The organism is Chitinimonas naiadis, assembly GCF_054780835.1.
The window spans coordinates 228458-286128 of record NZ_BAAGVO010000007.1; the positions used below are offsets into that span (position 1 = coordinate 228458).

Annotated in this window: 44 protein-coding genes (1 of these 44 cut by a window edge); 38 read left to right on the forward strand and 6 right to left on the reverse strand. The window is 60.1% G+C overall.

Features of this window, described 5'->3' with window-relative positions; translation table 11 throughout:
• Positions 1–72: 72 nt before the first annotated feature.
• The 4 genes from hexR to zwf form a co-directional block, all read right to left on the reverse strand.
• A complete protein-coding gene (gene hexR, locus ACYVHK_RS21475; RefSeq protein ID WP_331985677.1) occupies positions 73–921 on the reverse strand; it encodes a transcriptional regulator HexR in 849 nt (282 codons plus the stop codon).
• 34 nt (positions 922–955) lie between these two features.
• Entirely contained in the window at positions 956–1951 is a 996-nt protein-coding gene (locus tag ACYVHK_RS21480) for a glucokinase (RefSeq protein WP_460536411.1), read from the reverse strand.
• A gap of 3 nt (positions 1952–1954) precedes the next feature.
• Positions 1955–2653 (reverse strand): 6-phosphogluconolactonase, encoded by a 699-nt coding sequence (gene pgl / locus ACYVHK_RS21485; protein ID WP_460536413.1) that lies wholly within the window; start codon positions 2651–2653, stop codon positions 1955–1957.
• 104 nt (positions 2654–2757) lie between these two features.
• Positions 2758–4215: a glucose-6-phosphate dehydrogenase gene (zwf, locus tag ACYVHK_RS21490; RefSeq protein WP_460536415.1), complete on the reverse strand. Its 1458-nt coding sequence runs from the start codon at positions 4213–4215 to the stop codon at positions 2758–2760.
• Positions 4216–4612: 397 nt separating this feature from the next.
• Between zwf and edd the strand changes: the two genes are divergently transcribed.
• The 13 genes from edd to ACYVHK_RS21555 all read left to right on the forward strand — a co-directional run bounded on the left by edd (position 4613) and on the right by ACYVHK_RS21555 (position 21907).
• A complete protein-coding gene (gene edd, locus ACYVHK_RS21495; protein WP_460536417.1) occupies positions 4613–6436 on the forward strand; it encodes an IlvD/Edd family dehydratase in 1824 nt (607 codons plus the stop codon).
• 11 nt (positions 6437–6447) lie between these two features.
• Complete coding sequence (gene eda, locus ACYVHK_RS21500; RefSeq protein ID WP_460536419.1) at positions 6448–7068, forward strand: beta/alpha barrel domain-containing protein; 621 nt, start codon at positions 6448–6450, stop codon at positions 7066–7068.
• A gap of 270 nt (positions 7069–7338) precedes the next feature.
• Positions 7339–8589 carry a maltoporin gene (locus ACYVHK_RS21505; RefSeq protein ID WP_460536421.1) on the forward strand — a complete coding sequence of 417 codons (1251 nt, stop codon included), beginning with the start codon at positions 7339–7341 and terminating at the stop codon, positions 8587–8589.
• Positions 8590–8759: 170 nt separating this feature from the next.
• Positions 8760–10412, forward strand: coding sequence for an alpha-glucosidase (locus ACYVHK_RS21510; RefSeq protein ID WP_460536423.1), 1653 nt, complete (start codon positions 8760–8762; stop codon positions 10410–10412).
• A gap of 138 nt (positions 10413–10550) precedes the next feature.
• Positions 10551–11639, forward strand: coding sequence for an ABC transporter ATP-binding protein (locus ACYVHK_RS21515; protein WP_460536426.1), 1089 nt, complete (start codon positions 10551–10553; stop codon positions 11637–11639).
• Positions 11640–11719: 80 nt separating this feature from the next.
• The gene (gene malE / locus ACYVHK_RS21520; protein ID WP_460536428.1) at positions 11720–12898 is read left to right on the forward strand and encodes a type 2 periplasmic-binding domain-containing protein; all 1179 of its coding nucleotides are present in this window, start codon (positions 11720–11722) and stop codon (positions 12896–12898) included.
• A 119-nt stretch (positions 12899–13017) separates the two neighbouring features.
• Positions 13018–14544 carry a maltose ABC transporter permease MalF gene (gene malF, locus ACYVHK_RS21525; RefSeq protein ID WP_460536430.1) on the forward strand — a complete coding sequence of 509 codons (1527 nt, stop codon included), beginning with the start codon at positions 13018–13020 and terminating at the stop codon, positions 14542–14544.
• Between the two features lie 10 nt (positions 14545–14554).
• Positions 14555–15457, forward strand: coding sequence for a maltose ABC transporter permease MalG (malG, locus tag ACYVHK_RS21530; protein WP_460536432.1), 903 nt, complete (start codon positions 14555–14557; stop codon positions 15455–15457).
• Between the two features lie 65 nt (positions 15458–15522).
• Entirely contained in the window at positions 15523–15960 is a 438-nt protein-coding gene (locus ACYVHK_RS21535) for a pullulanase-associated domain-containing protein (protein ID WP_460536434.1), read from the forward strand.
• A gap of 79 nt (positions 15961–16039) precedes the next feature.
• Complete coding sequence (locus tag ACYVHK_RS21540) at positions 16040–17740, forward strand: alpha-amylase family glycosyl hydrolase (RefSeq protein WP_460536436.1); 1701 nt, start codon at positions 16040–16042, stop codon at positions 17738–17740.
• Positions 17741–17799: 59 nt separating this feature from the next.
• Complete coding sequence (locus tag ACYVHK_RS21545; RefSeq protein WP_460536438.1) at positions 17800–18672, forward strand: aldo/keto reductase; 873 nt, start codon at positions 17800–17802, stop codon at positions 18670–18672.
• Positions 18673–18795: 123 nt separating this feature from the next.
• Positions 18796–19809 (forward strand): type I glyceraldehyde-3-phosphate dehydrogenase, encoded by a 1014-nt coding sequence (gene gap / locus ACYVHK_RS21550; protein ID WP_460536441.1) that lies wholly within the window; start codon positions 18796–18798, stop codon positions 19807–19809.
• Positions 19810–20080: 271 nt separating this feature from the next.
• Positions 20081–21907 (forward strand): ABCB family ABC transporter ATP-binding protein/permease, encoded by a 1827-nt coding sequence (locus tag ACYVHK_RS21555; protein WP_460536443.1) that lies wholly within the window; start codon positions 20081–20083, stop codon positions 21905–21907.
• Positions 21908–21952: 45 nt separating this feature from the next.
• Here the strand turns inward: ACYVHK_RS21555 and ACYVHK_RS21560 are convergent, their stop codons facing one another.
• On the reverse strand, positions 21953–24046 hold the full coding sequence (locus ACYVHK_RS21560) for a type IV pilus assembly protein FimV (RefSeq protein WP_460536445.1): 2094 nt from the start codon (positions 24044–24046) through the stop codon (positions 21953–21955).
• Positions 24047–24395: 349 nt separating this feature from the next.
• Between ACYVHK_RS21560 and ACYVHK_RS21565 the strand changes: the two genes are divergently transcribed.
• Together ACYVHK_RS21565 and ACYVHK_RS21570 are read left to right on the forward strand one after the other, a co-directional pair.
• Positions 24396–25004 carry a TetR/AcrR family transcriptional regulator gene (locus ACYVHK_RS21565; protein WP_460536447.1) on the forward strand — a complete coding sequence of 203 codons (609 nt, stop codon included), beginning with the start codon at positions 24396–24398 and terminating at the stop codon, positions 25002–25004.
• Between the two features lie 85 nt (positions 25005–25089).
• Entirely contained in the window at positions 25090–25935 is an 846-nt protein-coding gene (locus ACYVHK_RS21570) for an alpha/beta hydrolase (protein ID WP_460536449.1), read from the forward strand.
• 15 nt (positions 25936–25950) lie between these two features.
• Here ACYVHK_RS21570 and ACYVHK_RS21575 read toward each other — a convergent pair whose 3' ends face one another.
• A complete protein-coding gene (locus ACYVHK_RS21575; RefSeq protein ID WP_460536451.1) occupies positions 25951–26562 on the reverse strand; it encodes an arylesterase in 612 nt (203 codons plus the stop codon).
• A gap of 145 nt (positions 26563–26707) precedes the next feature.
• Between ACYVHK_RS21575 and smc the strand changes: the two genes are divergently transcribed.
• From smc to fliS, 23 genes are all read left to right on the forward strand, one after another.
• Entirely contained in the window at positions 26708–30157 is a 3450-nt protein-coding gene (smc, locus tag ACYVHK_RS21580; RefSeq protein WP_460537082.1) for a chromosome segregation protein SMC, read from the forward strand.
• A 69-nt stretch (positions 30158–30226) separates the two neighbouring features.
• A complete protein-coding gene (locus tag ACYVHK_RS21585; RefSeq protein ID WP_460536452.1) occupies positions 30227–31339 on the forward strand; it encodes an HD-GYP domain-containing protein in 1113 nt (370 codons plus the stop codon).
• Between the two features lie 114 nt (positions 31340–31453).
• Entirely contained in the window at positions 31454–32518 is a 1065-nt protein-coding gene (locus ACYVHK_RS21590) for a cell division protein ZipA C-terminal FtsZ-binding domain-containing protein (protein WP_460536454.1), read from the forward strand.
• An 8-nt stretch (positions 32519–32526) separates the two neighbouring features.
• Positions 32527–34620 (forward strand): NAD-dependent DNA ligase LigA, encoded by a 2094-nt coding sequence (gene ligA, locus ACYVHK_RS21595; RefSeq protein WP_460536456.1) that lies wholly within the window; start codon positions 32527–32529, stop codon positions 34618–34620.
• Between the two features lie 48 nt (positions 34621–34668).
• Positions 34669–35553, forward strand: coding sequence for a UTP--glucose-1-phosphate uridylyltransferase (gene galU / locus ACYVHK_RS21600; protein WP_460536459.1), 885 nt, complete (start codon positions 34669–34671; stop codon positions 35551–35553).
• Positions 35550–36005: a GNAT family N-acetyltransferase gene (locus ACYVHK_RS21605; RefSeq protein ID WP_460536461.1), complete on the forward strand. Its 456-nt coding sequence runs from the start codon at positions 35550–35552 to the stop codon at positions 36003–36005. Before galU ends, ACYVHK_RS21605 begins: the two co-directional genes overlap by 4 nt.
• A gap of 58 nt (positions 36006–36063) precedes the next feature.
• Entirely contained in the window at positions 36064–36810 is a 747-nt protein-coding gene (locus ACYVHK_RS21610) for a nucleoside phosphorylase-I family protein (RefSeq protein ID WP_460536463.1), read from the forward strand.
• Positions 36811–36823: 13 nt separating this feature from the next.
• Positions 36824–37336 carry a peptide deformylase gene (locus ACYVHK_RS21615; protein WP_460536465.1) on the forward strand — a complete coding sequence of 171 codons (513 nt, stop codon included), beginning with the start codon at positions 36824–36826 and terminating at the stop codon, positions 37334–37336.
• A 60-nt stretch (positions 37337–37396) separates the two neighbouring features.
• A complete protein-coding gene (pseB, locus tag ACYVHK_RS21620; protein WP_460536467.1) occupies positions 37397–38407 on the forward strand; it encodes a UDP-N-acetylglucosamine 4,6-dehydratase (inverting) in 1011 nt (336 codons plus the stop codon).
• Positions 38404–39564, forward strand: coding sequence for a UDP-4-amino-4,6-dideoxy-N-acetyl-beta-L-altrosamine transaminase (pseC, locus tag ACYVHK_RS21625; protein WP_460536469.1), 1161 nt, complete (start codon positions 38404–38406; stop codon positions 39562–39564). The genes pseB and pseC overlap by 4 nt, the downstream gene beginning before the upstream one ends.
• Before the next feature lie 93 nt (positions 39565–39657).
• Positions 39658–40365 (forward strand): pseudaminic acid cytidylyltransferase, encoded by a 708-nt coding sequence (gene pseF, locus ACYVHK_RS21630; protein WP_460536471.1) that lies wholly within the window; start codon positions 39658–39660, stop codon positions 40363–40365.
• Positions 40362–41897, forward strand: coding sequence for a UDP-2,4-diacetamido-2,4,6-trideoxy-beta-L-altropyranose hydrolase (pseG, locus tag ACYVHK_RS21635; protein WP_460536473.1), 1536 nt, complete (start codon positions 40362–40364; stop codon positions 41895–41897). Before pseF ends, pseG begins: the two co-directional genes overlap by 4 nt.
• Positions 41890–42942 (forward strand): pseudaminic acid synthase, encoded by a 1053-nt coding sequence (pseI, locus tag ACYVHK_RS21640; RefSeq protein ID WP_460536475.1) that lies wholly within the window; start codon positions 41890–41892, stop codon positions 42940–42942. The genes pseG and pseI overlap by 8 nt, the downstream gene beginning before the upstream one ends.
• The gene (locus ACYVHK_RS21645; RefSeq protein WP_460537084.1) at positions 42942–43934 is read left to right on the forward strand and encodes a Gfo/Idh/MocA family protein; all 993 of its coding nucleotides are present in this window, start codon (positions 42942–42944) and stop codon (positions 43932–43934) included. Before pseI ends, ACYVHK_RS21645 begins: the two co-directional genes overlap by 1 nt.
• Complete coding sequence (locus ACYVHK_RS21650; RefSeq protein WP_460536477.1) at positions 43931–44959, forward strand: hypothetical protein; 1029 nt, start codon at positions 43931–43933, stop codon at positions 44957–44959. The genes ACYVHK_RS21645 and ACYVHK_RS21650 overlap by 4 nt, the downstream gene beginning before the upstream one ends.
• 27 nt (positions 44960–44986) lie before the next feature.
• Entirely contained in the window at positions 44987–46276 is a 1290-nt protein-coding gene (locus ACYVHK_RS21655; protein WP_460536479.1) for a DegT/DnrJ/EryC1/StrS family aminotransferase, read from the forward strand.
• Entirely contained in the window at positions 46273–46824 is a 552-nt protein-coding gene (locus tag ACYVHK_RS21660) for a GNAT family N-acetyltransferase (protein WP_460536481.1), read from the forward strand. The genes ACYVHK_RS21655 and ACYVHK_RS21660 overlap by 4 nt, the downstream gene beginning before the upstream one ends.
• Positions 46825–46857: 33 nt before the next feature.
• Positions 46858–48108 (forward strand): class I SAM-dependent methyltransferase, encoded by a 1251-nt coding sequence (locus ACYVHK_RS21665; RefSeq protein WP_460536483.1) that lies wholly within the window; start codon positions 46858–46860, stop codon positions 48106–48108.
• Positions 48105–52865: a glycosyltransferase gene (locus tag ACYVHK_RS21670; protein ID WP_460536485.1), complete on the forward strand. Its 4761-nt coding sequence runs from the start codon at positions 48105–48107 to the stop codon at positions 52863–52865. The genes ACYVHK_RS21665 and ACYVHK_RS21670 overlap by 4 nt, the downstream gene beginning before the upstream one ends.
• Positions 52866–53011: 146 nt before the next feature.
• Positions 53012–54670: a flagellin gene (locus ACYVHK_RS21675; RefSeq protein ID WP_460536488.1), complete on the forward strand. Its 1659-nt coding sequence runs from the start codon at positions 53012–53014 to the stop codon at positions 54668–54670.
• Positions 54671–54754: 84 nt separating this feature from the next.
• Positions 54755–55156 (forward strand): flagellar protein FlaG, encoded by a 402-nt coding sequence (locus ACYVHK_RS21680; protein ID WP_460536490.1) that lies wholly within the window; start codon positions 54755–54757, stop codon positions 55154–55156.
• A 50-nt stretch (positions 55157–55206) separates the two neighbouring features.
• Entirely contained in the window at positions 55207–57276 is a 2070-nt protein-coding gene (gene fliD, locus ACYVHK_RS21685; protein WP_460536493.1) for a flagellar filament capping protein FliD, read from the forward strand.
• Positions 57277–57298: 22 nt separating this feature from the next.
• Positions 57299–57671, forward strand: the 5' portion of a protein-coding gene (fliS, locus tag ACYVHK_RS21690; RefSeq protein WP_460536495.1) for a flagellar export chaperone FliS. 95 nt of this gene lie beyond the right edge of the window; 373 of the gene's 468 nt are visible here — the first part of the coding sequence; its start codon is at positions 57299–57301; its stop codon lies beyond the right edge, outside the window.

Here is a 57671-nt window from a genome sequence, read left to right on the forward strand (position 1 = left end):
GTTTCTGAGCCCGTGCAGGCTGGCCGTGCTGTTCAGCGATGCTGCCGGCGAACCCGCACGCCATTGTATGCCTCAGCGATCTTCGTAGCCGCGTACGCGACGTTCCTTGAGATTGCGTTTGATCTTTTCAAGCTGGTCTATCAGCTCCGGTCCGCGACGCAGGGCGACGCCCACTGCCAGGATATCGATCACTACCAGATGGACGATGCGGGTGATCATCGGCGAGTAGAGATCGGGATCTTCCGGCGTATCGGCGTACAACGTGACGTTGCAGCGCTTGGCCAGTGGCGAGTTCGAGTGGGTGATGCCGATGACCTGCGCGCCTGCTTCACGCGCCAGTTCCACCGAGCGGATCAGGTCGATGGTCCGGCCCGAGTTGGAAATCGCGACCACGGCGTCTCCCGCCTTGAGCAAGGAGGCGGACATGCCGTGGATGTGGGGGTCGGAATAGGAAATGCAGGGGACGCCGAGACGGAAGAACTTGTGCTGTGCGTCCTGGGCCATGATCCCGCTGTTTCCCAGCCCGTAGAACTCGATCTTGCGGGCCTTGGCCAGGATGTCCACGGCCTGCTCGATGGCATCCGGATTCAGCTCGTTGCGGGTACGCATGAGGCTGGAAATCGTATTGTCGAACAGCTTGGCCGCGAGGTCGTGCGCCGTGTCGCTCATTTCCACCGCACTGTGGACATAAGGCACGCCCGATACCAGGCTACGGGTCAGGCGCAGCTTGAAGTCCTGCAGGCCGGTGCAATCCACCGAGCGGCAGAAACGGATCACGGTGGGTTGCGATACGCCTGCCATCTCGGCGATCTGTGCGATCGGGGCGTGCGCCACGAAGTTCGGCTGGGCGAGCACCAGTTCTGCGACCTTGCGTTCCGACTTCGAGAGTTCCTGCAACAGCGACTTGATCTTTTCCAACATGTTTTTTTCGTCTCCCCGCTATGAAATTGTCCGCTCAGGCTGTTTTGCGAACGGCCAGGGCGTCTAGCGCGGCAGCGGTACCGCGCAAGGCTGGATTGTTGGCGACGATCACGTAACTGGGCACGGCCGCCAGGTAATTGGAAAAGCGTCCTTTTTGCTCGAAACGCTTGCGGAAGGGCGATGTCGCGAAGTAGTCGCCGAGCTTGGGCACAATGCCGCCGCCGATATAAAGGCCACCGCGGGCGCCGAGTGTGACCGCGAGATTGGCAGCGGCGGTGCCGAGCATGCCGCAGAACGTGTCGACCGTTTCGCGGCAAAGGGGGCAATCGCCGGCAACGCCACGGCTGGTGATCTCTGAGGCGGACAGGCCTTCCTCGGTTTGCTGGTTGAGTTCGGCAAGCGCCTTGTAGAGGTTGACAACGCCAGGACCGGACAGCAGGCGTTCTGCCGAGACATGGCCGAACTCGCGGCGCAGGATGCGCAGGATTTCGTCTTCCTTGTCGTTGAAGGGGGAGAAGGAGACGTGCCCGCCTTCGCCCTGGATCGGAATCCAGCGGCTGGCTTCACCTGGCTGATGTGCCGGTATCAGGCCGGACACGCCGAGGCCCGTGCCGGCGCCCAGCAGGGCGATCGGCAGGTCGGCATTGCGCTCGCCACCACCCACCTTGACCAGTTCATCCTCACCCAGCAGGGGCAGGCTCAGCGCCAGGGCGGTGAAATCGTTGATGACGCTGAGTTCATCCAGTGCCAGTTGTAGCTTGAGGGCCGACTGGGAGAAGGACCAGTGATTATTGGTCATCTTGACCACATCGTCCGCTACCGGGGTGGCGATGCCGATGGCAGCCCAGCGCGGCTTGACGTCCAGCGGTGCCAGATAATCCTGGGTCGCTTCGTAAAGGCCGGGGTAGTCTGCGCAGACCAGATTGCGCTCATCGCTGATGGCGGCACCGGCTTCACGGATCAGCGCGAAGCGTACGTTGGTACCGCCGACGTCGGCCAGCAAACGTGGAAAAGTAAGGCTGAGGTTCATGAATCAAGCTGCCCAGTAGACATGTTGCGAGCCCTTGGCGGCATCCAGTACGCGCGCGATCGGCAGTCGCTGCTGGGTGTTGGCCATGGCTGCTTCGAAAATGGCGCGCTTCTTGTCGCCGGTCAGGTGCACCAGCAGCTTGCTGGCCTGCGCGATGGCGGCAAGGGTCAGCGTAATGCGCGGGTAGGGTGCGGTTGTCGGGTTGACTGCGGCGACCAGGGCGGTGCTGTCGGGTGCCGCGGCACGCTCCAGTTCGCTGGAGCAGGGAAAGAGGCTGGCCGTGTGGCCATCTTCGCCCATGCCAAGCACCAAGACATCGAACGGTTGCGGAATGGCCTGCAGGCGGGCAGCAATGGTGACACAGCCTTGTTCCGGGGTGGCATCGCCGCTGTACAGGCTGATGAACTGCGCTGCTTCCACCTGATACTTGAGCAGGCTTTCACGCACCAGACGCTCGTTGCTATCAGGATGGTCGATGGGCAACCAGCGATCATCGACCAGGGTAATCCAGACGCGACTCCAATCCAGCCGCATCTGACGCAGTTGCTGGAACATGCCCACTGGCGTCTTGCCGCCAGAGACAGCCAGGCTGGCCGCGCCACGGGACTCGATCGCGGTCTCCAGCGTTGCAGCAATCTCTCGTGCCAGGCAGATGTCGAGATCGATGCGGGAATCGTATTCGTGGAGGGTCGGGTCGGCCATGTTGTCTCTTCTGATTACCTTCGTCGGCGTGTCGGGTCGGTTGCCGGTGCCGCGAAAAACCGAGTGTCGGGCGGTTGGCCCGACACTCGTTTGCTGCTGTTGTTTCAGCCTTCTTCGTGCCAGCAGAAGCCGTCGCGCGAGAGCAGGGCAGAACTGGCTGCCGGGCCCCAGCTACCCGCGGTGTATTGCTTGGGCGCTTCGTCGTTCTGTTCCCATGCATCCAGGATGGGCTCAACCCAACGCCAGGCTTCGTCCAGCTCGTCGCGGCGCATGAACAAGGTCAGGCGGCCACGGATTACGTCGGTCAGCAAACGTTCGTAGGCGTCAGGACGACGGGTCTTGAACATCTCGTCAAAGTCGAGGTCAAGGTGGACCTGCTTGAGCTTCATCTGGTCGCCAGGCTGCTTGGCGAGCAGGTACATGCGCACGCTCTCGTCAGGCTGCAACTTGATGACCAGTCGGTTGCTGGTCGTCGTTGCCGGCATGGAGAAGATCGAGTGCGGCACCTGGCGGAAGTTGATGACAATCTCCGCGAGGCGATCCTGCATACGTTTGCCGGTGCGCAGGTAGAACGGTACGCCGGCCCAGCGCCAGGTATCGATCTCCGCCTTCACCGCGACAAACGTCTCGGTCGTACTGTTGGGGGAGATGCCCGACTCATCCTGATAGCCGATAGCCGGTTTGCCGTTGCTTGCGCCGGCCTTGTACTGGCCGCGTACGGTCTTGGTTGCGACTTCCTGCGGACCAAAGCGACGCAAGGCACGCAGCACCTTGAGCTTTTCATCACGAACGGCGTCGGGGTCGGCGCTGGCTGGCGGTTCCATGGCGATAAAGCACAGCAGCTGTACCAGATGGTTCTGCACCATGTCACGCAGGGCGCCGGCCTTGTCATAGAAGTCACCACGGCCTTCCACGCCAACCTGCTCGGTCACCGTGATCTGCACATCGCTGATCCATTCGCGACGCCATAGCGGCTCGAAGAAGGTATTGCTGAAGCGCAGGGCCAGCAGATTCTGTACCGCCTCTTTGCCGAGGTAGTGGTCGATCCGGTAGATCTGGCTTTCCTTGAAGAACTTGCCTACCTGGGCATTGATGGCCTGGGAGGAGGCGAGGTCATGACCCAGCGGTTTCTCAAGCACCACGCGCGAGCCACCCTTGTTCAGGCCGACCGAGGCGAGGTTTTCGCAGATGCCGGCAAACAGGTTGGGTGCCGTGGCCAGGTAGAACACGCGCACGTGCTCGGGGAATTCATTGAGTTTCTCAGCCAGTGCCGCGTAGGCAGCTTTTTCACCGGCATCCAGCTTCATATAGACAAGACGGCTGGCAAAGCTGGCCCAGTCTTTGTCATTGAAGTAATCGCCCAGATACTGCCGGGCGGCTTTCTCGGCAACGGTGAGGTAGGAGGCTTGATCAGGTTGGCTTCGGCCCAGGCAGAGGATGCGACCCTGTTCCGGCAAATTGCTGTCTTGATGCTGGTGGTAGAGCGCTGGTAGCAGTTTGCGCATGACCAGATCGCCGGTGCCGCCAAACAACACCATGTCGAAGGGCTGAATTGAACTCATCCCATTGATTCCTTCGGTGGATGTAGCAATTGGAATATGGCTGGCCTCTGCCAGTTTTTGAAACAATACTACTTTTACGCGGGCCCTGCAATGTAGTTTTGTTAGATGTATTAAAGTGCCACGCTTGTGCTGCAATGCAACATAACGGTGCGCTAATTTTTCTTATTCACTACTTTTTTATTGGGTCGGCACCTTGATGGTGCGGCTTTATAGCAACAACTGGCGGGTTTTAGTGCAAAAATTCAAGTCGCTTCCTTGCCTTTTTATTGTAGTAAAACTACCATCGACAGCAATAAAGGCTTGTTGCCTGACTTAATAATAATGTCCAGATAAGCAGGTTTTCCTGCTTGAACCCTTGCGTAGCCAGTGCCCTTTTATTCGGGCACAGGGAGTCTTGATGAGTCTGCATCCGCGCCTGGTTGAAGTGACCAAGCGAATTCAAGAGAAAAGCCGTCCGACGCGTGACGGCTATCTCGCCCATGTGGCTGCCTGGGCAGCCAAGGAGCCGGTGCGCAAGGGCTTGTCCTGTACCAATCTGGCTCACGCCTATGCGGCGTCCCCTGCTGGCGACAAGATCATGCTGCGGGAGCAGCGTCAGCCTAATCTGGCTATCGTTTCCGCCTACAACGACATGCTTTCGGCGCATCAGCCGCTTGAGGACTATCCGGCCATTATAAAGGCTGCTGCGCGTGATGCAGGTGCCACTGCCCAGTTTGCCGGTGGTGTGCCGGCCATGTGCGATGGTGTGACCCAGGGTCAGGCCGGCATGGAGCTCAGCCTGTTTTCCCGCGATGTGATTGCCATGAGCACGGCGGTGGCGCTGTCGCACCAGATGTTTGATGCGACGCTGTGCCTTGGTGTCTGCGACAAGATCGTCCCTGGCCTGTTGATCGGTGCCCTGCAGTTTGGTCATTTGCCAACTATCTTCGTGCCGGCCGGCCCGATGACATCCGGCCTTGAGAACAAGGAAAAAGCCCGCATCCGCCAGCTCTATGCCGAGGGTAAGATTGGCCGGGTCGAGTTGCTTGAGGCGGAAGAGAAGTCGTACCACGGTGCGGGTACCTGTACTTTTTACGGCACGGCCAATTCCAATCAGATGTTGATGGAAATCATGGGGCTGCATCTGCCCGGTAGTGCCTTCATCAACCCGGGCACGCCCCTGCGCGAGGCATTGACTGCCGAAGCCGCTCGGCGTGCCGCGGCGATCACGGCCCTGGGACGGGATTACATTCCACTGGCTGAGGTGATCGACGAGCGTGCCATCGTGAACGGTCTTGTTGGCTTGATGGCAACGGGCGGCTCCACCAATCATGCCATTCACCTGATCGCCATCGCCCGTGCGGCCGGCATCATCATCGACTGGACCGATTTCGACGATATCTCGGCTGTGGTGCCGCTGCTGGCCAAGGTCTACCCCAATGGCAGCGCGGATGTGAATCATTTCCATGCTGCTGGCGGCATGGGTTACCTGATCGCTACCTTGCTCGATGCCGGTTTGCTGCACGATGAGGTGAAGACGGTCATGGGGCCAGGTCTTCGCCGTTATGCCTGCGAGCCCTTGCTCGAGGCGGGCAAGCTAGTCTGGAAGGATTCCCCTGCCGAGAGTCAGGACGCCAAAGTGCTGTCCACCGTGGCCTCACCGTTCCAGGCAGATGGTGGTTTGCGTCTTTTGGCCGGGAACCTGGGTCGTTCGGTGATCAAGGTTTCTGCCGTCAAGCTTGAGCATCGCGTTGTCGAGGCGCCTGCCGTGGTGTTCGATTCACAGGATGACCTGATTGCCGCCTTTAAGCGAGGTGAGCTAGAGAAGGATTTTGTGGCGGTAATCCGCTTCCAGGGGCCGCGTGCCAACGGCATGCCGGAACTGCACAAGCTGACGCCGTCGCTGGGTGTACTGCAGGATCGTGGATTCAAGGTGGCGCTGGTGACCGACGGGCGCATGTCGGGGGCTTCGGGTAAAGTGCCGGCCGCCATCCATATCACTCCTGAATGCTTGGCGGGTGGCCCTTTGGCGAAGGTGCGCAGCGGGGATGTAATCCGACTGGATGCCGAGGCGGGTGTTCTGGAAGCAAAAGTCGATGTTGCAGAGTGGGCGAGCCGAGAACTGGCTACCGCTGATCTGGCAGGCAACGATCATGGTTATGGCCGAGAACTGTTCGCCGTTTTCCGTAATGCGGCGACCGGCGCGGAGCAGGGCGCCATGAGTTTCATGTTGCCCAAATGAGAAAGAATGCAATGAACATACGCGACATCATGCGTGCCTCGCCGGTCATGCCGGTCATCGTCCTCGACAGGGTTGAGGATGCGGTACCGCTGGCCCAGGCGCTCGTCGCCGGCGGCATCCGGGTACTGGAAGTGACGCTGCGCACACCGGCTGCCATGGCATCGGTCAAGGCCATCGCCGCGGCGGTGCCGGATGCCATTGTCGGTGTCGGTACCGTGACACGTCCGGAGCAGTTTGCAGAAGCCAAGGCGGCCGGTGCGGTGTTTGCCGTGACGCCAGGTTTGACTGAAGAGCTGGCCCTGGCGGCCAACGCTGCCGGCATTCCCTTGCTGCCAGGGGTGATGACGCCCTCTGAAGTGATCGCGGCACTGGGTTGGGGCTTTGATGCAATGAAGCTCTTCCCGGCAGAACAGGCTGGTGGTCTGGGCATGTTGAAGGCAATGGGTGGCCCCTTTGCCGAGGTGCTTTTCTGCCCAACGGGTGGCGTAACGCTGGAGAGCGCGCCCAAGTTCCTGGCCTTGCCGAATGTTGCATGTGTCGGTGGGTCGTGGTTGGTCCCCAAGGATAAGGTTGCTGCCGGTGAATGGCACGTCGTCACCCAATTGGCGCGTGAAGCGGCAGCATTGAAATGACTAACATCCGGGTGTCGTTTCGGCATCCGGACCAGGTCCCTAAGTAATACCCAGGCAGTAGCGGTACCACGCCTCCAAAGAGAGGCGACATATTTACCCGGTAACGGCTGTTTGATCAGGCCGGGATCGGTTCAGGCGTAGCAAGGTGGCCCATCTCTCCGTAGGGTACGCCGAGCACGCCCCCCGCTCGCGGGGCATGGTGTTGTTGCACCAGATCGGCGGCGTTTACGCAGTCGGTTATACATCCACCAAACGGAGAGGAGTGATCCGATGAATCGCAAGAGCAAGCTGTTTGCTGCCCTCGTGGCAGCCTTCGCGGCGCAGGCTTCCATGGCTGCCGCAGTTGATTACCACGGCTATATCCGTTCCGGTTCGGGTGCTGCATCCGAAGGCGGTCGCGAAGTTTGCTTCGGTCTGGCTAACGGTGCCCCCGCCTTTGGCGGTAAGGTGGCCAATGCTGGTCGTCTCGGCAACGAATGCGAGACCTACGGCGAGCTGGCGTTCGATGCCAAGCTCGGCGAAAGCGATGGCATGAACTTCACGTTCCACCAAATGCTGGCATTCGTAACTGGTCAGAATGGTGACTGGGAACAGGCTGAGCCGTCCTGGCGTCAAGTCTGGGTCGAAGCCAATAACATCGGCACTGGTGCCTTGGCAAACTCTAGCCTGTGGGCCGGTAAGCGCTACTACAAGCGTCATGACGTGCATATCACCGACTTTTTCTGGTCGGCTAACACCGGTCCTGGCGCTGGTATCGAAAACATCGACCTGGGCTTCGGTAAGTTCTCCTACGCCCTGATGCGCAGCAATGGCGACGACGTGAAGGCCGTGACCAATCACGACTTCCGTATCGAAGGCATCGATGTGAACCCTGGTGGTTCGATCGAGCTGGGCCTGAACCTGGTTGGCAAGAATGCCGCCAAGGATGCCAATGGCGTCAAGGCCGATGGCAAGAATGGCGCTGCATTCACCATCGCTCACACCCAAGCCAATCCGTTTGACATGGGCGGATTCAACAACCTGGTATTCCAGTACGCCAAGGATGCTGCGAACCTGGACCAGTCGGCTGGCTTCACCACCACCTCCAAGAAGTCCTGGCGCGTGATCGAGCACCTGGTGTTCGAGCCGAAGAACAGCGACTGGAACGGTGCGGTCTTCCTGGGCTACGGTCAGGAAAAGCAAGCGGATAACAAGGCTGCCAAGACCTTCTCGGCCGTGGCCCGTCCTGTTTACCACTTCTCCCAGAACTACAGCCTGGCCTTCGAAGGTGGCGTGACCCAGGTCAAGCCATCCAACGGCGGCGATACCCAGCGTATCTCTAAGCTGACTATTGCTCCTCAGCTGTCGATGGGCAAGGGCTTCTGGGCTCGTCCGGTCCTGCGTGCCTACTACACGCTCGCTAACTGGAACGACGCAGCCAAGCTGGCCGGTAACGTTGCTGGTGGCCACGGTAGCGCTGATGCGTACAAGAACAAGACCAGTGGTTCTTCCTACGGTGTGCAGATGGAAGCCTGGTGGTAAGTCGACACTGAGTCGATTTATTGCTGATACCCGGTCGGATCTCGATCTGATCGGGTAGCAAAGGCTGGAACGGGCGGCCATGCCGCCTGTTCCCTCTGCTGCGAATCCGGTCGTCTCGGCGTGATGCGTCGAGACGAGCGGCTTTGCCGCGTACTCCTTCGGCGGAACGCATGACTAGCAAGAAAACATCGAACGACTGGTGGCGCGGTGGCGTCATCTACCAAATCTACCCACGCAGTTTTGCGGACAGCAATGGCGATGGCGTAGGCGATCTGGCTGGCATCCTTGAAAAGCTTCCCTACGTGGCGAGCCTGGGTGTCGATGCCATCTGGATATCTCCTATCTTCAAGTCACCGATGAAGGACTTCGGTTACGACGTCAGCGACTATTGCGATGTCGATCCTTTGTTTGGCGATCTGGCGGGTTTTGACCAATTGGTCACAGCAGCCCATAAGCTGGGCCTGAAGGTGATGATCGATCAGGTGCTGAGTCACTGTTCCGATCAGCACGCCTGGTTCAAGGAGAGCCGCCAGAGTCGCGACAATCCCAAGGCAGACTGGTATGTCTGGGCAGATCCCTTGCCGGATGGAAGCCCGCCCAACAACTGGCTGTCCGTGTTTGGTGGGTCTTCCTGGCAATGGGAATCCCGCCGTCGCCAATATTTCCTGCACAACTTCCTGAGCAGTCAGCCGGATCTGAATTTCCACAATCCGGCCGTACAGCAGGCCATGCTCGACTCGATCCGTTTCTGGCTGGAGCGCGGGGTCGACGGCTTCCGGTTCGACGCCTGTAATTTCCATTTCCATGATCGCAAGCTGCGCAGCAACCCGCCAGCCGAGGTGCGCGACAGCAAGACCGTCAGCGCAGACAACCCTTATGGTCTGCAAGCGCACAAGCATGACAAGTCCCAGCCCGAGAACATTGCCTTCCTGCAGAAGGTACGTGCACTACTCGACGAGTATGGCGCTGCCTCGGTAGGGGAGGTAGGAGACGACAATTCCCTCAAGCTGATGGCCAAGTACACCTCGGCGGGCGACAAGCTCCACATGGCGTACAGCTTCAATCTGCTGACACCCGATGGGTCGGCCGGCCATATCCGGCAGCAGGTCGAGGAGCTGGAAGCCCAACTGCACAAGACCGGCAAGAAAGAGGGCGGTGAGGGATGGGGCTGCTGGAGCATCGGTAACCACGATGTCGCCCGTGTTGTCAGCCGCTGGGGCAAAGGCGAAGCCAACCCGGCCTACGCCAAGGTGTTGCTGGCCATGTCGGCCAGCTTGCGCGGCAGCCTCTGCATCTATCAGGGGGAGGAGCTGGGGCTGACTGAGGCCGATATTCCCTTCGAGCAGTTGCAAGACCCCTATGGCATTACCTTCTGGCCTGAATTCAAGGGGCGTGATGGGTGCCGCACTCCCATGCCCTGGCAGGCCAAGGGCAAGCATGCCGGTTTCACAAGCGGCAAGCCCTGGCTACCGGTTGCCAAGCCGCATCTGGCCCTGGCGGTGGACAAGCAGGACGGAGACCAGGCTTCAGTATTGAACTTCTACCGTCAGTTCCTGGCGTGGCGCAAGCAGCAGGCGGTGCTGCGTGCCGGTGATATCGAATTTATCGATACCGTCGAGCCGGTGCTGATGTTCACCCGCACTTTGGGCAAGGATCGCTGGCTGTGTGCCTTCAACCTGGGGGCAGCACCCGTCAGCATCAAGCTTGCCAAGAAGCTGCGTCAGGCCGTGCCGGTAAAGGGTCATGGCCTGCAAGGCGGCAGCCTGCTGCAGGATCACCTCGCGCTTGAGGCGTTTGGTGGCCTGTACGCAAAGCTGGTTTGAGCGTGCAGCGGCTGGCCTGCCGGTGTGTTCGCCGGCTTGTCGGCCAGCGCTGCATTTCGGCTTGCCAGCCACCTAAGATAGTTGAATGTGTCGGGCCCCGGACCGGGCTCGAATGTAAGTAATCAGGAGCAGAGTTACATGTCCGAAGTTGTCTTGCGCGGCATACGCAAATCGTTTGGGGATATCGAAACCCTGCACGGTATCGACCTCAACATCAAGGATGGCGAGTTTGTCGTGTTCGTCGGCCCCTCTGGTTGCGGCAAGTCCACGTTGCTCCGGACCATTGCCGGCCTGGAAGACATCACAGCCGGTGATCTGCTGATCGATGGAGAGCGCTGCAATGACGTGCCGCCGTCCAAGCGGGGCGTCGCCATGGTGTTCCAGTCCTATGCGCTCTACCCCCATATGACGGTGGCCGAGAACATGGCGTTCGGCCTCAAGCTGGCGGGCGTGGACAAGAAGGAAATGGCGACGGCGGTGGATAGGGCGGCCAAGATCCTGCAGATCGAGCATCTGCTGGAGCGCAAGCCCAAGGCGCTGTCTGGCGGTCAACGCCAACGGGTCGCCATCGGCCGTGCGATTGTGCGCAAGCCCAATGTATTCCTGTTTGACGAGCCGCTATCCAATCTGGACGCCGCGCTGCGCGTACAGACCCGCCGCGAGATCACCAAGCTGCATCGTGAACTCAGTACCACCATGATCTACGTGACGCATGACCAGGTCGAGGCGATGACCCTGGCGGATCGTATCGTGGTCCTCAATGCCGGCAATGTCGAGCAGGTGGGTTCGCCGCTGGAGCTGTACCACCATCCGCGCAATCTGTTTGTCGCCGGCTTTATCGGCTCTCCGAAAATGAACTTCATCGAAGCCAAGCTGGCGGTGATTGGCGAGGCGGTGGCGACGGTGCAACTCGCCGATGGCTCCTCGGTCCAGGTGGCGGTCGACGCCCGCTCCGGACAAGTCGGTGACAAGGTTACCCTGGGCATACGCCCTGAGCATTTTTCGTTCGCCGAGGGCAGCAACAATGTCAACGGCCAGGTTGTCGCCGCAGAACATCTGGGCGAGGCCACCATGTTCTACCTGCAAGTGCCGGGTGCGATCGAGCATCTGGTCGTGCGGGCGGACGCCGAGCACACGGCAGAGGCCGGCGAGACCATCAGCATCGGTCTGCCGCAGGCACGCTGCCATCTGTTTAACGAAGCTGGAATCGCCTTCCAGCGGGTTTAATGAACTCGCAGCCAAAAGCGAGAAAGCAGTAGCAAGGCAACAAAGTAGTTGGACCAAACCACAATATGAATGGAGTGATCATGACCCTGAGCAAAACACTCATTGCCGCACTGGTAGCTTCCAGCTTTGGCGTCGCGCATGCGGCCGAGGCTGGCAAGTTGCTGGTATGGATCAATGGCGACAAAGGCTACAAAGGCATCCAGCAGGTGGGTGACGAGTTTGCCAAGAAGGCCGGCGTGGCGGTAACCGTCGAGCACCCGGAAGACGCGACTGGCAAGTTCCAGCAAGCGGCTGCCGGTGGCAAGGGCCCGGACATCTTCTGCTGGCCGCATGACCGTGCTGGCGAGTGGGTCGGTGCCGGCCTCCTGCAACCGGTGACCCCGTCCAAGAAGATCAAGGACGAGATCGATCCCCTGGCCTGGAAGGCTTTCAGCATTGGCGGCAAGACCTGGGGCTACCCCCTGTCTATCGAGGCTGTCGCACTGGTCTACAACAAGGATCTGGTACCCAATCCACCCAAGACCTTCGAAGAAATCGCCGCGCTGGACAAGAAACTGTCGGCCAGCGGTAAGAAGGCCATCCTGTGGGACTACACCAATACCTACTTCACCTGGCCGCTGTTGGCTGCCGGTGGCGGTTATGCGTTCAAGCTGAAGGCCGATGGCAACTATGATCCCGCCGATACGGGCGTGAACAATGCCGGCGCCCTCAAGGGCGTGGAAGTCCTGAAAGGCCTGATCGACAAGGGCGTGATGCCCAAGGGCGCCGGCTATGCCGAAATGGAAGCCGGCATGGCCAAGGGCAATATCGCCATGATGATCAACGGCCCCTGGTCGTGGGACAACCTGAAGAACGCCAAGATCAACTTCGGCGTGGCACCGATTCCGACCGTGGCAGGCAAGAAGGCTGCGCCGTTCGTGGGCGTGCTCGGTTGCATGATCAATCGCGCTTCGCCGAACAAGGAAGTGGCGGTCGATTTCATCGAAAACCACCTGCTGTCGCTCAATGGCCTGAAGACCGTGAACGCCGATGTGCCGTTGGGCACCCCGGCCAACAAGGCCTTCTTCAAGGAGCTGGCTGGCGATGTGAACATCAAGGCCACCATGGCTTCCGCCCAGGCTGGCAACCCCATGCCCAACAACCCGGAAATGGGCCGTTTCTGGTCCTCGATGGCCTCTGCCCTGCAAAACATCACCGGCGGCCGTCAGGCACCGAAGGAAGGTCTGGACGCTGCTGCCAAGCGTATCAAGGGCGACTAAGCCTTTTGACTGACCGACCGGCGCTTCTGGGCCGGGCCGAGACCTCCCGCAAGGGAGGTCTTTGGCGAGCGGGCTGACAGCCAGCCCGTTCACCAAAGATAAACGGAGTGTATAAAAGCATGGTGCGCAAGCTGGAACATTGGGTGTTGCTCCTGGTCGCGGGTCTGGTCCTGCTGGCCGGGTTGTTCCTTACCTTCAAGATCTATATCGCCGGCCAACCTTTGCTGGCCCTCGTGTGCCTGGCGATTCTCGGCATTGCCGTGTACGTCTATAGCGCGAGCAAGGCCTATGCCTATCGCTACCTGTTTCCTGGGGTGCTGGCGGTCATTGTGTTCGTGGTGTTTCCGCTGGTTTATACCTTCGGTATTGGCTTCACCAATTACAGTTCTCGCAACCTGCTCGAGTACGAGCGCGCCCGCCAGTATTTCCTGGACGAAACCTATGTCGTGGACGGAGAGAGCTACGCTTTTACCCTACATGCCGATGGTCCCGCCTACCGCGTCCGGCTCGAGAGCGAGCAGGGCGATGTGTTCATCACCGATCCACTGGCACTCAAGCAGGCTACGCCGCTGACGGTGTCCGCCAAGCGGCAGGTCGCCGCCGATGCACCGCTGAGCGAGCCGGCCGATACCAAGACATTGATCCAGAACCTCAAGGTACTGAAGCTGCTGTCGGTGACGCTGCCCAGCGGGCAGGTTGCCAGTGCTTCCGGCCTGCGCGAGTTTGCGCCGGTGCGCAAACTTTATGTCGTTGAACCGGATGGCTCCCTGAAGAACCAGCAGGACAGCTCGCTGATCAAGCCCAACTTCACCACCGGTTTCTTCGAAGGCCCGACCGGCGAGGCGATGCAGCCTGGTTTCAAGGTCAGTGTCGGCTGGAGCAACTTCACCCGTATCTTTACTGACAAGGCATTCAGCGAGCCTTTCCTGCGGATCTTCGGCTGGACCGTGGTGTTTGCCGGGCTGACCGTGTTGTTCGCCTTCTCGGTCGGTATCGTGCTGGCGGTGCTGATGAGCTGGGAGGCGTTGCGCTTCCGCAAGGTCTACAGCGTGCTGTTGTTCCTGCCGTATGCGGTTCCGGGTTTTATTTCCATCCTGGTGTTCAAGGGCTTGTTCAGTGAGAACGCCGGTGAGATCAACCTGATCCTGCAAGGCCTGTTCGGCATCAAGCCCAACTGGTTCACCGATCCCTTCCTGGCCAAGGTGATGCTGCTGATCGTCAATACCTGGCTGGGTTTCCCGTACATGATGCTGTTGAGCATGGGCCTGATCAAGGCGATCCCGTCCGACCTCTACGAGGCCTCGGCGATCGCGGGTGCCGGTCCGCTCACCAACTTCTTCAAGATCACGCTGCCGTTGATCGCCAAGCCGATCACGCCCCTGCTGATCTCGGCCTTTGCCTTCAACTTCAACAACTTCGTCCTGATCGCGCTGTTGACCAATGGCCGGCCAGACTTCCTGGATACCAAGGTGCCGGCCGGGACGACGGACTTGCTGGTGTCTTATACCTATCGCATCGCGTTCCAGGATTCGGGCCAGAACTTCGGCCTGGCCGCGGCGATCTCCACGGTGGTGTTCCTCATGGTTGCCATTCTATCCATCATCAACCTGCGGCTCACCAAGGTGAACCAGGCGGAAGTCCGCTAAGGAGCTCATCATGGCTATTGTTCTCGATAAATCCCATCGCTGGCGCGTCATCGCCGCCCACCTGGGACTGATCTGCTTCATTGCCCTGATCATGTTCCCGTTCCTGATGATCCTGGCGATCAGCGTGCGCCCCGGCAACTTTGCTTCGGCCGGTAGCCTGATCGACCTGGTTCCGCGGCAGATCAGCTTCGAGCACTGGAAGCTGGCGCTGGGCATCCCGTACCAGGCCGCCGATGGGCGCCTGGTGCAGCCCGAGTTCCCGGTCCTGCTGTGGTTGTGGAACTCCATCAAGGTGGCGGCCATCTCCGGGGTGATCGGGCTGCTGCTGTCCACCACCTGTGCCTATGCGTTTGCCCGTATGCGCTTTGCCTACAAGACGCAGCTGATCAACAGCCTCCTGCTGATCCAGATGTTTCCGACGGTGCTGGCGCTCGTGGCCATCTATGCCATTTTCGATCGGCTGGGGAGCTATGTTCCCTGGCTGGGTCTCGATACCCACGGCGGCCTGATACTGGCCTACACCGGCGGCATTGCCCTGCATATCTGGACCATCAAGGGCTATTTCGACACGATCCCAGTGGAGATCGAGGAAGCGGCCAAGGTCGATGGTGCGACGCCATTCCAGGCTTTCCGCTATGTGCTGTTGCCCATGGCGGTGCCTATCCTGATGGTGGTCTTCCTGTTGGCGTTCATTCAGGGCGTCAACGAATACCCGATCGCTTCCGTGCTGCTCAAGCAGCAGGACCAACTGACCATTGCGGTCGGCATCAAGATGTTCCTGTATGAGCAGAAGTACTTCTGGGGCGACTTTGCCGCGGCTGCCATCTTGTCTGGCCTGCCCATCTCGGTGGTTTTCCTGCTTGCGCAGCGCTGGATGACGTCGGGCCTGACCGCCGGCGGTGTGAAGGGTTGATCCAGAGGGTGCCAGCAGCAGGGCGCCTTGCCAGTCCCATACATAACCAGAACGGAGTGAAGACGATGTTGAGCAAACGCAACCTGATCAAGACGTTCCTGGCCGGCCTGATGCTGGCCACCTTGCCGGCTTTTGCCGATGCGCCACCCGAAGGTATGGTCGATCTTCACTACCACCGTGCGGATGGTGCCTATGAAAAATGGGGCCTGCATGTCTGGAAGCGGGCGCCCGGTGCCAGCGATCAGCCCTTGGACGGGGTGGGCTGGTTCAACCCCATGGTGCCGACGGGCAAGGATGATTTCGGCGTGTACTGGCGCTTGAGCATCAAGGATTTCGGCAGCACCGCAACGGTGAACTACATCATCCACAAGGGCGACAGCAAGGAGCAAAAGGGCAAGGACATGGCCTTCGATACCAAGGAGATCAAGGAAGCCTGGGTGATCTCCAATGACGCGAACATCTACAAGAGCAAGGAAGAGGCGCTCGCTGCCGTGCCCAAGTAATTAAAGTCGTTCAGGTGGGTGACGTCACGGTGACCCACCAGCCCTAACTCGAGATCGGATCGTTGCTGTGAAGAATCGCTTGCCTCTGCTTACTCTGCTTGCTTCGGCCCTGTTGGCTGCCTGTGCCAGTGCGCCTTCCTCCGCGCCGGTGGCCCCGGTCGCCGCAGCGCAGGTCCAGGACGCAGAACCGCTCAAGACGGGTTTTGCAGCCAATCCCATCGTGTATTTCGCCATCACCGATCGCTTTCTCAATGGCAACCCAGCCAATGATGGCAGCTATGGACGCCAGAAGGATGGCGCCAAGGAGATAGGCACTTTCCATGGTGGGGATCTGGCCGGGCTGACCAGCAAGCTGCGTGAAGGCTATTTCAAGCAGCTGGGGGTGAATGCACTCTGGATCACCGCGCCGTATGAGCAGATCCATGGCTGGGTGCAAGGCGGCAAGGCCGAGTTCAAGCACTACGCCTATCATGGCTACTTTGCGCTCGACTACACCGTGCTCGACAAGAACATGGGGACGCCGGAAGAGCTCAGGGAGATGGTGGATACTGCGCACGCGCAAGGTATACGCGTGTTGTTCGACATCGTGATGAACCACCCTGGCTATCTGGACATTGAAACCGCTTATCAGCTTGAGATTCCGGTGCTGTGGAAGGGCGCGCACGATAAGTACACCCTGCAGGACTACCATGGCTGGATCGACTACAACGCCGACAAGCAGAAGTGGGCGCAGTGGTGGGGAGGCGACTGGGTACGCGCCGGCCTGCCGGGCTATCGCGAAGGCGGTACGGACGACCTCAGCAAGCAACTGGCCTACCTGCCGGACTTCAGGACCGAGAGCGCTGCGCCCGTTACCCTGCCGCCTTTCCTGAAGCGCAAGGCCGATACACGCGCCATCGAGCTGAACAACACCCCCGTCCGTGGCTATCTGGTGCAATGGTTGAGCGATTGGGTGCGCGAGTACGGTATTGATGGTTTCCGCTGCGATACCGCCAAGCATGTGGAGCTGGCCTCCTGGCAGGCCTTGAAGACTGCCGGAAACCAGGCGCTGGCCGAGTGGAAGGCGAAGAATCCGGGCAAGAAGATCGACGACGCGCCATTCTGGATGGTGGGTGAGGTATTCCCCCATGGTGTGGAGCGGGATGCCTACTTCGACAATGGCTTTGACAGCCTGCTCAATTTTGATCTGCAAGACAGCAAGCTTGATGACCTGGTGGCCTTGAACGATCTTTACGCCAGCTACTCTCATCGTTTGATCGATGGCAGCAAGGGGGACAAGCCCTTTGATGTGCTCTCCTACATCTCATCGCACGATACCCGGCTGTATCGGCGGGATCGTCTGATCAATGCGGGTACCGCCCTGATGCTGGCCCCCGGTGGCGTGCAGATCTACTACGGCGACGAAACGGCCAGGCCGGAAGGTCCGAGCAGTGCGGGCGATACCCAGCAAGGCACGCGTTCCGACATGAACTGGGCCAGTATCAATCCCGAGGTACTGGCACACTGGCAGAAGCTGGGTCAGTTCCGGGCCAGACACGTCGCCCTGGCACGTGGCAAGCACCATAAACTGGCCGACCAGCCGTATGCTTTCAGTCGGGTATACGGTTCCGACCGGATTGTTGCCGTACCGAAGGCAAACGGTCAGGTGAGTATTCCTGTTGGTGGCATTTTCAAGGAAGGCGAAGCCGTACGGGATGCCTATAGCGGCGTGGCGGGCAAGGTGGCGAATGGCGCGGTAGCACTGACAGCCAATGGCACGGTGTTGCTGGAAGCGCTGTAGTTGGCGGTAGCGGGGCAGGCGCCCCGGGCCGCGATATGCAACAAATAAGGAAACGATCAGTGAGTAAGGATTTCTCCCGTCTGATTCTCGGTATCTGGCGGATAGGCGACTGGAACATGTCGCCGGCGGAAGTGGCGGGTCTGGTGGAGGGTTGCCTGGAACTGGGCATCGATACCTTTGACCTGGCCGATATCTACACGGGCTACCAGTGCGAGGGCCTGTTTGGTGCCGCACTGCAGGCCAACCCGGCGCTCAAGTCACGCATCAAGCTGATCTCCAAATGCGGTATCGCACTGGTGACGCCGGCGCGGCCGGCACATCGCGTCAAGCACTACAACACCAGCCGTGAGCACATCGTGGCATCGGCGGAGAATTCGCTGCGTCAGATGGGCGTAGAGAAGCTCGATGCCTTGCTGATCCACCGGCCTGATCCGCTGATGGATGCCGACGAGATTGCCGAAGCGTTCGCTGCGCTAAAGCGCGCGGGCAAGGTCGAGCGATTTGGCGTGTCGAACTTCCTGCCCCATCAGTTCGACCTGCTGCAAAGTCGGCTGGACGAGTCCCTGGTTGCCAACCAGGTCGAAGTATCGTTGCTCCACGCCGATACATTGTTCGATGGCACGCTGGACCAATGCCAGCGCCTGGGCGTTGCGCCACAGGCCTGGTCGCCGCTGGGGGGAGGGCGTTTGTCGGCGGAACCTGCCGACACGCCGTTAGGCAAGGTCCTGACCCGCTTGAGCGGGGAGTTGGGGCTGAGCCGAGAGCAACTGGCGATTGCCTGGTTGCTGCGCCACCCTGCACGTATTCATCCCGTCCTGGGTTCGGGCAAGCTGGAGCGTATCCGCCTGCTTGTCGCTGCCCAGTCGGTGACTTTGGATCGACAGCAATGGTTTGAGTTGCTCGAGGCCGCACTTGGCCGCGAGATGCCTTGATATCCGCCTGCACCGGGAGGTGCAGGCTGCACGGAGTGAAGCGGCCCGACGAGGCTGAACCGTAAACAGAAGCAGAACGTCCCAACGACGTCGCAACCTACCCAAGCTTTCAGGAGCAAGCCCATGACTATCCGCATCGCCATTAACGGCTACGGCCGCATCGGTCGCAATATCTTGCGTGGCCTTTATGAGAACAATCGTCGCGATGAGTTCGAAATCGTTGCGATCAACAACCTGGGCGAAATTGAAGTCAATGCCCACCTGACCGAGTACGACACGGTGCACGGCAAGTTCCGTGGCGATGTCGGTTACGACGGCGACTTCCTGCTGGTCAACGGTGACCGCATCCGCTATCTCAGCGTTCGTGATCCGGCGCAGCTGCCGTGGAAGGACCTGAATGTCGATGTGGTATTCGAGTGCACGGGTCTGTTCACCAGCAAGGCCAAGGCTGGTGCGCACCTGGCGGCGGGTGCCAAGAAGGTCATTATCTCCGCGCCGGGTGGTGACGATGTGGACGCTACCATTGTGTTTGGCGTCAACGATGGCAGCCTCAAGGCTGAACATACGGTCATTTCCAACGCCAGTTGCACCACCAACTGCCTGGCACCGCTGGTGGCACCGCTACATAGCGCGCTGGGTGTGGAGATGGGGTTGATGACGACCGTGCACAGCTATACCAATGACCAGGTACTGACCGACCTGTATCACAGCGACTTGCGTCGCGCCCGTTCCGCCACCATGTCGATGATCCCGACCAAGACCGGTGCGGCTGCGGCGATCGGACTGGTGATTCCTGAACTCGCCGGTAAGCTCGATGGCCTGGCCGTGCGTGTGCCGACGATCAATGTGTCGCTGGTCGACCTGGTATTTACTGCCGGTCGCGATACTACGGTCGCGGAAGTGAACGAAATCCTGAAGGCCGCGGCGGCGAGCTCCAAGGGAGGTGTGCTGACCTACAACACCAAGCCGCTGGTTTCGGTCGACTTCAATCACAATCCGGCATCGTCGAATTTCGATGCGACGCAGACCAAGGTCAGCAACAAGCGCCTGGTCAAGGTCATGTCCTGGTACGACAACGAGTGGGGTTTCTCCAACCGGATGCTTGATACCTGCAAGGCCCTGTTCAACGCCCGTTGAACGAAGGTGGCGGCGAGGTTTGCCGCAGCATCTTGTCCAGACAGAGCCGGCGTACTGCCGGCTTTGTCCGTTTGGAGAGGAGTTAGGGGGCTCAGGACGGATCTTCGTCCTTGTTCTTGTGTTTGTCCTTGCGCGGCAAGGTCCACCAGACGATCAATACCAACAGCAGGCCGGCGGTGCCGGCTTCAATAAGCAGCCATTCCATGGGTGGGGCTTGATATCCGTGATCAAGCCGCCATCATAACGGGATACTCTCCCCGATTGCGTCTTCATGTCTGATACTTCCCCGAACAATCGTTCGCCGCTGCCCGCTGCTCGCCAACCCAACAGCGATTGGCAGACGCTTGCGACCTTGTTCCCCTATCTGTGGCGCTACAAAGGGCGTGTCTTCGCGGCCCTGGCGTGTCTGGCCATTGCCAAGGTGGCCAATGTCTCAGTGCCTTTGCTGCTCAAGAGCGTCGTGGATCAACTGAGCCATCGCGGCGATGCCCTGCTGGCGGTGCCGATAGGCCTGATCATCGGCTATGGCCTGCTACGGCTGAGTTCGACCGTATTCGGTGAACTGCGCGACGCTGTATTTGCCAAGGTCGCACAAGGCTCCATCCGGCGTGTGGCACTGGAAACCTTCGAGCATCTGCATCGCTTGAGCCTGCGCTTTCATCTGAACCGGCAAACCGGTGGGGTGACACGCGATATCGAGCGCGGCACCCGCGGCATTGGCTCGCTATTGAGCTTCATGCTGTTCAATATCCTGCCAACCTTGCTAGAAATCGCCATGGTGACCGGCATCCTGGTCACCCTCTATGACTGGCGTTTTGCTGCGGTCACCCTGTCGACGATTGCGGTGTATGCCGCCTTCACGATCGGTGTGACTGAATGGCGGACCAAGACCCGAAGGGCCATGAACGAGCTCGACTCCAAGGCCAACGTCAAGGCCGTGGATTCCTTGCTGAACTACGAGACCGTCAAGTATTTCGGCAACGAGCGCTATGAGGCCAGTCGCTATGATGAGTCGCTACAACGCTGGGAAAAAGCCGCGATCCGTAACGAAATCTCGATTGGACTGCTCAATAGCGGCCAGAGCGCGATTATCGCCGTGGGGGTCACGATCTTGGTCTGGCTGGCGGCTGATGGTGTCGCCAAGGGAACGATGACGCTGGGTGACTTGGTGGCCGTCAATGCCTTCCTGATCCAGCTCTATGCGCCGCTCAATTTTCTTGGCATGGCCTACCGCGAGATCAAGCAGGCGCTGACAGATATGGAAAAGATGTTCAGCCTGCTGCATGAAAATGCGGAAGTGCAGGATGTCGAGAGCCCGGCAACACTGGCCACCCACGCCGCCACGGTGCGTTTCGAGCAGGTGGACTTTGCCTATGAGAGTAAGCGGCAAATCTTGCAGGGTGTGGATTTCACCATACCGGCAGGCCATACCGTGGCCGTCGTGGGCAGTTCGGGAGCGGGAAAGAGCACGCTGTCGCGCCTGTTGTTCCGTTTCTACGATGTCAGCGATGGTGCCATCCGCATCAATGGCGAGGACATACGCGGCGTGAGCCAGGCCAGCTTACGTGCCCATATCGGCATCGTGCCGCAGGACACCGTGCTGTTCAATGACAGCATCTATTACAACATCGCCTACGGCCGGCCCGAGGCGACGCGCGCCGAGATCATTGAGGCCGCGAGGTCAGCGCATATCCTCGACTTTATCGAGCGCCTGCCGGATGGCTGGGATACGACGGTGGGAGAGCGCGGGCTGAAGCTGTCTGGTGGCGAGAAGCAACGTGTTGCGATTGCCCGGACCATATTGAAGAACCCACCGATCCTGATCTTCGACGAAGCGACTTCTGCACTCGATTCCAAGACCGAGCGCGCGATTCAGGCCGAGTTGGCAGCGATCTCCGCCAATCGCACCACACTGGTCATTGCGCACAGGCTATCGACCATCGTGGATGCCGACGAGATTCTGGTGATGGAACACGGCCGTGTCATAGAGCGCGGCAGTCACAAGGAACTCCTGGCTCAGTTGGGTAGCTATGCCCGGATGTGGGCGTTGCAACAGAGCGAGTCGGAGCGCGAAGCTGCCCTGGCGAGCGTGAGCTAGCCGCACATGGCGCACCGTCGAGCGGATGCGCCATGTGAACGATGATCAGGACGGGGAGGTCAGACGTACCAGCAGGTCCGCCGCGGCCAGCTTTTCTTCCTGGCTGCCCTGCATCAGGATCTTCTCCAGGATCGCGGCACCTGCTTCCCGTTCACCGCCGGCTATCAGATGCCGGGCTTGCTCCAGCGGCGTGGCGGGTTCGACCGGCGCCAATATCAGATCGCCGTGTGGCTCATCCTCGAAGGCGGCAGGAATCTCGATCAGATCCAGGTGCTGTGGCGGGGCGCCAACCGCAGTGATGGACTTGTCCAGCTCGAATACCAGCGGCTCGGCCAGATGATCCGCCGATGCAGGTACCGGGTCCGGCTCCAGATCGGCATCCAGTACGCTGTTCAGATCGCTCATCGGCTTGCCGAAAGGCGCTTCCAGAATACTGAACAGGGGATGGTCCGGGATCAATGACAACCCCATTTGCCGAACTTTTTCCCATAGCGCTTCGCTGGCAAAGCGTTGCCGGAAGTCCTGTGCCAGCGCCAGGAATCGCTCGGTGTCACGGTGGCCGTACAGCAGCTCCAGTAGCTGCATCCAGTTGACCACGCTGGTCGGGTAGATCTGGATCTCTTCCTCCAGCATGGCAATTGCCCGATCATACTGGCCATGCGCGGCCAACACCGCCGCCTCGCTGGCGGCGCTGTTGAGGATGAAGACATCCATGTCCGATTCCTGCGGGGAATGGGCAGGTGCCTCAAAGTGGGCTTGCTGGAGCACCGGCTGCGGCGCGACGGGCTGGCCGGGATTTATTTCTGCGCGCGGCTGGATGATGGTCTGCTCGTGCCAGGGCAGATCATCGTGTCCATCGTTGAACGCCGCTGCCAGTGTCTCGGTTTGCTGGCTACGCTGCTGTCGTCGTTTACTCAGAAGGTGCAGCAAAAAGGCCAGTGCGCTGGCGACAATGGCACCCAGCAGGGCAGCGAGGCCCAGGCTGGACCAGTTGGCCTGACCTTGTGCCTTCAAGGCCGCTGCATTGGCGGTGTCTCGGCGCAGCATTTCATTGCTGAGCCAGGCCAGGCGCTTCTCGAGCTTGTCGATGCGGTTCTGCGACTCATGCAGACGGGCCAACTGCTCGGCGGCCTGATCGAGCAACTCGCGTTCCTTCTCCTTGAACGCTTCCTGCTCGGTCGGCGTGGCCGTCGAACCTGCGGCGGCCTCCGGCTCCGTACCCGACAGCTTGAGTGTCCCCGGCTTGGACTGCGCTGCTGCGTTCGGGTTAGCTGCCGCGGCCGCCGGAGCAGCCGGTGCTGCTGGTGCCGGCATTGGTACCGGAGCCGGCTTGCTACTGGCAAAAGCAGGCGGCTTGGTTGCGGGCTTGGGGGCCTTCAACTTCTCCGGCAGTCGCAACTGCACGCCATCAGCAAGAGGCTTCTTGCCGCGAGGTGGGAGATGGGCGTTGAGTTGACGTAGCTGCAGGACCAGCGCTTTCTGGGTATCGGGCTGACCGGGGAAGATACGGGCGGCGATCGAGGCATAGGTTTCGCCTGCCTTGCTGACCCAGGTGCCGCCGTATGCCGCCAAAGGATTGGCGCCGTCGTCCGGGCGCGCGGAGGTGTTGCGTTTGCCCTGGCTGGCTGGCAGCGGCGCTACGATACCGTTGCCGCTGGCATTGGGACCGGCTGATGTCGCGCCGTTACCAGCACGGCTTTGCGGCAGGCCGGATTCGGCGGAGGCGGTACGATCAGCAAGGCGCTCTGGGGGGTCGAGCAGGAAAATATAGTCCCGCTTGGCTTCGCCACCGTCTCCGCAACGCATGCGGATGCTCAGCTTGGCGATCGGTTCGTTCAGCGCGCCATCGCCTATCAGTGTCAACCAGCCGCCACCGCTCTTGTCGGCTGCGAATTCGGTCAGGACGCGCTTCAGGTAGCCATCGTCGCCGCCGTCATAGAGACTCGCGGCGATACAGTCACGGCCTATGTACTCATCTGCATGCGCATTGATACGGACTCGCGCATCCAGTGTCTGGCCTATCCGTGAATTGATCTGCAGGGGGCCGAGCGTGGCCGAGAGGGCGGGCTGCGATAGCAACGCCCCCATTATCATCAACGCCGGCGATCCAATCTTGCTGCTGGATAGTCGATAGGACATGCAGTGCCTCTAAAGCTTGGGTGACCGACCGTAGGGAGCCCGAATTCGAACGGTGGAGGTCTTTAAAATCTCTTAGCAGTTATAGGTGCGACGTACCTTTGCTGGCCGTGCTTTGTGTGTTGTTCTGCCTGTTGCTGGGAGTTTAGGCAAAAACGATGCCCATAGGTATGGTTTATCGGCTGCTGTTACCTTTTTGTTTAGGTGATTTCTGAGAAAAACGCGCTAAACCCCGGTTTTTTCGGGTTTTTGTATGACGTTGTGTTGTACGTTTGTCAGTCTCCGCTTGATTTTGGTGCGAACGGTCGTGCTATTATTGCTACGTAAATTGTCCAAGCCAGCAGGGATAGTCATGGTCCGTACGGTCAGCAAAGGTGAAGCCACCAGGGAAGCCATCCTGGACGCGGGCATTGTGCTGGCCCGGGAGCTTGGTCTTGCCGCTCTCACCATCGGCGAGCTGGCCGACAAGGTGGGTATGTCCAAGAGTGGGTTGTTCGCCCACTTCGGTGCCAAGGAGGAGTTGCAGTTGGCGGTGCTGCGCGCCGCACAGCAGCGCTTCGACGAAGAAGTATCGCGGCAGGCCTTCCAGGCGCCGCGAGGGCTGTCGCGTTTGCGCTCCTTGTTCACGAGCTGGCTGGAATGGACCATTGCCCAACCACGGGGCGGTTGCCTGATCCTGGCTGCGGCCAGCGAGTTCGATGATCGGCCTGGGGCGATCCGTGACCATCTTGCTACCCAGCAACGAGGCTGGTTGCAAGGCTTGGGGCGAACCGTAGCCTATGCGGTGGAGGCCGGTGAGCTGCCGACGGATACCGATGAGGCACAGTTTGCCTTCGAGTTGTTTGGTTTGATCCTGTCTACCCATCACCATGTTCGCCTGCTCTCTGATCCTCGTTTCTCGGATGCTGCGCGGGCAGGCCTGGAGCGGCTGATCAGCGCTCCACCTCGTCGAAAGATCTGAACCTTTTACCTGTTTGCCTTGGGAGGCAGCCATGCATGCACTTACTGCAAGCTTTAATAGCACGAACGTTCGTAAAAAAATTGCATTGAGCTCTCTGAGGCTGAGTCTTGGCGCGCTGGGGCGAATAGCACCCGGCCTGGCGGTCGCATGGGCGGAGCGATTGTTCCTGACGCCGCCGCGACATGACTGGACCGTACAGGAACGCCCCTGGCTGGCGAGTGCGGAGCAAGGCTATCTGCATACCAATGGCTTGCCGGTGGCTGGCTGGAATGGCCAGCCCATGCGCACCTATCGCTGGGGTGAGGCCCGTCGAGGCAAAGTGGCGGTGATGCATGGCTGGGGTGGTCGCGCCACCCAGTTTCACGCCTTGATCGAAGCCCTGGTGGCAGATGGCTACCAGGTCATCGGTATCGATGCGCCCGGCCATGGTGCCAGCCCTGGTCGGCAAGCCTCGCTGCTGCATTTTGCCCAGGCGCTGACCCGTCTGCTGCGCAATGAAGGTGGGGTGGATGGCCTGGTTGCACATTCACTGGGCGGTGCCGCGGCCGTCTATGCACTGGCCAGCCACCGCTTGCCGGTAGGGCGGCTGGCCCTGCTGGCGCCGGCTTCTGATGTGGCGAGCTACGCCCGGCAGGTGGGCAAGGTACTAAGCCTGGATGGCGAGCAGTTGCAGGCTTTGCGCCAGCGGATGGAAACCCGGCTGGGCGTGGGCTGGGATGAATTGAATGCGGTGAAGCGATCTGCCGAGCTGGCAGTGCCTGGACTGGTCATCCATGACCGGGATGACAAGGAGGTCAGTAGCCAGTCCGGAGCCGCCATCGCTGCCGCATGGCAGGGAGCGCAATGGCACCAGAGTGAGGGGCTGGGACATCGACGCTTGTTGCGCGATCCGGCCGTCATCGCCCGCGTGCAGGCTTTCCTCGCGGGTTGATATCCAGGATGGGCGCTACAACGCGCCCGTCTTGCGCAGCTTGTCGGCGATCGCCTCGGCGAACTGCCGATAGCCCTGGGCGTTGGGGTGGACGGCGTCGCTCTTGAGTTTGGCTTTGCCCAGTATCTTGCCCAGGGCTTCATCCTCAAGCGGCACCTTGTATTCGTCGGCCAATTGCCGGTAGAAGTCTGGTATGGGCAAGGCCAGTTCCGGCCTGGGTGTTGCAACCAGCAGTACCGGTACCCTGTGCGTCTCGGCAAGCTGAAGCATGGCCCGCAGATTGGCGACGGTTTCAGCCTCCGGCCGGCGTTGCAGGAAGTCGTTGCCACCCAGGCACAGGATCAGCAATGCGGGTTTCTGTTCGGCCAGGCTTTCTTCCAGCCTGTCCAGCCCGTCCTGCGTGGTATTGCCGGGGATGCCCGCATTTTGCACCGGATGTCCGACCAGGCTGGTAAGGATGGCGGGATAGCTGGTTTCTGGTGTGGCACCGGTGCCGTAGGTCAGGCTGTCGCCAAAGGCGAGGATAGGTGCGCTGGCGCCAAGCCGGGGCAGCTTGGTTTTTTCGCCACAGCCAGCGAGCAGCAGGCAGCAGCAGATCAATAGTCGTACCAGTGGCCGCAATATCATGGTGTCGTCTCCCTTGACGTGATCGTAGCAGCGGAGGCGGCATCGTTTACAATCCGGCGACTCCTGCCTATCGATTGCTTCCGTGCGCCTAACCCACGTCAAACTTGCCGGCTTCAAGAGCTTTGTCGATCCGACCGCCATTCCGGTGCCCGGCCAACTGGTGGCCGTGGTAGGCCCCAATGGCTGTGGCAAGTCGAATGTGATCGATGCCGTGCGCTGGGTGCTGGGCGAGTCGTCTGCCAAACAGCTGCGCGGCGAATCAATGCAGGACGTGATTTTCAATGGTTCGACCAGCCGCAAGCCGGTCAGCCGGGCCTCGGTCGAGCTGGTGTTCGACAATAGCGAAGGTCGTGCCGCTGGGGCCTGGTCCCAATATGGCGAGATCAGCATCAAACGTGTGCTGACCCGGCAGGGAGAGTCCTCCTATCACATCAATAATATCCAGTGTCGACGCAAGGACATTGCCGACCTGTTCCTTGGCACCGGCGTCGGTACGCGTGGCTACGCGGTCATTGAGCAAGGCATGATCTCCCGCATCATCGAGGCGCGGCCGGAAGAACTACGCGCCTTTCTGGAGGAGGCCGCCGGGGTATCCAAGTACAAGGAGCGCCGCAAGGAAACCGAGGCGCGGATGGGTGACACCCGGGAGAATCTGTCCCGTGTGGACGATATCCGCCAGGAGCTGGCCGGTCAGCTGGAAAAGCTCGAAACCCAGGCGGGTGTCGCCGCCCAGTACAACGAATACCGCAACCGCCTTACCGAGCGACAGAACCTGCTGGCGTTGCAGCGCAAGCTGGATGCGGAGCGAGACGAGGCAAAATGTCGTAGCGAGATTGCCGAGGCGCAGACGGGGCTGGAGTCCCAGGCTACCCGTTTGCGTGAGACGGAAGCGGCCATCGAGATGCTGCGTGAAGCGCACTACGATGCGACCGATCGGGTAGGCGAGGCACAGTCCGCACTCGCCGACGCCAGCGCGACGGTTGCCCGTCAGGAGCAGAAGCTGCTGCATCTGCGAGAGACCCGTCAACGTCTCAGCCTGCAGCAGTCGCAGGCCAGACAGCGGCTGGAGGAGCTTGGGCGGCAGAAGCAGGCGCTGGCTGCCGAACAGGACGAATGGCAGTTCAAGCGCGATGAGGCTGCGCTGGCGCAGGAAGATGTGCAACTGGCCTTGCTGGCCGAGCAGGATGCCTTGCCTCGCCTTGAGGAGGCCTACAAGGCGCACGAGGCCGAACTCAGCGAGGCGCAACTGGCGTTCTCTCACGCACGGCAGACCAAGCAATTGGCTGAGCAGCAACTGCAGCATCTGGAGCGTAGCCTGGCTCAGTTGCAACTGCGTCGCGAGCGGCTAGAGGGCGAGTTGCGCAACCTGCCGGTGCCGGATGCCGAATTGCTGGATGAGAAACGACTGGCGCTGGAGGAATTGACGCTATCCCTGGAGGATGCGCAGGCGCGCATGCTGGCGCTGGATATGTCCTTGCATGAGTCGGAAGAAGCGCGTGGCCGGCATCGCGGTGAAGTGGAGCGGCTGCGTACCGAGCGCGCCGAGTTCGGTGCCCGGCATGACGCCCTGGCCAAGCTGCAGGCGCAGGCCGCGGCTGATCAGTCGGTATCGGCCTGGCTGGCGGAGCAGGGCTTGGCGGATGCCCCGCGCGCGTTCCGCCACCTGCACATCGAGCCGGGTTGGGAAGTAGCGGTCGAAGCAGTGTTGCGAGAGCGCATGAATGCCGTTATCGGGCCTGCCGGTGCTGCGACGTTGACCGCGATACCGCCCGGTCGGTTGACGCTGGTTTCTCCAACAGGTGAACAGTTGAGCCCGGCGCGTCTGGATATACAGGCGGCTAGCCCTCTGATCGCCCATGTCAGTTCCGATCTACCCGCCTTGTCCATGGCGCTGGGGGATTGGCTGGCCCAGGTGTGGTGTGTGACGGACGATGCGGCGCTAAGCGCCGTGCGGCCCCATCTTCCCGAGGGTGGGTTGGCCGTTGCGGCATCCGGCCACGCCATCAGTCGACACGCTCAGCATTTCTACGCACCGGACAACGCCCTCGCGGGCATGCTGCAACGGGAGCGGGAGTTGGCGGAACTGACTGCCCGGTTGGCCTCTGTCGGCCCCTCGCTGGAAGTGGAGAGCAAGGCGCTGCACACGGTTGAGCAACGGCTGGGCGAGCTGCATGCCGAACTCAAGCATGCTCGTACCAAGCTGGATGCGCTGCGACAGCAGCGTGGCGAGCGGCAGGTTGAAGTGGCCAGGATGACACAGGCCGCCGAGCAGGCCCAGTCGCGCCGGGATGCCTTGCAGGCCGAGGTCGGCGAGGTTCGCGCTGAGGCGGATGAGCTGGCGCTGGAGCGCGAGGAGGCCAAGGTCGAGGCGGAGTCTGCTGCGGCCGAGCTGCCGGACCTCGAGCGGCGGGTGGAGGCTGGCAAGCTGTCACGGGTCCAGTCGGAAACGGCGCTGGATGTGCAGCGTGGTCGCTTGCGGCAGGTCGAGCGGCAGGCGCAGGAGGCCGGCTTTGGCCGACAGTCGGCAGAAGCCCGCCTGGCGGAGATGACGCGGCGTAACGGAGACCTGGCCAGCCAGATGGAGGAAGCGCGCTTGCGGTTGGAAGAGGCGAGCTTTGATCTGGAAGGCATCGACGAAGGTGAGTTCGACGTCGGTTTTCAGGAGGCGGTCAACCTGCGGGCAGAGAAAGAGCGGCAACTTGCTGCCTTGCGTGACGCGGCCAATGCGGCAACCAATTCGCTCAAGGAAAAGGAGCTGGAAAAGCACCTGATCGACCAGGGCTTCGATCCCTTGCGTGAGCGAGTGGGCGAGCTACGGCTCAAGGAGCAGGAGGCGCGCCTGGCGCTGGAGCGTTTCACCCAGGAGCTGGCAGAGGCGGGTGCCGACGTAGAGGCCCTGATGCCGCTGATCGGCAATGGCCTGAAGATACAGTCCTTGGTCAGCGAAATCGGCAGGCTCACGCAATCCATCTCCGCTTTGGGTAACGTCAATCTGGCCGCGCTGGATGAACTCAATGCCGCCAAGGACCGCAAAACCTACCTGGATGCGCAGGCTGACGACCTGACCGAGGCGCTGGGAACGCTGGAAAGTGCGATACGCCGGATCGATCGCGAAACTCGCGCGATGCTGCAATCGACCTTCGATACCGTGAATGGCAACCTGCAGGAGTTGTTCCCGCTGCTGTTTGGCGGCGGCCATGCCGAGTTGATCCTGACCGGAGACGAGATTCTCGATGCCGGCATCCAGATCATGGCCCAGCCGCCGGGCAAGAAGAACTCCACCATCCACCTGCTGTCGGGCGGTGAGAAGGCTTTGACTGCGTTATCGCTGGTGTTCGCCCTGTTCCGACTCAACCCTGCACCATTCTGCCTGCTGGATGAAGTGGACGCGCCGCTGGACGATGCCAATACCGGCCGCTTCTGCGAGATGGTCAAGCGCATGGCGGAAAAGACACAATTCCTATATATCTCTCACAACAAGATCACCATGGAAATGGCCGACCAGCTCATCGGCATTACCATGCAGGAACAAGGATGTAGCCGGGTTGTGGCCGTGGATATCGAGCAGGCCCTGCAGATGCGGGAAGCCGCCTGAAGCGGGCTCAGACCTGCACCGCGCTGACCTACCCGGTAAGCCCATTACAAAGACATGCCAGGAGACAGCATGGAAAGCGAGCAGGTCAATTTTGAACTGCTGCAGGAAGTGATGATCGAGCTGCAGGATCGCTTGCCATTGCTGGAAGACGATATGCACCAGCTTGAGCGGTTCCGGGAGTCCCCGGAGCTGATCGCCAGTGCGTTCCGGCACGTCCATACCATCAAGAGCGATTTTGCCTATTGCGGTGCGACGCCGATTGCGGATTTCCTGCACCGCCTGGAGGACGTGCTGCAAAGCCTCCGGGAGCGGCGTTTCCTCAATTCCGCCCTGATCGCCGAAGCCGTACTGCAGAGCCTGGATCGGGTGCGGGACATGGCCATGACCTTGCGCTCCACGCGGCGGTTCGATGAAACCCCGCTGGATGGCCTGTTGGCATCGATCGACGAACTGTCGCGTGCGACGAGCCAGGCTGCGGCGGACCAGGCTGCCCGTCATGTGCTGCTGGCCGCCCATTCGCCAGGCACGATTTTGCAAGGCGCCAGCCGCTGGGCCGACCAGGGTACCGCCGCCGGACCCGCCGTCGAGCATGCGATCGCGCTGGGTACGCAGCTTTGTGGCGCGCTGGGTGCTCGCCATCTGCCCTGGCTGGATCGCGCCAACAGTCAGATCAGCATTATCCGTTCCCTCAATCGTCATTATCCGACCCCGCTGAACGATCAGGCACTGGTGTTGTCGGTGTACTGGCATGACGTCGCCATGCTGGCCTTGCCAGATACGGTGTTTGCCAAGCCACCGACGCCCAAGGATGAAGGTTGGCAACGCTGGTCGGAGCATCCGGAAGTCTCCGCCCAATGGCTGCTGGCCATTTGTCCAGGGGCCGAAGAAGCGGCCGTGATCGTGCGGCAGCATCATCAATGGGCGGATGGGCGCGGCTTTCCCTTGCGCAAGATGCAGGAATCCTTGCATCCGGGAGCCCAGATGCTGGCTTGTGCCGACCTGTTCTATGAGGGTGTGGCCGGGCTCAAGGGCGAGGAATACCGGCGCGCCGCCTTACGCGCCGTCTTTGATATCCATGGGGGGCTCGATACCCGATTCGACGCCTTGCTCATCAACGCATTCCAGGCGGCATCGCCGGACTGGACGCATCCGCCGGCAACAGGGGCATCGGCTCCTGCCTGAGCATAGTGTGGCTACCAGGCGTGATGGCGACTCCCTGTTCTTGGCGGCACCGTGTACATCCGTTAAGCTGCCGCGCTGTCGAGCGCCTGCGTACATGGCGTGGAGAAACATCGCATGACTGAATTTCACTGGATCACCTTGGGCCTTGGCCTGGCGCTGGTTGCGGGAGTGTGGGGCTATAACAGCTGGCAGGAATGGCGCTTCAAGAAGCGCGCCGCCGCTGCGTTTGCCAAGAGCCACCCGGACGTCCTGCTGGATACCCCCAAGAATATGGTTCGGCAGGGCGAGACCGGCCTGCGCTTCGAACCATCGCTGGAGCCTGATGCCATGGTGCTTGGTGAGGCGACGGCCAGTGCGCCGGAAACCGTCGATTTGAGTGAGTCGCTGGCCTTGGCGGTCGCTGTGCTGGACCCCGCCTTTGACTATGTCGCCGAGGTCCACCCCGGCGAGCCGGTTGATTACGCCGTGATCCCGCAAATCGATGTCGGCAAGCGCGTGCGTATCCTTGGCCTGGGCGAGAGTGACGAATGGGAAGTGATCCGCAGTGGCCAGCGTTACCATGAGCTACGCGTCGGTATGCAGCTCGTGGACCGGCAGGGGCCGGTCAGTGAGGCGCAGCTGGTGCTGTTCTGTGAGCAACTGAGCAGCTTTGCCGAGCGCGAAGGCGGGGTAGCGACTTTCCCGCGGCGCGAGGACAAGCTGCAGGTTGCCAGGCAGCTAGATGCCTTCTGTGCCTCCGTCGATATGCAGATTGGCCTCAGCGTGGTATCCAGCCGCAATCCCTTCGCCATTGGCCGTATCTATGCAATGGCGGAAGCCGCCGGCATGATCCTGGAAACAGACGGTATCTTTCATGCCCGGTCCGAGTCCGGCAAGGCGCTGTTCAGTCTAGCGGACCGGCACCACCGGCCGGTAGACTCCCTCGAAGACACACCGTCCGTTACCTTGTTGCTGGATGTGCCGCGTGTCGCCGGTGGCGAGCAAGCCTTTGATCGTATGGCCGATCTTGCCCAACAGATGGCTTTGACCCTGGGTGGGGATCTGGTCGATGACGATAACCGCTCCCTGAAGCCTGCCGACCTTGCGGCCATACGCAAGCAACTGGTTGCGCTCTACGCCCAGATGGATGATCGCGGTATTCCCGCTGGTGGCGTGGCTGCGCTACGCCTGTTTGCCTGAAGCCCCGTATGACTGTTACGCCTCCTGAACGTGCAGCCGAGCTGCGTGAACTGCTCAATCGCTATGGTCGTGAGTACTACGTGCTCGATCAGCCCAGCGTACCTGATGCTGAATATGACCGTTTGTTCCGGGAGCTCGAAGCACTGGAGCTGGCAAATCCGGCGCTACGCTTGGCGGATTCGCCGACGCAGCGCGTCGGTGGTCGGATACTGGACGGTTTTGCGCCGGTAAGGCATCGCGTTGCGATGCTGTCGATCCGCACCGAAACGGATTCCGGTCCGGGCGGCGCCGTGAATTTCGATGCCAAGGTAAGGCGCGATCTCGGGCTGACCGAACTCGATCCCGCGGTCGAATATGCCGCGGAACTCAAGTTCGATGGCCTGGCAATCAGCCTGCGTTACGAGGCGGGCGTGCTGGTGCAGGCCGCAACGCGAGGGGATGGAGAGACGGGTGAGGATGTGACCCAGAATATCCGAACCATCGGCCAGATTCCGCTGAGACTTGAAGGCATAGACGCACCTGCGTTGGAGGTTCGTGGCGAAGTCTACATGCGCCGCGATGATTTTGACGCGCTCAACGCCCGTCAGGCGGAGAAAGGTGAGAAGACCTTCGTCAATCCCCGTAATGCGGCAGCTGGCGCGGTGCGGCAGCTGGACCCCAAGATTGCCGCCCGGCGGCCATTGAGCTTTTTTGCCTATGGCCTCGGTGCGGTTGAGGGCTGGACGGTACCCGACAGCCATGGCGGTATGCTGGATGCGCTGGCGGAGATGGGTATGCCGGTCTGCGCTGATCGAGCCGTTGTAGTCGGTGCCGACGGCCTGATTGCCTTTCACCAAGCGATTGCCGGCAAGCGTGATGCATTGCCGTTCGACATTGATGGCGTGGTCTACAAGGTCAATGCACGCGCCTTGCAGGACCGGCTGGGTTTTGTGAGCCGTGAACCGCGCTGGGCGGTTGCGCATAAATATCCGGCCCAGGAAATGCTGACTACGGTGGAATCGATCGACGTGCAGGTCGGGCGCACTGGCGCCATTACGCCGGTTGCTCGCCTTGCGCCGGTATTTGTCGGTGGCGTGACGGTCACCAATGCAACCTTGCATAACATTGATCGTATCCGTCAGCTGGATGTACGCGTTGGCGATACGGTGATCGTGCGCCGGGCCGGGGATGTGATCCCTGAGGTGGTGGATGTCGTGCTGGATCGTCGCCCGACTGTCGAAGAAGGTGTCGATCTACTGGAAACCCGACAGGTTCCGCGGTACGCTCCGTTTGAAATGCCATTGGCATGTCCGGTTTGTGGCTCTCATGTGACCCGTGAAGAAGGTGAAGCAGCCTATCGTTGTACAGGCGGGCTGGTGTGCTCTGCGCAGCGCAAGCAAGCCTTGCTGCATTTCGCTGGCCGCCGGGCGATGGATGTGGAAGGCCTGGGTGACAAGCTGGTAGAGCAGTTGGTGGATACGGGCCTGGTCCGCACCCCGGCAGACATCTACAAGCTTGGCATCCTCAAGTTGGCGGCGCTGGAGCGCATGGCGGAGAAGTCGGCGGCCAATTTGCTGGCCGCTATCGCACAGAGTCGACAGACGTCCTTGCCACGCTTTATCTATGCCTTGGGTATTCGTAATGTCGGGGAAACAACGGCCAAGGATCTTGCGCGCCACTTCGGCAAGTTGGACGCGTTGATCGAGGTTGCGACGGTTGCCGATGAAGCACAGGCCCTGGCGGCGCTACAGTCGGTTCCTGATGTCGGCCCCATAGTCGCGCAATCGATACGTGACTTTCTGCTTGAAAGTCACAATGTCGAAGTCATAGAACAATTACGGGCGGCAGGCGTAAGCTGGGAGGAGTTTGAGCCCAGTGATGCATTGCCTTCCGGGCCGTTGCTAGGCAAGACCCTGGTGATCACCGGCACGCTGCCGAGCTTGAGCCGAGATGAAGCCAAGGCATTAATTGAAGCCGCGGGCGGCAAGGTTGCCGGCTCGGTATCGAAAAAGACGGATTACCTGCTGGCGGGAGAGGCTGCAGGTTCCAAGTTGGACAAAGCACAGGAACTCGGCATCGCCATCCTTGATGAGGCGGCCCTGCGTGGCATTCTAGCCAACTAGACCGGGACCAACCCGGCTTGTTAAAGCGTTTCAGAGGAACCAGATTTAATGCAAAAGATTACTAAGGCGGTCTTTCCTGTCGCTGGATTGGGTACCCGCTTCTTGCCGGCTACCAAGGCCAGCCCCAAGGAAATGCTCAATGTCGTGGACAAGCCGCTGATTCAGTACGCTGTAGAAGAGGCGATCGAGGCTGGGATCACCGAAATGATCTTTGTCACCGGACGCAACAAGCGTGCGATTGAGGATCATTTCGACAAGGCCTATGAGCTTGAAACCGAACTCGAAGCCAAGGGTAAGATCGAGCTGCTTGAAGTCGTTCGCAACATCATTCCCAAGAACGTAAGTTGCGCCTATGTCCGCCAGCCGGAAGCACGTGGCCTGGGCCACGCGGTGCTGTGCGCCCGGCCCTTGATTGGCGACGAACCGTTTGCCGTCATCCTGGCCGATGACCTGATCGATTCCCACAAGCCGGTCATGCAACAGATGGTCGAATTGTACGACGATACCCACAGCTCGGTCATCGGCGTGCAGGAGGTCCCCCGTGAGGACACGTCCTCGTATGGTATCGTGGTCGCGGAAAAGAACGGCGGCGGCCACCTGAAGATCAGTGGCATCGTCGAGAAGCCAAAGCCTGCCGAGGCGCCATCGACCCTGGCAGTGGTGGGACGTTATGTACTCACTGCTCGCATTTTCCGGCATCTGATCAATGCTCGCCCGGGGCAAGGGGGAGAAATCCAGCTGACTGATGCGATTGCCGCCTTGCTGGAAGAAGAGCGCGTGTTGGCCTTGCCTTTTGTCGGTACCCGCTATGACTGCGGTACCAAGCTGGGCTATCTGCAAGCCACGCTGGCATACGGCGCCCGTCATCACGAGGTCGGGGCCGAATTCAAGGCCTACCTTCAGCAATTCTGTGGCGTGTCGGTACCAAAATGAAGGTAAGGCAGATTCAGGCGAGCGATACGCTCGACGATGCCGCGCGGTTATTCGATGCTTACCGTCAGTTCTACCTCCAGCCCAGCAATCTCCCGGCCTGTCGCATGTGGCTTGCCATGCGCTTGCAGGCGGGCCAGTCCGTCGTCTTCCTGATGGAAGATGATGCCGGGCGGGCGGTGGGTTTCATGCAGCTGTACCCCAGCTTCTGCTCGGTTGCGCTGGCCCCCATCTGGGTGCTGTACGATCTGTTCGTGAGCCCGGAAGCCCGGGGACAGGGGATTGCCGCGGAATTATTGGAAACGGCACGCGAGTTTGGCGTGTCCCAAGGTGCGGCTTATCTGCAGCTGACCACGGCGCACGACAACTTGGTAGCACAGCGCCAGTATGAGAAACATGGTTGGCAATACGATACGGTCTTCCGTACCTATACCTTGCCGCTAGACCCTGCCTGAGGCAGGGCGGCGGAACCAGCCTAGAATGGGCTGAATAACAGATCATTGGGAGAGACGTATGCTCGCCATCATTGGCGGAACCGGGCTGACCCGGCTAAAAAACCTGCACATCACGCACAGGCAGGTAATACGCACCCCTTACGGCGAACCATCGGGTGCACTGATGTTCGGCGAGATCAATGACCATCAGGTGGTGTTCATTGCTCGCCATGGCTACGGCCATACCATCCCCCCGCACGAGATCAACTATCGCGCCAATATCTGGGCGTTGGCGGAGCAGAAGGTCAAACGGGTAGTGTCCGTATGCACGGTGGGTGGCATTCGCGAAGACCTGTCGCCGGGCAAGATCGTCCTGCCCAACCAGATCATCGACTACACCAGCGGTCGCCGGCACACCTTTTTCGAAGGCGGGGACAAGCCGGTTACCCATGTCGACTTTACCGAGCCCTATTGCAGCAAGTTGCGTGGCCGCCTACTGAAGGCCGCCAAAGCCAGCCAGCAAAGCATCCTGACAGAAGGCGTCTATGCTGCAACGCAGGGGCCGCGCCTGGAAACCGCCGCCGAGATCAATCGCATTGCTGGTGACGGTGGTGACATGGTGGGGATGACCGGTATGCCGGAGGCCGCCCTGGCTCGCGAGGCGGGCCTGAGCTATGCCGCCATTGCGGTGGTCGCCAACTGGGCTGCCGGGCGGGGCGATAGCCGTCATCATGTTGATCTGCACGCAGCCGAGGGTATCTTCGATGGTGCCATCGAGCATGTACACCGTATTCTCGAAGCATTGGTAAAGGTCGATGGCGATTAAACCGATAGTCAAGATGGGCGACCCGCTCCTGCTGCGGGTAGCCGACCTGATCGAGCCGGAAGAGTTTGGCTCCCCGGCACTGGCGGACCTGATCCAGGACCTGCAGGACACCATGGTGGCCATGAATGGGGCTGGTATTGCAGCCCCGCAGATTGGTGTTTCCAAGCAGTTGACCATCTTTGGCGGCTTCAAGAGTGCACGCTACCCGGATGCGGAGATGGTGCCTTTCACCATCCTGATCAATCCGGTGCTGACCCCAATCGGCGATGAGATGGCGGACGACTGGGAAGGCTGCCTGAGTGTGCCGGGCATGCGTGGCGTGGTGCCGCGCCATCAGCGCCTGCGCTATCAAGGGTTTGACGAGCAGGGCAGGGAGATCGACCGTACCGTCGAGGGTTTCCATGCTCGCGTGGTGCAGCATGAGTGTGATCACCTGTTCGGCATGCTTTATCCCATGCGGATTCGCGATATGCGGACCTTCGGTTTTATCGATGCCCTGGGGTTGGGCGACCTGCCTGACGAGTGACTTGGCAGAATTATTGCTAGGCAAATATTTCACCCACCAACACACAAAGATCGAGCGGCCATGAGCGACAAGGACTTCTTCAAGGACAAGGCCATTCTGGTCACCGGCGGTACCGGATCCTTCGGCCGGAAATTCATTGCGACCCTGCTCAAGGAGCACAAGCCACGCCGGGTCGTGGTGTTTTCTCGGGACGAGCTCAAGCAGTTCGAGATGCAGCAGGAACTGAATGCGCCCGAGATGCGCTATTTTCTGGGTGATGTCCGGGATGGCGAGCGTCTGCGCCAGGCGATGCGCAGTATCGACTACGTGGTTCACGCCGCGGCACTCAAGCAGGTGCCTGCTGCGGAGTACAACCCGACCGAATGCATTCGTACCAATGTCGGCGGGGCGGAGAATGTCATCAACGCGGCGATCGAGTGCGGTGTGGAGAAGGTCATCGCATTGTCGACCGACAAGGCCTCCAGTCCGATCAATCTGTACGGTGCGACCAAGCTGCTCAGCGACAAGCTGTTCGTGGCGGCCAACAACATTACGGGGGGTCACAAGACGCGTTTCGCCGTCGTACGCTACGGCAATGTGGTCGGCTCGCGCGGCTCGGTCCTGCCGTTCTTCCGCAAGCTGATCGCGGAAGGCGCGGATTCCCTGCCGATCACCGATCCGCGCATGACGCGGTTCTGGATCACGCTGCAGGACGGCGTGGGTTTCGTGATCAACAACTTCCAGCGCATGCAGGGCGGCGAGATCTTCGTGCCCAAGATCGCTTCAGCCCGCATTGTCGATCTGGCTACTGCCATCGCGCCCAAGCTGCCGCAACGGGTGATCGGTATACGCCCTGGCGAGAAGCTGCACGAGATGATGATCTCGCGTGACGACGCGCAACATACCTTCGAGTTCAAGGATCACTATGTGATCGCCCCGGCCATCAATTTCATCGTCCAGAGCAACTACCAGACCGATGCACTGGGCGGTGTCGGCAAGAAGGTGGCGGAAGGCTTCGAGTATGTGTCCGATACCAATCCGCACTACCTGAGCATTGAAGAACTGATCCAGCTGGAACGCGAGACAGCATGATCCCCTATGGCCGCCAGCAGATAGACCAGTCGGATATCGACGCCGTTGTCGAGGTGCTCAAGTCGGATTGGCTGACCCAGGGGCCGACCATTGCACGCTTCGAGGAGGCCATGGCGGCCTACTGTGGGGCACGTTACGGTGTGGCGGTATGTAATGCCACTGCCGCCTTGCATATCGCCTGTCTTGCCGCGGATCTGGGCCCGGGTGATCTGCTCTGGACTACCCCGAACACCTTTCTGGCCAGTGCCAACTGTGGCCGCTACTGCGGTGCGGATATCGATTTCGTGGATATCGACCCCGGCACCTGGAACCTGTGTGCCGAGAAGCTGGCCGTCAAGCTGCAAGAGGCCAAACAACATGGCCGTCTACCCAAGGTTGTCGTGCCGGTGGCGTTCGGCGGCCAGAGTTGCGATATGGTCCGTATCAAGGCCTTGTCGCAGCAATATGGCTTCATGATCATCGAAGATGCGTCCCATGCCGTCGGTGCCAGCTACCAGGGCAAGCCGGTGGGCTGTGGCGATTTCGCGGACATGACGGTATTCAGCTTTCACCCGGTCAAGATCATCACGACCGGGGAGGGCGGCTTGATCCTGACCAATCGGCCCGAACTCGCCGAGCGGCTGCAGCGTCTGCGCAGCCACGGCATGACACGTGATCCCGCGCAGATGAGCGAGCCTAGCCATGGTCCTTGGTATTACCAACAGACTGAGCTTGGCTACAACTATCGCATCACCGATATCCAGGCGGCTTTGGGCCTGTCCCAGTTGAAACGGCTGGATGGTTTTCTGGCACGCCGGCGGTCCTTGGCTGATCGTTACGACCAGCTGCTGGCTTCGCTGCCTTTGCAGCTACCCAAGCGTGAAAGTGGCGCCTTGTCGGCCTGGCACCTGTACGTGGTCAGGCTGCAAGCCGGGACGGGCGTGTCGCACCGGCAGTTCTTCGATGCCTTGCGGGCTGCCGGCATCGGCGTGAATCTGCACTACATTCCGGTCCATACCCAGCCTTACTACCAGGCCTTGGGCTTCAAGGTCGGTGACTTCCCCGAGGCGGAGCGCTACTACGCGGAAGCAGTCAGCCTGCCGATATACGCTGGCTTGAGGGATGACCAGCAGGACGAGGTTGTCCGTGCGATCAAGAAGGCCCTACTGCCGTCGTGAGTGATCTGGCCGGGAGGCCGGCATGACGATGCTCAAGTAGACGCCTGAATGCATGTCGGGCAACGCATTGATACCCACTTCTCCAGACCGATCATGACGACCATAGCCATCATTCCCGCACGCGGCGGCAGCAAACGCATTCCGCGCAAGAACGTCAAAGCGTTTCATGGCAAGCCCATGATTGCCTATTCCATCGTCGCTGCGCAGCAGAGCGGCCTGTTCGACCGGGTGGTGGTCAGCACGGATGACCAGGAGATCATGGATCTGGCGCGTACTCTCGGCGCCGAAGTGCCGTTTGTCCGGCCCGCCGAACTGGCCGATGACCACACGACGACGATTGCCGTTATCCAGCATGCGATCAGCGCCTTGCAGGCTGCGGGAGAGCCGGTGGATCTGGCCTGCTGCATCTATGCCACGGCGCCGTTCGTGCAAGCCCGTTACCTGCACGCCGGCTTTGATGCACTGACCCAGCGCACCGACAAGGCCTATGCTTTCTCGGTCACCAGCTTCCCGTTCCCGGTCCAGCGCGCGATACGCCTTGATGAGGAAGGCTGCGTGGATGCCCTGTACCCGCAGTATCGCAATACCCGCTCGCAGGACCTGGAGGAGGCCTATCACGACGCCGGCCAGTTCTACTGGGGCCGGGCGGATGCCTGGCTACGTGGCGAGGTGATCTTCTCTCCGGCCGCCTTGCCGGTGATATTGCCCCGGTACCTGGTACAGGATATCGATACGCTCGAAGATTGGCGCCGGGCCGAGTATCTCTACGGAGCGCTGCTCGCCGGCGGCGAAATACAGTGAAGGTCCTGATCCGTGCGGATGCTTCCCGGCATATCGGCTCCGGGCATGTCGCCCGTTGCCTGACCCTGGCGCATGTGCTGCGCGCCAGGGGGGCGGAGGTCAGTTTTGCCTGTCGGGAGCTGCCGGGCAATGCGCTACAGAGGATCGCGGAGGCCGGTTTTCCGGCGCTGTTGCTGCCATCACAATATCCTGGCGAGGCGCAGGTCGAACGCATTCAGGATCCCATACCGTGGCAGGCAGATATCGATGCACTCGGTGCATTGCTGCCGGCTGCCCCCCGTTTTGACTGGATCGTGCTGGATCACTACGGGCTGGATGCCAGCTGGCAGTCTGCCGCGCGCCGCTACGCCCAAAATATCGCGGTCATCGACGATCTGGCCAACCGCCCGCATGATGCCGATCTCCTGCTCGATCAGAGCTTGACGGCGGGTATGGCGGCCTACGAGCGGTGGTTACCCGTGAGCTGCCAGACCTTGTTTGGCCCTCGCTATGCCTTGCTGCGTCCCGAGTTTGCCAGCGCTCCAATCGAGATTCGGGATTCGGTAAAGCGCGTACTGGTCAGTTTTGGTGGTGTGGACTTGGGAGGCGAGACCTTTAAAACGATGAACGCCCTGGCAGACATGGCCGAGCTGGAGGTCGATTTTGTCGCCGGTGCGGCAAATCCCGCCTGGGATCGCTTGCAGAGCGTTGCAACCGGACATGGCAACTGGCATCTGTACCAGCATGTTCATGATTTTGCCGCCCTGATGCGACAAGCCGACCTGTTCATCGGCGCCGGCGGCGGCACCAGCTGGGAGCGGGCCGCGCTGGGTCTGCCGACGATATGCATCGCGGTTGCGGCCAATCAGCAGCCGAATGCAGAGCAACTGGCTGCGGTGGATGCACACTGCTATCTTGGTCCCTCGGCAGAAGTAAGTCAGGAGGATTTGCAGCGGGCGATCAAGCAATTGGCCATTCGCGCCGATATCAGAAAGGCGTATGGCGAAAAATCCCGCATCCTGGTCGATGGTAAGGGGGCGCAACGCGTTGCTGCAGCCATGCTGGTCAAAGGCCTGGCCTTGCGAGCAGCGACGCTTGCCGATGCAAAATTGCTGTTTGATGGACGTAACGCTGAATCAGTAAGGCGTTGGTCGATCAACCCGGCGCCCATTATTTGGGCGCAACATCTGAGCTGGCTGCAGGCGGTTCTGCAACGGCAGGACCGGCTTTTGCTGATTGGTGAGTTCGAGGGGGTGCCCGTTGGGGTCCTGCGATATGACCGTAACGCTGAACAATCCGAGCGGGTGGAAGTATCGATCTATCTCTTGCCAGGTAAAGAGGGGCAGGGGTGGGGGGCGGCCTTGCTGGCGGCGGGTGACCAGTACGTTACCCGGCATTGGTCAGGCCTGGCAAAGATCGATGCAACCGTGTTGCCGGATAATCGGGCTTCAATCAAGCTGTTTATCCAGGCGGGCTACCAGCAGCAGGGCGAGCATTTCGAACGAATAGTGTCGCTAGGGCAGCACGAGCCCTGGAAGGAGAGTCATGAATAGCTTCAAGATCGGTCACCGTCTCGTCGGCGCGGATGCAGCCCCCTTTGTGATTGCCGAGATGAGTGGCAATCACAACCAGTCGCTGGAGCGTGCGCTGGCCATCGTCGAGGCTGCGGCCAAGGCAGGCGCGCATGCGCTCAAGTTGCAGACCTATACGCCCGATACCATGACGCTGGATCTTGATGAGGGCGAATTCCATATTGGTGATCCGAATAGCCTATGGGCGGGGACCTCGCTCTACAAGCTGTACCAGGAGGCCTATACCCCCTGGGAATGGCACAAGCCTATCTTCGACCGGGCCAAGGAATTGGGCATGCTGGCGTTCTCGACGCCTTTTGATGAGAGCGCGGTGGACTTTCTCGAAAGCCTCGACGTACCGGCCTACAAGATCGCCAGTTTCGAGAATACCGATATCCCGCTGATACGCCGCGTGGCGGCTACCGGCAAGCCCATGATCATCTCGACCGGCATGGCCAACGTGGCGGAGCTCGATGAGAGCGTGCGAGCTGCCCGTGCCGCCGGTTGCAAGGACCTGGTCCTGCTCAAGTGCACCAGTACTTACCCATCGACACCGGAAAATACCCACCTGCGAACCATACCGCACCTGCGGGACTTGTTTGGCTGCCAGGTGGGCTTGAGCGATCACACCATGGGCGTGGGGGCCGCCGTCGCTGCAGTGGCCTTGGGCGCTACCGTAGTAGAGAAGCATTTCACGCTGCGGCGGGCCGACGGCGGGGTGGATTCGACCTTCTCGCTGGAGCCGGAAGAGCTGGCCTCGCTCGTGGTAGAGACGGAGCGGGCCTGGCTTGCCATGGGGCATGTGCAATATGGCGCGACCAGCGCCGAGAAGAAGTCGCTGGTGTTCCGTCGTTCGCTCTATGTGGTCAAGGATATGGTGGCTGGTGAGGTATTCAGTGCCGAGAATGTCCGGGCGATCCGTCCCGGTCTGGGTCTGCCGCCGAAAGAGCTCGATGTGGTTATCGGTCGCAAGGCGGGTAACGCGATCAAGCGCGGTACGCCGCTGAGCTGGGAGTTGCTGGCGTGATGAAGGCGGGGCTGATCGGCTGCGGCCGCATCGGCTGCGAGTTTGACGACGATGCCGCCCGCATTGGCATCTACACCCATGCGGCGGCCTATCGTGCCGCAGACGGTGTGGAGCTCTGGGCGATTGCCGATGCGGATCCGGCCAAGCTGGCCAACTGCGGCGATCGCTACGGTATTCCGCCCGAGCGACGTTATCTCGACGCGGGCCGGATGCTCGCGACCGAACCATTGCAGTTGCTCAGCATTGCAGCACCCGATCGTTTCCATAGCACCTTGGCCGAGCAGGCGCTGGTTGTTCCTTCATTGCAGGGGTTGTTGCTGGAGAAACCACTGGCCTTGAGCCTGGACGAGGGCCGCCGCTTGCTGGGCCTGGCGAGCGAGCGCCAGGTGGCGTTTGCCGTCAACTACTCTCGCCGGTTCTGTCAGGCGCATGCACGTGTCCGCACCGCCCTGGCGGCCGGGGCATTGGGCCAGGTGCAGCAGGTCTCCGGGTATTACGGCAAGGGGATACGCCACAATGGCAGCCATTGGCTTGACCTGCTGCGCTACCTGATCGGGCCCCTGGCGGCTGTACAGGCCTGGCCCAGCCGGGCGAGCGACTACGAGGGTGATCCCACGCCTGACTTGCGGATAACCTTGCGGAGCGGCCTGCATGCCACCCTGCTCGCCAGCGAGCATCTCAGCTATAGCCTTTTCGAGATGGACATCGTCGCCGAACGGGGGCGCGTACGTATTACCGAAAGTGGGCATCGCATCGAATGGTACGCGGCGGCGGAGAGCCCCTATTACGCAGGGTATAAGCTGCCCATCCAGCAGGAAGTGGATACCAGCGGCATGCGTGATTTGCTGCTTGCCGCGGTGGAAAATCTGCGAGACGCCGTTGTAAATGGTGCCGTAATCCGTTGTTCGGCCGAAGACGGCTTGCTGGCACTCAGCGCTGCTGAAGCAGCCTGCACCTCGCTGCAGACAGGCCAGGCGGAAGGGGTGTCATGAAGCCGCTGGCGGTCGTGGGTGGGGATCCTGGCGGCGGCAACGCCCTGGCGCCGGTTGTCGAGCTGTTGCGCGAGCGTTCGATCCCGCACCGGTTGTTTGCCTATGCCCAGTCGGCGACGGCCTGGCGCGAATGTGGCTGGCATGTCGAGGAGGCTGACGAGCCGCAACTGGCGGCATGCGCTGGCCTGCTTTGCTCCACATCGGTCAATGAGTCGATGTATGAACTGCGATGGATACAGTCGGCGAGGGAGTTGGGCTTGCCCAGCCTGGCCTTGCAGGATTTCTGGAGCAACTATCGCCCGCGTTTCATGCAGCATGGCACCGTGTGCCTGCCGAACCGCATAGCGGTACCTGACGAACTTGCACGGCAGGAGATGCTGGCAGAGGGATTTGCCGCGGAGCAACTGCTGATTACCGGTCAGCCGACGCTGGACAAGCTTGCCCATGGCGCGGCGCCGCTTGATGCCGAGCGGCGGCAGATTCTGCGCGCCAATTGCGGGGTAGGGGACGATGAAGACCTGCTGGTGTTTGTCTCCCAGCCCCTGCGCATGCTGGCTCGGCAACTGGGTCAGGACCGCTATATCGACGAGCAGGCGGCCTTGCAGGACGTTGAGTCTGCCTTGCTGCAATTGAATAGACCGATCGCGCTCAGGGTCAAGCCGCACCCGCGTGAAAACCCGGCGGATTTCACCATGCTGGGCCAGGTCTGGACCAATACCAGGCTTGCTTCCGACGTCCTGGCTCATGATTTGCTTAAATGTGCCGATATCGTAGTTGGCATCCACTCGATGCTGCTGCTGGAAGCGTGCTATCTTGGTTGCCGGGTCTTGAGTTACCAACCCGGCCGCTGGGATAGCGACCCATTACCCTCAAATCGTTCAGGCCTCAGCCGACGTTGTGACGATCCTGCGGAGCTTGCCCGCGTGATTGCCGAACTGCTGGATGGCCAGATGATCACCCCGCCCAGGCTGGATGGTCTTGCCGCACAGCGTGTGCTGGATGCCATGTTGGCGATGCTGGTCTGAACGAGATGTGCCTGGACGGTATTTGGCATGATGCAAGAACTCGCCCTGCTTGGCGGAACCCCGGTGCGCAATGCGCCGTTACCCGCTTACAACACACTGGGCCCGGAAGAGCGGGCTGCTGTCAACGCGGTACTCGATAGCGCGGTACTGTCGCGTTTTCTCGGTGCGTGGACGCCTGATTTCTATGGTGGTGATCGCGTACAGTCGCTGGAGCGCGAATGGGAGAAGTACTTCTCCGTCGCCCATGCGGTCTCGATGAACTCAGCCACCTCCTGTCTCTATGCTGCCGTTGGCGCGCTGGGCGTCGGGCCGGGCGACGAGGTCATCGTCTCTCCCTACACCATGTCGGCATCGGCGGTTGCTGCCGTTGTCTACGGGGCCATCCCCGTATTTGCCGATATCGATCCCGATACCTTCTGCCTGTCTGCCGAGACCATCGCCGCCCGGATCACGCCGCGTACCAAGGCGATCATCGTGGTCGACATCTTTGGTCAGCCTGCGGATTTCGATCCCATCATGGCCCTGGCGCGCCAGCATGGCATCAAGGTGATCGAAGACAACGCCCAAGGTCCTGGTGCTCGTTATCGCGGCCGGATGAGCGGCACGCTGGCCGATATCGGCGTGTTCAGCCTCAATTACCACAAGACCATCCATTGCGGCGAAGGCGGCGTGGCGGTCACGGATGACCCGGACCTAGCCGAGCGCATGCGCTTGATTCGCAATCATGCGGAAGCCGTGGTCAAGCCCAAAGGCGAAACCAATCTCGTCAACTTGGTGGGCTTCAACTACCGGATGACGGAGATCGAGGCGGCGATTGCCGCCGAGCAACTGAAAAAATTGCCGGCCCTGCTTGCCACCCGGCAAAGCCATGCCGCCCATTTGAGCCAACGCCTGGCAGGTTTGCCTGGTATCACGGTGCCGCATGTCCTGGCCGATGTTGAACACGGCTGGTATGTGTACGCGATCAAATACGATGCCGCCTCGACGGGCGTGCCACGCGCCCGGCTTGCGCAAGCACTGCGTGCGGAAGGCATCTCGGTTGGCGAGGGTTATGTGGAGCCGCTCTACCTGCAGCCCATGTACCAGCAGCAGATTGCCTTTGGCCGCGATGGCTTTCCCTTTACCTATAGCGGTTACGAAGGCACGCTGGATTATCGCCGTGGGCTATGTCCTACCACTGAGCAGATGCACTTTGAATCGTTGCTCTATGCCGATTACGTGCACGCCGGCTTGAGCCGGGCGGATGTAGACAGCGTGGCTGACGCCTGGGAAAAAGTGCTGACGCAGACGGATCGTCTGCGCGAGGGTACGGCATGAGTGCGCCGCAGGCCTTCCTGCGCGGTTCGCGCGTTCATCTACGGGCATTGGCGGATACGGATGCTGATGGTCCTTATCCGGCCTGGTTGAATGACGGAGAAGTCTGTGCGGGCAATAGTCACCATGTCTTTCCCTACGGACGGGAGGCGGCCTTGGACTTCATCCGCACCAGCCGGTCACGGCAGGATAGCCTGACGCTGGCCATCGTCCTGACGGCGGAGGACAGGCATGTCGGCAATATCTCCCTGAACCAGATCCATCCTCGCAGCCGATCGGCCGAATTCGCCATCCTGCTGGGGGACCGCGCCGTATGGGGCAGTGGCGTTGGCCATGAGGCGGGGCGCCTGCTGCTGGAGCATGGGTTCAATGCGCTGGGGCTGCATCGCGTTTATTGCGGTACGTTTGCCGACAATGCCGGTATGCGGGCTCTGGCGGGCAAGCTGGGTATGCGGGAAGAAGGTCGGCGGATAGAGGCGGCCTGGAAGGACGGTCGCTTCGTGGATGTGATCGAGTTTGCCGTGTTACGTACCGAATTTTCTGCGACGTGACCGTAAAACAAAACCAAGAGACAGGAATGTACGATGAGTGATAACAAACAAGCCTTGATCGACTGGAAAACAGATGCCTGGAAGGACGCCAATATGGTGGCCTGGTACTCCAAGCGGATGTTCGAGAACAGCAATACCAACCAGCTGAAGCATCAGCTGGAGATGCGTTTTATCGAGCGGTACGCCACAGGTCCCAAAGTGATCGACGTGGGTATCGGGACCGGTCGAGGTTCGATTCCGCTGGCGCAACGCGGCATGGATGTGACCGGTATCGATAGCTCTCAGGCCATGCTGGACGAAACCCAGCGATTGGCTGGCACCACGCCCATGACCCTGCTGCCTGGGGATGTGGCCAATCTGCCTGCACCTTCCAGTCATTTCGACTTCCTGCTTTCGCTCAACGTCGTCGTGCATTTTCCGCACTGGCAAGAGATCCTGCTGGAGTGGGACCGGGTCCTGAAGCCGGGCGGTCGTATCCTGTTTGATATCCATTCGCTTGACCATCTGGAAGCGGTATATGGCACCGGCGAAAAGACCCAGCAAATGCTGGCGGCCGGTGAGGCGGCTTTTGGCAGCTACATGTCGCACGCTCGTGCTGCGGATCTGGTCGAGTGGGCCAATCAGCATGGCTACCGTGTCAATGCCATCGTGCCGGTAGGTGGCTTCGTCGTCAGCACTCGCAATCACTGGCTGACCAGTCTTGAATCCAAGCACTGGTGGAATCGTCTGCTCGGGTGGATGACCACGGACAAGAAGCTGTTTGACTTTGCCCTTTGGCTGGAGACTGAAGTGGTCTGGAAGCTGCCCTGTACAGCGACGGGGCGCTTCATGGTTGTACTGGATAAGGTCGCTGACACGGCCGCCAATGCCGTATGGCTGGCAGACCAGCAGCGCCTCAATGCAACCTGGCGCGCAGGGGATGCCATCCATGCGCTACCGGCTATGTCGCCCGCTCAGTTGGCCCTGCTACGTCAGCATCTTGCTCATCCTCGTAACAGCTTCTTCCTGTTCGAGTTGATCAAGGTGGTACGTCAGCATTTTCCAAGCCTGCCGATCGAGCAATACCTTCCTGGCGAGATCACCAGCCTTTTCGAGGACTGGCAGTTGCAGGAGCAGATTGATCAATACGCACTTCGCGTTGCCGGTGAATGGCGGCGGAGTGGTGATTTTGGCGCCAAATTCGAATACGGCGGCGTGCCCATGGGGCCGGGCCTTGAGTACAACCTTGTACGCGACATGCTTGTCGATTACCTGAACGTGTTCCAGCAGGGAGAACAACAATGACCAGCAAGCAAGGAGCCATCGTCTCCCTGTTATGGCCTCGCTACCATAATGTGATCGAAGTGTTCTGCGCCAATGAGCCGGGCACGATCGTGTTGACACCGCGCGCGCATTTCAGCGTTGAACTTGCCCAGACGCTGGAGCGCCTCGGCAGCCGGTTGGTGGAGTTGGAAAGCCTGCTCGACCAAACCGGTGAGCAGCAGATTCACGACGCGGTCAACCTGAACCTGAACAAGCTGGCCCACTATTTCACGACGACCGGTTGGGAAGACGGGTGCGCGCTGCTGGAGCTGGAGGAGGCGCGATTCCAGCCATTGCTGAAGGATCGTGCAGATGCAGAAGTGCCTGCGATGGTGCATTTGCTGCAATCTTTGCAGACGGCTCACGGACAGTTCGAGATCCGCTTGCTGGTTGCCAGCGAGGACCTGACGGCGCAGTCGAAGACTGCCGTGATCTGGGCGAAGCGGGAAGGTGTACCGAGCCTGCAGCTGATGCACGGCGTTGCGCTCTGCAAGCCCTATACCGTCCATGGTGCGCTGTTTGCGGAGCATCTGGCCGTCTACGGGCAACGAGGTCTTGAGAGCTACCTGGATATTGGTGTTGATCCCCAGCACTGCTATGTGACGGGTAATCCCGCCTGGGATAGCTACCCCGCACATATCGCGGCCCGGGACACCTACCGTGAGCAGCTGGCGCAGTCGTTCAAGCTGGACAAGAACAAGCCGTGGCTTGTGTTTGCCACGACGTGGGCTGCCAATCTGACAGCCGTGGGCAACCCCCTGGCCTTTGAGCAAGGGGTTCAGCAGTTCCTTGAATCGGTACGGGATTTGCGCGATGCGGGTATAGCGGCCGAATTTGTCATCAAGGATCGTCCTGGCACGCATTTCGATGCGGAATCGATCATCCGCAAGATCGCCGAGGGGCTGGGGCTGACGGCAGACGCTTACTGCTATAGCACGGCTAGTGCGGAGCAGTGGGTAGTTGCCGGTGATGTTGTCATTGGCACCGATTCGAACATCCAGGTCGAGGCGATGATCGCGGGTACGCCGGTCGTGAACCTGATGAACTGGTTTGGCGTACGGCTTGGCCCTAGTTTCGACGCAGAGTCTGGCGTGGTTGAAGTCGGACCTGAAGAACTCGCGCCAATATTGGCCCACCTTGCCACCAATGCCGAGACGCGTACCCATCTTGGCGCCAAGGTCAAAGAGGCCGCACCGCGCTACAACACCGGTGTGGATGGCCTCGCGCACCAGCGTTCGGCCGAGCTCATGCGTCAGTTGCTCAAGGCCAAGGAGCCTGTGGGCTACATCTGGCAAGAGCTGCTCGATGTGGAGCACATGGATGCGACGGGCTATCACGATGGCCGTCGCCCGGATCTGGTCGAGATGTTCAGCAATGAGCCGCGCCTGCTGCTGGATATCGGTTGCTCAGCCGGTGGTACCGGCTTGGCTTTCAAGCAGAAATATCCCAATGCGAAGGCCTGGGGGATTGAGCTGAACCAGGCGGCAGCGACCAAGGCGGCAACCCGCCTGGACAAGGTGCTGTGCGGCAAGTTTGAAGATTTTGATCTGGTGGCCGAAGGGATAGAGCCAGGCACGCTTGATGCGGTGATCATCGCCGACGTGTTGGAGCACATGTACAACCCCTGGGATGTACTGATGAAGCTCAAGCCGCTGCTCTCGCCGAGAGGGCAGATCGTCACCAGCATCCCGAATACCCGCAATGCAGGCCTGATGGAAGACCTGGCGCGCGGCTATTGGCGTTATGACGCATGGGGTTTGCTGGATATCACCCATATCCGGTTCTTTACCTTCAAGGAAATCAAGCGCTTCTTCCATGAGACGGGCTACCACATCACCAAGGCCGTCAACGGGATCGATCCACGACTGAAGAGCTTGTACGATGTCTTTGCACCCAAAGTGCCTTGCGATATCGACTGCGGCAAGATGGTGTTGAAAGGGGTGACGCTGGAAGAGCTGGGAGAGCTGTGTTCCCTGCAGTTCTATACGGTAGCCGAGCTCGGTTCAGAAGCGTTGACCGACTATAACCCCGTGGCACCGGCAGCCATTCAGCCAGCAGAGACTTACAAGCAGTTCCTGCATACCCATCTTTTGACGTCGGTCGAGGTGGGACACTATGAAAAGCGCATCGTGGAATGGGGCGTCCAGCCCAAGGTGCATGCCGTGGTGGTGGCGAGTGGCGAGGCACTGGCGGGCCTTGCCGCCTCTGTACAGTCGTTGGCCAATCAGCTTTATTACCATGTGCACTTCACCATCCTTGCGCCGATGCAGGCACCGGATGGGTTCGCGTCAAATGAGCGCATGACATGGCGTGCCTACGATGGGCATCCGAATAATGCGATCAATGAAATCCTGACCGGCAGCGACGCCGAGTGGGTGACCGTACTGCAGGCGGGTGACGAGCTGGTGCCTCATGCTTTGCTCTATGCCATGGAGGCCGCGTACAGCCATCCTGAGTGGCGTGTCATCTATACCGATGAAGATCGTCGTGATGAAGCCGGCAACTACGGTAGTCCCTACTTCAAGCCGGATTTCTGCCCGGACTACTATCAGTCGATCCCCTATATCGGTGACTTCTTCCTCGTCCGGCGCGATTTCTTTGCTGGCTTGGGCGGTTTTGCGCCGGAAGCCCTGGGCGCCAGCAATTTTGACTTGTTGCTGCGGGCGCAAGAGGCAGGCGGGCAGGGGGTGTTTGGTCACATTGCGGATGTGCTTTATCATCGCAGTGAAAAGCGCAGCCTCGATACCTTGCCGACGCAGGACAGTATCGTAGCGGGCAACGTTGCGCTGGTTGACTCGCTCCGTCGGCGCGGCATTGACGCCGAGGTTGGCAGCGGCAACCTGCCAGGGACTTACCGTACCCGCTATCGTCATGAACAACGGCCCCGTGTTTCCATCATCGTTCTCACCTGGGAGAACCTCGCAGCACTGCAAGCGACACTGGAAGGCGTACTCAATACGACAGACTGGCCTGATTACGAACTGCTGATCATCGATATGGGCAGCGAGGACCAGGAAACGCTGACCTATCTGTCTGGTCTGGATGGGATGGGTGAGGATCGCCTGCGCGTCTATCGTGTGTCCGGTGAGCAGAATCTGGCCAAGCTGCGTAACCAGGCTGCGTCCGAGGCGACCGGCGAATACCTGTTGTTCCTCGATAACGATGTCACGCCGCTACAGGCGGACTGGTTGTCGGAAATGATGTCCGAAGCACAACGCCCGGAAGTCGGGATCGTTGGGCCGCGGCTCCTCCGTCCTGATGGCACCGTGGACGATGCCGGCCGCATTCTCGGCCTGCTGGGCTTGGCGGAAAGCCCCTTCCTGGGTCTGCACTTCGATGAGCCGGGTTACTACGGTCGTCTGCAGACCACGCAGAACTATTCGGCGGTATCGGGTAGCTGCCTGTTGATTCGTCGTGCCATCTTCCAGACGGTAGGTGGGCTGGATGAATCGTTTGACCTCTATCAGGCAGACCACGACCTCTGCTTGCGAGTCACCAAGAGCGGGCATCGTGTTGTCTGGACGCCTTATGCAAACCTGTTGCATAGCCGCGGTGCCAGTCAGCTCAATGAGTCCCTGCTTCCTGCCGAACAGCGAGAGGAGCGGGAGCGCGCAAACCAGGCCTTGCTCTACCAGCGCTGGTTGAGAGAGCTATCGTTCGACCCGGCCTACAACAGCAACCTCATACTGCAAGGCGGCGTATTCGAGATCGAACCTCGTCCGCAATTGACGAAGCAGGCGCTGCCCTGGAAGCCTCTGCCCCGGTTGCTCTCCATTCCTGGTGATGATTGGGGCTGCGGCAACTACCGTATCATCCAGCCACACACGGCTGCGGTGAATGCGGGGCTGGTGGAAGGCTGGAAGTCATTCGACCACTATCTGATGGTCGAGATTGGGCGCATGGAGCCGGATACCATCGTGCTGCAGCGGCAGATCATGGATCACCAGTTGCCATTCCTGCGTGAGTACAAGCTGCAGAAGGATATCCGTCTGGTGTTCGAGGCTGATGACCTGATGACGGCCGTACCCAAGAAGAGCCTGCATCGTGCCGACCTGCCGCGCGACATGGCCGACAAGATGCGGCGCGCCCTGGCGTTCTGTGACCGGTTCATCGTCACGACTGAGCCGCTGAAGGAAGCGTTCCGGGACATGCACCACGATATCCGCGTCGTGCCCAACAGCATCGACGCCGAAATCTGGGGCAAGTTCAAGCCGCAGCGCCGTGTCGGCAAGAAGAAACCCCGCGTTGGGTGGGCCGGTGGGGTTAGCCACGGTGGTGACCTGGAGATCATCTACGATGTGGTGCGTGAGCTGGCGGATGAGGTTGAGTGGGTATTCTTCGGCATGGCGCCGGAGCCTATCGCGGCCTACCTCGCGGATATCCGCGGTGGTGTCTCCTTCAAGGAGTATCCGACCCATCTGGCGAGCCTGAATCTGGATGTGGCTATCGCACCGCTGGAGCTCAATGCGTTCAATGAGTGCAAGAGCAATCTGCGGGTGTTGGAGTACGGCATCCTCGGTTATCCGATGATTGCCACCAACTTCACGCCGTACCAGGGTGACTATCCGATCACCCTGGTGAATAACACTACGGCAGAGTGGGTGAAGGCGATCCGCGAACACATCAATGATCTGGATGAGTCCGCACGCCGCGGTGATGCCTTGCGGCAGCATGTTCTGGACCATTGGATGTTGCAAGATCGACTGCCGGACTGGATGTCGGCCTGGTTCGAGTTTTAAGATAGTGACCCGACCGGCAAAAATTGCAGGCCCCCTGCAAATTTTTGCCGGTCAGCCCTAAAGTTCCATCAGAACTCGTCGATAAAGGTGGCAAGGCGTTGACCGCCTGGTTAATTTAACCTCAGCCCCTAGCAGGAGACGAGATCATGCAAGTCATCAATACGAACATCCCGTCGCTCAACGCCCAGCGAAATCTCAGCAAGACCTCGGACGCTCTGAGCACTTCCCTTCAACGCCTGTCCACCGGCCTCCGCATCAACTCCGCCAAGGACGATGCTGCCGGTCTGGCCATTTCTTCGCGTATGACGTCGCAGGTCCGTGGTATGGACCAGGCCCGTCGTAACGCCAACGACGGTGTTTCGCTGGCGCAGGTCGGTGAAGGCGCCCTGAGCCAGATGAGCGATCTGCTCCAGCGTATTCGCGAACTCGCTGTGCAGTCGGCCAACGGCACCAACACCTCGACTGACCGTGCTTCCCTGAATGCTGAAGTCTCCCAGCTGTCGTCCGAACTGGACCGCTTCGCTGTGACGACTGACTTCAACGGCCAGAAGCTGTTCGACGGTTCGTTCGGCACTGCGGCTTACCAGATTGGCGCCAATGCCAACGAAGTGGTTTCCGCCAGCACGGCCAACTTCCGTACCAACAGCTACGGTACTTATCAGATCAAGAACCAGATCAACCTTGCTACCTTCGCCGTAACCGGCAGCATGTCCGGTACCACCCTGAGCGGCGCCAGCGGCGCGGTTATCCAGGCTATCGGTAGCTCGGGTGGCACGTCCGGCGGTGTGGTGATCAACGGTGGTAACGGTGGCGGTCAAGTGACCTCCTTGACCTCCGGTTCGACTGCCCGTGAAGTGGCCGCCTCGATCAATGCCCTGGGTACCGGTGTGCGCGCTACGGCTCGCAACGACGCCAACATCCAGTTCACCAACTTCACCGCAACTCAGATCGCTGCATCGGGCCGCGCTACCTACTCGCTGAACGTGACCGGTTCGAACACGACCGTCGTCAACGTGACCTTCAGCGTGGGTGAATTGACCGCTGCAGGTCTGGCTGAATCGATCCAGGCTTTCAACGACCGCTCGTCGCAAACCGGTATTACTGCTCGCCTCAACGACACCTCGAACGGCATTATTCTGTCGAACGACGACGGTAGCGACATCATGATGCAGACGGTTTCTCTGCAGTCGGGTGGTGTTGTGGCCCTGGTTACCGGTGGCCAAGGTGGTGTGCCGCTGGCTTCCGCAGCCTTCGTCACTGCCGGTGGTTCGGGCGGTGCGGCTGGTGGTGCAACCCAATCGTCGGGTGCCGTGCTGAAGATCGGCGGTCAAGTGACCCTGGACTCCGACAAGAGCTACTCGATTACTGCACAAAGCGGTACCGCGTTCGCTTCGGGTGTCATTGCTACCTCCGGTTCGCAGCCAGGTTCTATCTCTGGTCTGGCACTGGGTTCGGGTACGACCAACAACACACTGGGCTCAAACCTCAGCGCAGTGAACTCGCTGGACGTCTCGACCGTAGCCGGCGCCAACCAGGCCCTGCGGATTGTCGATAGCGCTTTGTCGGTGGTGAACAGCCAGCGTGCCAAGTTCGGTGCCTTGCAGAACCGCTTCAATGCAACGATCGCCAACCTGCAGACCGCGTCGGAAAACATCTCGGCTTCTCGTTCGCGGATTCAGGATGCCGACTTCGCAGCTGAAACGGCAAACCTGACCAAGGCACAGATCTTGCAACAGGCTGGTACTGCGATGCTGGCGCAAGCCAACGCGCTGCCGAACCAGGTTCTGTCTTTGCTCCGCGGTTAATCAGCTGATCGATTGACTTAGAGAAGAGCTTGCCCCGGCAGCGCCTAAAGGCGAGCCGGGGCTTTTGCCTAAGGAAAAGCCATCATGCAAGTACAAGCAGTGGGAGTTTCGCTGGTTCCGTCTGGTAGTACGCAGACGGACGGCCAAGGAGTTCGGGCCGCGGTGGTGGGTGAACAGCAACCCGTGGTCAGTGCGCAAGGCGTCGCCCAGGTAACGGCCCCCAACAAGTCGGAGAACACCGACCAAAAGGGTCAGAACCAGAAGCAACCAAGCGTGCAGGAGTCAGTCAAAAAGCTGAATGAGACGATTGCTACCTTCAATCGCAGTCTGCAGTTCAGCATTGATGAAGATACGCGCCTCAATATCGTCAAAGTGGTCGATGTGAATTCCAAGGAAATCATCCGGCAGATTCCATCCCAGGAAGTGGTCGATATTGCGAAGGCAATCGATAAGTTGCAAGGCCTGCTTTTGAGCGACAAGGCTTGAGGTAGTGCTGGCGAGGGCGTAGCCCTTGCTGCGAAATGGAGGGGAACAAGATGGCAATCACATCCACCGGTCTCGGTTCGGGACTCAATGTTGAAGGTTTGGTTTCCCAACTGGTCGCAGCAGAGCGCGATCCGGTCACCAAGCAGATTCAGGCCAAAGGTTCCACCATTACCAGCAAGGTGTCGGCGCTGGGTCAGGTCAGCGGCGCATTGGCGGCTTTCCAGGCGGCAGCTCGTGGGCTCACAACGACCAGTCAGTACACTACGCCGGTGGTCAGCTCCTCTGACTCCGCAAGCGTGACGGCAACGGCTTCCTCTGCCGCCAAGATCCAGAACCATGTCATCTCGGTCTCGCAACTGGCACAAAACCAGCGCCTGAAAACGGCGGCGTTTTCCGGCACCGATGCGGTCATCGGTTCTGGCAAGCTGATCATCGACTTCGGCAAGATCACCAAGCTTGATGGCTCAGCCGCAACGCCTGATTCCAACGGTGTCTACGACAGTACCGATGCGAAGTTCACCACCAACTCCGCAAAAGCGTCGGTGTCCATCACGATCGACTCCCAGCACAACACCCTGGCAGGTATCCAGGATGCGATCAACGCTGCCGGTGCGCCGGTAACGGCTTCGATCGTCAATGACGGTAGTGGCTATCGTCTGGTGCTGTCCTCGACGGATTCCGGTGAATCCAATTCGCTGCGCATTACCGTGAGTGATGATGCTGGTGGCAGTACAGACACGACCGGTCTCTCCCAGTTGGCCTATGACGTTACCCGTACGGGCGGTGCAGGCCAGAACCTTGCTGAAGTTCAGAGCGGCAAGAGTGCCAAGCTGACGGTGGACGGTATTGCCGTTACGACCGAGAGCAATACACCGTCGAACATTCTGTCCGGTTTGACGTTGAACCTGCTCAAGACGACCACCTCGCCGATCAATTTGACGCTTGGCCGGGATGCGACGAATGCAGCCAAAGGCATGGACGCCTTTGTAAAGGCATATAACGACCTCAAGAAGACCCTGAGCGATGTGTCCTATTACGATAAAGACAGCAAGGCTGCGGGCCCTCTCCAGGGTGAGAGTGTGATCCGCACGATCCAGTCCCAAGTTCGCAATGTGATCAATAGCGTGGTGCCTGGTGGTACCTTCAAGAGTCTGACCGATGTCGGCTTCAGCTTCGACAAGAAGACTGGCGATATGGCGTTCGACAAGAGCGTCTTTAGCAGCGCCGTCCAGAAAGATTCGGGCTCTGTTGCCGCCTTGTTCGGTAACTTTGGTAGTGCAACCGACAATCAGGTTAGCTATGTAGGTGCCGGCACGGCCACCAAGCCTGGCAAGTATTCGGTCAACATTACCCAGGCTGCTACCCAAGGCAAGCTGACGGCGGGTGCAGCGGCTGCATCGGCAACGAATATCAATCTGACCGCGACCACCAATACCTTGAGTTTTGCGATCGACGGGACGACTTCCGGCACAATCACGCTAGGCGCGAATAATTACGCGACAGGTGGGGATCTGGCGCTGGAGTTGCAAGCCAAGATCAATGGTGACGCCGTTTTCAAGGCGGCAGGTATTGCCGTCTCGGTCAGTTTTGATACCGGTACCGGCAAATTTTCGATTTCGTCCAATCGCTACGGCTCGACCTCCAATGTTGCGGTCAATACGATCAGTAGCGATCTCGGCACCGCCTTGGGCCTGTCGACCAGTGATACTGCGACCAAGGGTCTGGATGTGGCGGGTACCATCGGGAACAACGTTGCCGAAGGTAGTGGTCAGTACCTGACGGGTGTGGGTGATGCTCAGGGCCTGAAGTTGCTGATCGATGGCGCCAGCTCGGGCAATCGTGGCACGGTTACGTACAATCGTGGTTTCGCCATCCAACTGGATGACGTCATCTCGCAGATCACCTCCAAGACTGGTGCGCTGACCGCTCGCCAGAATACCTTGAACGGCAATCTGGATGACTTGACCAATCAGCTCGATAAGCTGAGTGTCCGCATGACTGAGCTGGAGAAGCGCTATCGCGCGCAATTCACTGCGCTCGATGTCACAATGTCAGGCCTGCGAAATACCAGTACGTTCCTGTCTCAACAATTGGCTGCTTTGCCCGGTGCCTCATCGTAACAAAGTAAGGATGGATGGCTAGATGGCCGCCAATATCAAGAATGCCCTGAACGCCTATGGGCAGAGCAGCGTAGAAATTGACGTGGAGCATGCCTCGCCCCACAAGCTGATCTGCATGCTGTACGAAGGTGCGATCAAGGCGCTCTTCATGGCAAAGCTGCATATGCAGAACAAGGAGATCGGCCCCAAGGGGGTAGCGATCTCCAAAGCCATTGCGATCATTGAAGAGGGATTGCGCAACAGTCTTGACGCGGGACAAAGCGGCGAAATTGCCGCCAATCTGGACACGCTGTATGACTATATGAGTCGTCGGCTGCTGGAGGCCAATATCACCAACGATCTTGCCGCGCTTGAGGAAGTCCATCTGTTGCTCGCCCAACTGAAGGACGCATGGG

Coding starts and splice junctions, on each gene's coding strand:
- hexR (WP_331985677.1), bottom strand. CDS start 921: ATGTTGGAAAAGATCAAGTCGCTGTTGCAGGAACTCTCGAAGTCGGAA.
- ACYVHK_RS21480 (WP_460536411.1), bottom strand. CDS start 1,951: ATGAACCTCAGCCTTACTTTTCCACGTTTGCTGGCCGACGTCGGCGGT.
- pgl (WP_460536413.1), bottom strand. CDS start 2,653: ATGGCCGACCCGACCCTCCACGAATACGATTCCCGCATCGATCTCGAC.
- zwf (WP_460536415.1), bottom strand. CDS start 4,215: ATGAGTTCAATTCAGCCCTTCGACATGGTGTTGTTTGGCGGCACCGGC.
- edd (WP_460536417.1), top strand. CDS start 4,613: ATGAGTCTGCATCCGCGCCTGGTTGAAGTGACCAAGCGAATTCAAGAG.
- eda (WP_460536419.1), top strand. CDS start 6,448: ATGAACATACGCGACATCATGCGTGCCTCGCCGGTCATGCCGGTCATC.
- ACYVHK_RS21505 (WP_460536421.1), top strand. CDS start 7,339: ATGAATCGCAAGAGCAAGCTGTTTGCTGCCCTCGTGGCAGCCTTCGCG.
- ACYVHK_RS21510 (WP_460536423.1), top strand. CDS start 8,760: ATGACTAGCAAGAAAACATCGAACGACTGGTGGCGCGGTGGCGTCATC.
- ACYVHK_RS21515 (WP_460536426.1), top strand. CDS start 10,551: ATGTCCGAAGTTGTCTTGCGCGGCATACGCAAATCGTTTGGGGATATC.
- malE (WP_460536428.1), top strand. CDS start 11,720: ATGACCCTGAGCAAAACACTCATTGCCGCACTGGTAGCTTCCAGCTTT.
- malF (WP_460536430.1), top strand. CDS start 13,018: ATGGTGCGCAAGCTGGAACATTGGGTGTTGCTCCTGGTCGCGGGTCTG.
- malG (WP_460536432.1), top strand. CDS start 14,555: ATGGCTATTGTTCTCGATAAATCCCATCGCTGGCGCGTCATCGCCGCC.
- ACYVHK_RS21535 (WP_460536434.1), top strand. CDS start 15,523: ATGTTGAGCAAACGCAACCTGATCAAGACGTTCCTGGCCGGCCTGATG.
- gap (WP_460536441.1), top strand. CDS start 18,796: ATGACTATCCGCATCGCCATTAACGGCTACGGCCGCATCGGTCGCAAT.
- ACYVHK_RS21555 (WP_460536443.1), top strand. CDS start 20,081: ATGTCTGATACTTCCCCGAACAATCGTTCGCCGCTGCCCGCTGCTCGC.
- ACYVHK_RS21560 (WP_460536445.1), bottom strand. CDS start 24,046: ATGTCCTATCGACTATCCAGCAGCAAGATTGGATCGCCGGCGTTGATG.
- ACYVHK_RS21565 (WP_460536447.1), top strand. CDS start 24,396: ATGGTCCGTACGGTCAGCAAAGGTGAAGCCACCAGGGAAGCCATCCTG.
- ACYVHK_RS21575 (WP_460536451.1), bottom strand. CDS start 26,562: ATGATATTGCGGCCACTGGTACGACTATTGATCTGCTGCTGCCTGCTG.
- ACYVHK_RS21585 (WP_460536452.1), top strand. CDS start 30,227: ATGGAAAGCGAGCAGGTCAATTTTGAACTGCTGCAGGAAGTGATGATC.
- ACYVHK_RS21590 (WP_460536454.1), top strand. CDS start 31,454: ATGACTGAATTTCACTGGATCACCTTGGGCCTTGGCCTGGCGCTGGTT.
- ligA (WP_460536456.1), top strand. CDS start 32,527: ATGACTGTTACGCCTCCTGAACGTGCAGCCGAGCTGCGTGAACTGCTC.
- galU (WP_460536459.1), top strand. CDS start 34,669: ATGCAAAAGATTACTAAGGCGGTCTTTCCTGTCGCTGGATTGGGTACC.
- ACYVHK_RS21605 (WP_460536461.1), top strand. CDS start 35,550: ATGAAGGTAAGGCAGATTCAGGCGAGCGATACGCTCGACGATGCCGCG.
- ACYVHK_RS21610 (WP_460536463.1), top strand. CDS start 36,064: ATGCTCGCCATCATTGGCGGAACCGGGCTGACCCGGCTAAAAAACCTG.
- ACYVHK_RS21615 (WP_460536465.1), top strand. CDS start 36,824: ATGGGCGACCCGCTCCTGCTGCGGGTAGCCGACCTGATCGAGCCGGAA.
- pseB (WP_460536467.1), top strand. CDS start 37,397: ATGAGCGACAAGGACTTCTTCAAGGACAAGGCCATTCTGGTCACCGGC.
- pseC (WP_460536469.1), top strand. CDS start 38,404: ATGATCCCCTATGGCCGCCAGCAGATAGACCAGTCGGATATCGACGCC.
- pseF (WP_460536471.1), top strand. CDS start 39,658: ATGACGACCATAGCCATCATTCCCGCACGCGGCGGCAGCAAACGCATT.
- pseI (WP_460536475.1), top strand. CDS start 41,890: ATGAATAGCTTCAAGATCGGTCACCGTCTCGTCGGCGCGGATGCAGCC.
- ACYVHK_RS21645 (WP_460537084.1), top strand. CDS start 42,942: ATGAAGGCGGGGCTGATCGGCTGCGGCCGCATCGGCTGCGAGTTTGAC.
- ACYVHK_RS21650 (WP_460536477.1), top strand. CDS start 43,931: ATGAAGCCGCTGGCGGTCGTGGGTGGGGATCCTGGCGGCGGCAACGCC.
- ACYVHK_RS21655 (WP_460536479.1), top strand. CDS start 44,987: ATGATGCAAGAACTCGCCCTGCTTGGCGGAACCCCGGTGCGCAATGCG.
- ACYVHK_RS21660 (WP_460536481.1), top strand. CDS start 46,273: ATGAGTGCGCCGCAGGCCTTCCTGCGCGGTTCGCGCGTTCATCTACGG.
- ACYVHK_RS21665 (WP_460536483.1), top strand. CDS start 46,858: ATGAGTGATAACAAACAAGCCTTGATCGACTGGAAAACAGATGCCTGG.
- ACYVHK_RS21670 (WP_460536485.1), top strand. CDS start 48,105: ATGACCAGCAAGCAAGGAGCCATCGTCTCCCTGTTATGGCCTCGCTAC.
- ACYVHK_RS21675 (WP_460536488.1), top strand. CDS start 53,012: ATGCAAGTCATCAATACGAACATCCCGTCGCTCAACGCCCAGCGAAAT.
- ACYVHK_RS21680 (WP_460536490.1), top strand. CDS start 54,755: ATGCAAGTACAAGCAGTGGGAGTTTCGCTGGTTCCGTCTGGTAGTACG.
- fliD (WP_460536493.1), top strand. CDS start 55,207: ATGGCAATCACATCCACCGGTCTCGGTTCGGGACTCAATGTTGAAGGT.